The 55,596-nt window shown below is 56.2% G+C and carries 59 protein-coding genes, 1 other RNA gene and 1 pseudogene (2 of these 61 cut by a window edge); 27 read left to right on the top strand and 34 right to left on the bottom strand.

Going from position 1 to position 55,596, the window contains the following annotated elements; all coding sequences use genetic code 11:
* From nusA to mtr, 10 genes are all read left to right on the top strand, one after another.
* A protein-coding gene (gene nusA, locus CWM57_RS17010) for a transcription termination factor NusA (RefSeq protein ID WP_008806630.1) crosses the window boundary here: on the top strand, positions 1 to 728 show its final stretch. The gene continues 760 nt to the left of window position 1, outside the view; 728 of the gene's 1,488 nt are visible here — the last part of the coding sequence; its start codon lies beyond the left edge, outside the window; it ends in the stop codon at positions 726 to 728.
* A gap of 24 nt (positions 729 to 752) precedes the next feature.
* Positions 753 to 3,443, top strand: coding sequence for a translation initiation factor IF-2 (gene infB, locus CWM57_RS17015; RefSeq protein WP_061153204.1), 2,691 nt, complete (start codon positions 753 to 755; stop codon positions 3,441 to 3,443).
* 102 nt (positions 3,444 to 3,545) lie between these two features.
* Positions 3,546 to 3,947, top strand: a complete 402-nt coding sequence (gene rbfA, locus CWM57_RS17020; protein WP_002918248.1) for a 30S ribosome-binding factor RbfA — start codon at positions 3,546 to 3,548, stop codon at positions 3,945 to 3,947.
* Positions 3,947 to 4,891 carry a tRNA pseudouridine(55) synthase TruB gene (gene truB, locus CWM57_RS17025; protein ID WP_061153205.1) on the top strand — a complete coding sequence of 315 codons (945 nt, stop codon included), beginning with the start codon at positions 3,947 to 3,949 and terminating at the stop codon, positions 4,889 to 4,891. The genes rbfA and truB overlap by 1 nt, the downstream gene beginning before the upstream one ends.
* A 148-nt stretch (positions 4,892 to 5,039) precedes the next feature.
* Complete coding sequence (gene rpsO, locus CWM57_RS17030; protein WP_004106090.1) at positions 5,040 to 5,309, top strand: 30S ribosomal protein S15; 270 nt, start codon at positions 5,040 to 5,042, stop codon at positions 5,307 to 5,309.
* Between the two features lie 242 nt (positions 5,310 to 5,551).
* Positions 5,552 to 7,687 (top strand): polyribonucleotide nucleotidyltransferase, encoded by a 2,136-nt coding sequence (pnp, locus tag CWM57_RS17040; RefSeq protein ID WP_061153206.1) that lies wholly within the window; start codon positions 5,552 to 5,554, stop codon positions 7,685 to 7,687.
* A 109-nt stretch (positions 7,688 to 7,796) separates the two neighbouring features.
* Complete coding sequence (gene nlpI, locus CWM57_RS17045) at positions 7,797 to 8,681, top strand: lipoprotein NlpI (RefSeq protein ID WP_002918241.1); 885 nt, start codon at positions 7,797 to 7,799, stop codon at positions 8,679 to 8,681.
* A gap of 104 nt (positions 8,682 to 8,785) precedes the next feature.
* Complete coding sequence (gene yrbN, locus CWM57_RS17050) at positions 8,786 to 8,866, top strand: protein YrbN (protein WP_085954934.1); 81 nt, start codon at positions 8,786 to 8,788, stop codon at positions 8,864 to 8,866.
* Positions 8,859 to 10,811 carry a DEAD/DEAH family ATP-dependent RNA helicase gene (locus tag CWM57_RS17055; protein WP_074387497.1) on the top strand — a complete coding sequence of 651 codons (1,953 nt, stop codon included), beginning with the start codon at positions 8,859 to 8,861 and terminating at the stop codon, positions 10,809 to 10,811. The genes yrbN and CWM57_RS17055 overlap by 8 nt, the downstream gene beginning before the upstream one ends.
* Positions 10,812 to 10,954: 143 nt before the next feature.
* On the top strand, positions 10,955 to 12,199 hold the full coding sequence (gene mtr, locus CWM57_RS17060; protein ID WP_074387498.1) for a tryptophan permease: 1,245 nt from the start codon (positions 10,955 to 10,957) through the stop codon (positions 12,197 to 12,199).
* 44 nt (positions 12,200 to 12,243) lie between these two features.
* Here mtr and CWM57_RS17065 read toward each other — a convergent pair whose 3' ends face one another.
* The 3 genes from CWM57_RS17065 to ubiU all read right to left on the bottom strand — a co-directional run bounded on the left by CWM57_RS17065 (position 12,244) and on the right by ubiU (position 15,274).
* Positions 12,244 to 13,251, bottom strand: coding sequence for a luciferase-like monooxygenase (locus tag CWM57_RS17065; RefSeq protein ID WP_048268246.1), 1,008 nt, complete (start codon positions 13,249 to 13,251; stop codon positions 12,244 to 12,246).
* A 143-nt stretch (positions 13,252 to 13,394) separates the two neighbouring features.
* The gene (locus CWM57_RS17070) at positions 13,395 to 14,273 is read right to left on the bottom strand and encodes a U32 family peptidase (protein ID WP_074387499.1); all 879 of its coding nucleotides are present in this window, start codon (positions 14,271 to 14,273) and stop codon (positions 13,395 to 13,397) included.
* Between the two features lie 5 nt (positions 14,274 to 14,278).
* Positions 14,279 to 15,274 (bottom strand): ubiquinone anaerobic biosynthesis protein UbiU, encoded by a 996-nt coding sequence (ubiU, locus tag CWM57_RS17075; RefSeq protein WP_004206164.1) that lies wholly within the window; start codon positions 15,272 to 15,274, stop codon positions 14,279 to 14,281.
* Between the two features lie 221 nt (positions 15,275 to 15,495).
* Between ubiU and ubiT the strand changes: the two genes are divergently transcribed.
* Positions 15,496 to 16,026, top strand: coding sequence for a ubiquinone anaerobic biosynthesis accessory factor UbiT (ubiT, locus tag CWM57_RS17080; RefSeq protein WP_100676250.1), 531 nt, complete (start codon positions 15,496 to 15,498; stop codon positions 16,024 to 16,026).
* On the top strand, positions 16,020 to 16,523 hold the full coding sequence (locus CWM57_RS17085; RefSeq protein WP_061153211.1) for a GNAT family N-acetyltransferase: 504 nt from the start codon (positions 16,020 to 16,022) through the stop codon (positions 16,521 to 16,523). Before ubiT ends, CWM57_RS17085 begins: the two co-directional genes overlap by 7 nt.
* Here the strand turns inward: CWM57_RS17085 and CWM57_RS17090 are convergent.
* Positions 16,510 to 16,800 (bottom strand): GIY-YIG nuclease family protein, encoded by a 291-nt coding sequence (locus tag CWM57_RS17090; protein WP_165784222.1) that lies wholly within the window; start codon positions 16,798 to 16,800, stop codon positions 16,510 to 16,512. The two genes, CWM57_RS17085 and CWM57_RS17090, sit on opposite strands and share 14 nt — an antisense overlap.
* Positions 16,801 to 16,849: 49 nt before the next feature.
* On the opposite strand from CWM57_RS17090, the gene CWM57_RS17095 reads away from it, so the two are divergent.
* Entirely contained in the window at positions 16,850 to 17,293 is a 444-nt protein-coding gene (locus CWM57_RS17095) for a YhbP family protein (protein WP_008806619.1), read from the top strand.
* Here CWM57_RS17095 and CWM57_RS17100 read toward each other — a convergent pair.
* Positions 17,255 to 17,791 (bottom strand): type 1 glutamine amidotransferase domain-containing protein, encoded by a 537-nt coding sequence (locus tag CWM57_RS17100; protein ID WP_074387501.1) that lies wholly within the window; start codon positions 17,789 to 17,791, stop codon positions 17,255 to 17,257. The two genes, CWM57_RS17095 and CWM57_RS17100, sit on opposite strands and share 39 nt — an antisense overlap.
* Positions 17,792 to 17,919: 128 nt before the next feature.
* Between CWM57_RS17100 and CWM57_RS17105 the strand changes: the two genes are divergently transcribed.
* Together CWM57_RS17105 and CWM57_RS17110 are read left to right on the top strand one after the other, a co-directional pair.
* On the top strand, positions 17,920 to 18,567 hold the full coding sequence (locus CWM57_RS17105) for an NAD(P)H-binding protein (RefSeq protein WP_061153213.1): 648 nt from the start codon (positions 17,920 to 17,922) through the stop codon (positions 18,565 to 18,567).
* 75 nt (positions 18,568 to 18,642) lie between these two features.
* The gene (locus CWM57_RS17110) at positions 18,643 to 19,683 is read left to right on the top strand and encodes a permease (protein WP_061153214.1); all 1,041 of its coding nucleotides are present in this window, start codon (positions 18,643 to 18,645) and stop codon (positions 19,681 to 19,683) included.
* Between the two features lie 121 nt (positions 19,684 to 19,804).
* On the opposite strand, the gene dolP is transcribed toward CWM57_RS17110, so the two are convergent.
* Genes dolP through CWM57_RS17130 form a run of 4 tightly spaced genes read right to left on the bottom strand, consistent with a single transcriptional unit; the run spans position 19,805 to position 23,458 of the window.
* Positions 19,805 to 20,380: a division/outer membrane stress-associated lipid-binding lipoprotein gene (gene dolP, locus CWM57_RS17115; protein WP_002918214.1), complete on the bottom strand. Its 576-nt coding sequence runs from the start codon at positions 20,378 to 20,380 to the stop codon at positions 19,805 to 19,807.
* 9 nt (positions 20,381 to 20,389) lie between these two features.
* Positions 20,390 to 20,980: a DnaA initiator-associating protein DiaA gene (gene diaA, locus CWM57_RS17120; protein WP_002918211.1), complete on the bottom strand. Its 591-nt coding sequence runs from the start codon at positions 20,978 to 20,980 to the stop codon at positions 20,390 to 20,392.
* A gap of 25 nt (positions 20,981 to 21,005) precedes the next feature.
* Positions 21,006 to 21,392: a YraN family protein gene (locus CWM57_RS17125; protein WP_074387504.1), complete on the bottom strand. Its 387-nt coding sequence runs from the start codon at positions 21,390 to 21,392 to the stop codon at positions 21,006 to 21,008.
* Entirely contained in the window at positions 21,350 to 23,458 is a 2,109-nt protein-coding gene (locus CWM57_RS17130; RefSeq protein ID WP_100676251.1) for a penicillin-binding protein activator, read from the bottom strand. Before CWM57_RS17130 ends, CWM57_RS17125 begins: the two co-directional genes overlap by 43 nt.
* A 63-nt stretch (positions 23,459 to 23,521) precedes the next feature.
* On the opposite strand from CWM57_RS17130, the gene rsmI reads away from it, so the two are divergent.
* Positions 23,522 to 24,385 carry a 16S rRNA (cytidine(1402)-2'-O)-methyltransferase gene (rsmI, locus tag CWM57_RS17135; RefSeq protein ID WP_074387506.1) on the top strand — a complete coding sequence of 288 codons (864 nt, stop codon included), beginning with the start codon at positions 23,522 to 23,524 and terminating at the stop codon, positions 24,383 to 24,385.
* Positions 24,386 to 24,499: 114 nt separating this feature from the next.
* On the top strand, positions 24,500 to 25,390 hold the full coding sequence (locus CWM57_RS17140; RefSeq protein ID WP_165784223.1) for a Fic family protein: 891 nt from the start codon (positions 24,500 to 24,502) through the stop codon (positions 25,388 to 25,390).
* Positions 25,391 to 25,424: 34 nt separating this feature from the next.
* On the opposite strand, the gene CWM57_RS17145 is transcribed toward CWM57_RS17140, so the two are convergent.
* The 10 genes from CWM57_RS17145 to CWM57_RS17190 all read right to left on the bottom strand — a co-directional run bounded on the left by CWM57_RS17145 (position 25,425) and on the right by CWM57_RS17190 (position 35,072).
* Positions 25,425 to 26,198: a DeoR/GlpR family DNA-binding transcription regulator gene (locus CWM57_RS17145; RefSeq protein ID WP_004206153.1), complete on the bottom strand. Its 774-nt coding sequence runs from the start codon at positions 26,196 to 26,198 to the stop codon at positions 25,425 to 25,427.
* Between the two features lie 110 nt (positions 26,199 to 26,308).
* A complete protein-coding gene (gatD, locus tag CWM57_RS17150) occupies positions 26,309 to 27,352 on the bottom strand; it encodes a galactitol-1-phosphate 5-dehydrogenase (RefSeq protein WP_074387508.1) in 1,044 nt (347 codons plus the stop codon).
* 48 nt (positions 27,353 to 27,400) lie between these two features.
* Positions 27,401 to 28,783, bottom strand: a complete 1,383-nt coding sequence (locus CWM57_RS17155; RefSeq protein ID WP_008806609.1) for a galactitol-specific PTS transporter subunit IIC — start codon at positions 28,781 to 28,783, stop codon at positions 27,401 to 27,403.
* A 5-nt stretch (positions 28,784 to 28,788) separates the two neighbouring features.
* Entirely contained in the window at positions 28,789 to 29,073 is a 285-nt protein-coding gene (gatB, locus tag CWM57_RS17160; RefSeq protein WP_002918119.1) for a PTS galactitol transporter subunit IIB, read from the bottom strand.
* Positions 29,074 to 29,099: 26 nt separating this feature from the next.
* Positions 29,100 to 29,567 (bottom strand): PTS galactitol transporter subunit IIA, encoded by a 468-nt coding sequence (gatA, locus tag CWM57_RS17165; RefSeq protein ID WP_004206149.1) that lies wholly within the window; start codon positions 29,565 to 29,567, stop codon positions 29,100 to 29,102.
* 14 nt (positions 29,568 to 29,581) lie between these two features.
* Complete coding sequence (gene gatZ, locus CWM57_RS17170; RefSeq protein WP_100676252.1) at positions 29,582 to 30,853, bottom strand: tagatose-bisphosphate aldolase subunit GatZ; 1,272 nt, start codon at positions 30,851 to 30,853, stop codon at positions 29,582 to 29,584.
* 176 nt (positions 30,854 to 31,029) lie between these two features.
* The gene (locus tag CWM57_RS17175) at positions 31,030 to 31,845 is read right to left on the bottom strand and encodes an HPr family phosphocarrier protein (protein WP_100676253.1); all 816 of its coding nucleotides are present in this window, start codon (positions 31,843 to 31,845) and stop codon (positions 31,030 to 31,032) included.
* Between the two features lie 10 nt (positions 31,846 to 31,855).
* Positions 31,856 to 33,268, bottom strand: coding sequence for a PTS fructose transporter subunit IIC (locus CWM57_RS17180; RefSeq protein WP_100676254.1), 1,413 nt, complete (start codon positions 33,266 to 33,268; stop codon positions 31,856 to 31,858).
* A gap of 10 nt (positions 33,269 to 33,278) precedes the next feature.
* The gene (gene pfkB / locus CWM57_RS17185; RefSeq protein WP_049157120.1) at positions 33,279 to 34,193 is read right to left on the bottom strand and encodes a 1-phosphofructokinase; all 915 of its coding nucleotides are present in this window, start codon (positions 34,191 to 34,193) and stop codon (positions 33,279 to 33,281) included.
* Positions 34,194 to 34,217: 24 nt separating this feature from the next.
* On the bottom strand, positions 34,218 to 35,072 hold the full coding sequence (locus tag CWM57_RS17190) for a tagatose bisphosphate family class II aldolase (RefSeq protein WP_022066326.1): 855 nt from the start codon (positions 35,070 to 35,072) through the stop codon (positions 34,218 to 34,220).
* A gap of 350 nt (positions 35,073 to 35,422) precedes the next feature.
* On the opposite strand from CWM57_RS17190, the gene CWM57_RS17200 reads away from it, so the two are divergent.
* Entirely contained in the window at positions 35,423 to 36,226 is an 804-nt protein-coding gene (locus CWM57_RS17200; RefSeq protein WP_008806602.1) for a DeoR/GlpR family DNA-binding transcription regulator, read from the top strand.
* On the top strand, positions 36,226 to 37,176 hold the full coding sequence (locus CWM57_RS17205; RefSeq protein WP_100676255.1) for a sugar kinase: 951 nt from the start codon (positions 36,226 to 36,228) through the stop codon (positions 37,174 to 37,176). The genes CWM57_RS17200 and CWM57_RS17205 overlap by 1 nt, the downstream gene beginning before the upstream one ends.
* A 54-nt stretch (positions 37,177 to 37,230) precedes the next feature.
* On the opposite strand, the gene garD is transcribed toward CWM57_RS17205, so the two are convergent.
* On the bottom strand, positions 37,231 to 38,802 hold the full coding sequence (garD, locus tag CWM57_RS17210; RefSeq protein WP_100676256.1) for a galactarate dehydratase: 1,572 nt from the start codon (positions 38,800 to 38,802) through the stop codon (positions 37,231 to 37,233).
* A 523-nt stretch (positions 38,803 to 39,325) separates the two neighbouring features.
* Between garD and garL the strand changes: the two are divergent.
* From garL to rnpB, 4 genes and pseudogenes are all read left to right on the top strand, one after another.
* Positions 39,326 to 40,223, top strand: a pseudogene (gene garL, locus CWM57_RS17215) (2-dehydro-3-deoxyglucarate aldolase).
* Positions 40,123 to 41,013 (top strand): 2-hydroxy-3-oxopropionate reductase, encoded by an 891-nt coding sequence (garR, locus tag CWM57_RS17220; RefSeq protein WP_061153220.1) that lies wholly within the window; start codon positions 40,123 to 40,125, stop codon positions 41,011 to 41,013. Before garL ends, garR begins: the two are co-directional and overlap by 101 nt.
* A 64-nt stretch (positions 41,014 to 41,077) precedes the next feature.
* Positions 41,078 to 42,223, top strand: coding sequence for a glycerate 2-kinase (garK, locus tag CWM57_RS17225; RefSeq protein WP_074387517.1), 1,146 nt, complete (start codon positions 41,078 to 41,080; stop codon positions 42,221 to 42,223).
* A 32-nt stretch (positions 42,224 to 42,255) separates the two neighbouring features.
* Positions 42,256 to 42,638: RNase P RNA component class A (gene rnpB / locus CWM57_RS17230), an RNA gene on the top strand.
* A 113-nt stretch (positions 42,639 to 42,751) separates the two neighbouring features.
* On the opposite strand, the gene CWM57_RS17235 is transcribed toward rnpB, so the two are convergent.
* Entirely contained in the window at positions 42,752 to 43,216 is a 465-nt protein-coding gene (locus CWM57_RS17235; RefSeq protein ID WP_074387518.1) for an OB-fold putative lipoprotein, read from the bottom strand.
* Positions 43,217 to 43,529: 313 nt separating this feature from the next.
* Here CWM57_RS17235 and CWM57_RS17240 point away from each other — a divergent pair, with 313 nt between their 5' ends.
* Positions 43,530 to 43,940, top strand: coding sequence for a Spy/CpxP family protein refolding chaperone (locus CWM57_RS17240; protein WP_074387519.1), 411 nt, complete (start codon positions 43,530 to 43,532; stop codon positions 43,938 to 43,940).
* 73 nt (positions 43,941 to 44,013) lie between these two features.
* Here CWM57_RS17240 and CWM57_RS27800 read toward each other — a convergent pair whose 3' ends face one another.
* Positions 44,014 to 44,181: a hypothetical protein gene (locus CWM57_RS27800; RefSeq protein WP_008806592.1), complete on the bottom strand. Its 168-nt coding sequence runs from the start codon at positions 44,179 to 44,181 to the stop codon at positions 44,014 to 44,016.
* Between the two features lie 24 nt (positions 44,182 to 44,205).
* Positions 44,206 to 44,907, bottom strand: a complete 702-nt coding sequence (locus tag CWM57_RS17245; protein WP_100631962.1) for a pirin family protein — start codon at positions 44,905 to 44,907, stop codon at positions 44,206 to 44,208.
* A gap of 104 nt (positions 44,908 to 45,011) precedes the next feature.
* Between CWM57_RS17245 and CWM57_RS17250 the strand changes: the two genes are divergently transcribed.
* The gene (locus CWM57_RS17250) at positions 45,012 to 45,908 is read left to right on the top strand and encodes a LysR family transcriptional regulator (RefSeq protein ID WP_061153225.1); all 897 of its coding nucleotides are present in this window, start codon (positions 45,012 to 45,014) and stop codon (positions 45,906 to 45,908) included.
* A 41-nt stretch (positions 45,909 to 45,949) separates the two neighbouring features.
* On the opposite strand, the gene CWM57_RS17255 is transcribed toward CWM57_RS17250, so the two are convergent.
* From CWM57_RS17255 to CWM57_RS17305, 11 genes are all read right to left on the bottom strand, one after another.
* Complete coding sequence (locus CWM57_RS17255) at positions 45,950 to 46,318, bottom strand: DUF805 domain-containing protein (RefSeq protein ID WP_008806590.1); 369 nt, start codon at positions 46,316 to 46,318, stop codon at positions 45,950 to 45,952.
* A gap of 126 nt (positions 46,319 to 46,444) precedes the next feature.
* Complete coding sequence (locus tag CWM57_RS17260; RefSeq protein WP_074387521.1) at positions 46,445 to 47,431, bottom strand: glutathione S-transferase family protein; 987 nt, start codon at positions 47,429 to 47,431, stop codon at positions 46,445 to 46,447.
* 79 nt (positions 47,432 to 47,510) lie between these two features.
* Positions 47,511 to 47,903 (bottom strand): DoxX family protein, encoded by a 393-nt coding sequence (locus CWM57_RS17265; RefSeq protein WP_015703571.1) that lies wholly within the window; start codon positions 47,901 to 47,903, stop codon positions 47,511 to 47,513.
* A 360-nt stretch (positions 47,904 to 48,263) separates the two neighbouring features.
* Positions 48,264 to 48,560 carry a YqjK-like family protein gene (locus tag CWM57_RS17270; RefSeq protein WP_074387523.1) on the bottom strand — a complete coding sequence of 99 codons (297 nt, stop codon included), beginning with the start codon at positions 48,558 to 48,560 and terminating at the stop codon, positions 48,264 to 48,266.
* Positions 48,557 to 48,955 carry a phage holin family protein gene (locus tag CWM57_RS17275; RefSeq protein WP_061153228.1) on the bottom strand — a complete coding sequence of 133 codons (399 nt, stop codon included), beginning with the start codon at positions 48,953 to 48,955 and terminating at the stop codon, positions 48,557 to 48,559. Before CWM57_RS17275 ends, CWM57_RS17270 begins: the two co-directional genes overlap by 4 nt.
* Before the next feature lie 2 nt (positions 48,956 to 48,957).
* A complete protein-coding gene (locus CWM57_RS17280) occupies positions 48,958 to 49,263 on the bottom strand; it encodes a DUF883 family protein (protein ID WP_061153229.1) in 306 nt (101 codons plus the stop codon).
* A 45-nt stretch (positions 49,264 to 49,308) separates the two neighbouring features.
* On the bottom strand, positions 49,309 to 49,677 hold the full coding sequence (locus CWM57_RS17285) for a DUF1090 domain-containing protein (protein WP_008806585.1): 369 nt from the start codon (positions 49,675 to 49,677) through the stop codon (positions 49,309 to 49,311).
* A gap of 149 nt (positions 49,678 to 49,826) precedes the next feature.
* Complete coding sequence (gene mzrA, locus CWM57_RS17290) at positions 49,827 to 50,204, bottom strand: EnvZ/OmpR regulon moderator MzrA (RefSeq protein WP_162493301.1); 378 nt, start codon at positions 50,202 to 50,204, stop codon at positions 49,827 to 49,829.
* A gap of 8 nt (positions 50,205 to 50,212) precedes the next feature.
* Positions 50,213 to 50,875 (bottom strand): DedA family general envelope maintenance protein YqjA, encoded by a 663-nt coding sequence (gene yqjA / locus CWM57_RS17295; RefSeq protein ID WP_004206121.1) that lies wholly within the window; start codon positions 50,873 to 50,875, stop codon positions 50,213 to 50,215.
* A gap of 341 nt (positions 50,876 to 51,216) precedes the next feature.
* Positions 51,217 to 51,993 carry a transcriptional regulator ExuR gene (gene exuR, locus CWM57_RS17300; protein WP_012967188.1) on the bottom strand — a complete coding sequence of 259 codons (777 nt, stop codon included), beginning with the start codon at positions 51,991 to 51,993 and terminating at the stop codon, positions 51,217 to 51,219.
* A 127-nt stretch (positions 51,994 to 52,120) separates the two neighbouring features.
* Complete coding sequence (locus CWM57_RS17305) at positions 52,121 to 53,422, bottom strand: MFS transporter (protein ID WP_074387524.1); 1,302 nt, start codon at positions 53,420 to 53,422, stop codon at positions 52,121 to 52,123.
* A gap of 480 nt (positions 53,423 to 53,902) precedes the next feature.
* Here CWM57_RS17305 and uxaC point away from each other — a divergent pair, with 480 nt between their 5' ends.
* A complete protein-coding gene (uxaC, locus tag CWM57_RS17310; protein ID WP_012967190.1) occupies positions 53,903 to 55,315 on the top strand; it encodes a glucuronate isomerase in 1,413 nt (470 codons plus the stop codon).
* 18 nt (positions 55,316 to 55,333) lie between these two features.
* A protein-coding gene (locus tag CWM57_RS17315; RefSeq protein WP_064169987.1) for a UxaA family hydrolase crosses the window boundary here: on the top strand, positions 55,334 to 55,596 show its 5' portion. 1,225 nt of this gene lie beyond the right edge of the window; only the first 263 of its 1,488 coding nucleotides appear in the window; its start codon is at positions 55,334 to 55,336; the stop codon falls past the right edge of the window.

Below are 55,596 nucleotides of genomic sequence, written 5' to 3' on the forward strand. Positions count from 1 at the left end.
TGCGCGGTGCGCGTGTGCAGGCCGTCTCTACTGAGCTGGGCGGCGAACGCATCGATATCGTCCTGTGGGATGATAACCCGGCGCAGTTCGTGATTAACGCCATGGCGCCGGCAGACGTCGCGTCTATCGTGGTGGATGAAGATAAACACACCATGGATATCGCGGTGGAAGCGGGCAACCTGGCGCAGGCGATTGGCCGTAACGGTCAGAACGTTCGTCTGGCTTCTCAGCTCAGCGGCTGGGAACTCAACGTGATGACCGTTGACGATCTGCAGGCTAAGCACCAGGCGGAAGCGCATGCCGCTATCGATACCTTCACCAAGTATCTCGATATTGATGAAGATTTCGCGACAGTGCTGGTTGAAGAAGGCTTCTCCTCGCTGGAAGAACTGGCCTATGTGCCAATGAAAGAACTGCTGGAAATCGACGGTCTGGATGAAGCCACCGTTGAAGCACTTCGTGAGCGTGCGAAAAACGCACTGACTACGCTGGCGCTGGCTCAGGAAGAAAGCCTGGGAGACAACAAACCTGCCGATGATCTGTTGAATCTGGAAGGTCTGGATCGTGCTCTGGCATTCAAACTGGCCGCCCGTGGTGTTTGTACGCTGGAAGATCTCGCCGAGCAGGGCGTTGATGACCTGGCTGATATCGAAGGGATGACCGACGAGAAAGCTGGCGAGCTCATCATGGCTGCTCGCAACATTTGTTGGTTCGGCGACGAAGCGTAATAAACTGTAGCAGGAAGGAACAGCATGACAGATGTGACTATTAAAGCGCTGGCCTCAGAAATTCAGACCTCTGTGGATCGCCTGATACAGCAATTTGCTGATGCAGGTATTCGCAAATCGGCTGATGATTCTGTGACCGCGCAAGAGAAGCAAACCTTGTTAACGCACCTGAATCGTGAACACGGTTCGGCGCCTGACAAGCTGACGTTGCAGCGTAAAACGCGCAGCACGTTGAATATTCCAGGTACCGGTGGAAAGAGTAAATCGGTACAAATCGAAGTCCGCAAGAAACGCACCTTTGTGAAACGCGATCCGCAAGAGGCTGAACGCCTGGCCGCGGAAGAGCAGGCGCAGCGTGAAGCGGAAGAGCAGGCCCGTCGTGAAGCTGAAGAAGCAGCGAAACGCGAGGCGCAATTAAAAGCTGAACGTGAGGCCGCAGAACAAGCTAAACGTGAAGTCGCTGATAAAGCGAAACGTGAAGCCGCGGAAAAAGACAAAGTGAGCAATCAACATACCGACGAAATGACCAAGACCGCCCAGGCTGAAAAGACCCGCCGTGAGAACGAAGCAGCGGAGCTGAAGCGCAAATCGGAAGAAGAAGCACGCCGCAAACTTGAAGAAGAAGCGCGCCGTGTAGCGGAAGAAGCACGCCGTATGGCTGAAGAAAATGAAAAAAACTGGACTGAAACTCCAGAAACCCCTGAAGAAACGACCGACTACCACGTAACCACCTCTCAGCATGCGCGTCAGGCTGAAGATGATAACGACCGTGAAGTCGAAGGCGGCCGTGGTCGTAGTCGTAGCAGCAAAGTGGCTCGTCCGGCCAAAAAAGGCAACAAACACGCTGAATCTAAAGCTGACCGTGAAGAAGCCCGTGCGGCCGTTCGTGGTGGCAAAGGCGGCAAGCACCGTAAAGGTTCCGCTCTGCAGCAGGGCTTCCAGAAGCCGGCTCAGGCGGTTAACCGTGACGTTATCATCGGTGAAACCATCACCGTTGGCGAACTGGCTAACAAGATGGCGGTGAAAGGTTCTCAGGTCATCAAAGCGATGATGAAGCTGGGTGCCATGGCGACCATCAACCAGGTCATCGACCAGGAAACCGCACAGCTGGTTGCCGAAGAGATGGGCCATAAAGTTATCCTGCGTCGTGAAAACGAGCTGGAAGAAGCAGTAATGAGCGACCGTGACACCGGCGCTGCGGCTGAACCGCGCGCACCGGTAGTGACCATCATGGGTCACGTTGACCACGGTAAAACCTCGCTGCTGGACTACATTCGTTCTACTAAGGTTGCCTCCGGCGAAGCGGGTGGTATTACCCAGCACATCGGCGCCTACCACGTAGAAACCGACAACGGCATGATCACCTTCCTGGATACCCCGGGCCACGCCGCGTTTACCTCCATGCGTGCTCGTGGTGCGCAGGCAACGGATATCGTGGTTCTGGTGGTGGCAGCAGACGACGGCGTGATGCCGCAGACTGTGGAAGCTATCCAGCACGCCAAAGCGGCTCAGGTGCCGGTAGTGGTTGCGGTGAACAAGATCGATAAGCCGGAAGCGGATATGGATCGCGTGAAGAACGAACTCTCCCAGTACGGCGTAATGCCGGAAGAGTGGGGCGGCGAAGCGCAGTTCATCCCGGTATCCGCGAAAGTCGGTACTGGTATCGACGACCTGCTGAACGCTATCCTGCTGCAGGCTGAAGTTCTCGAACTGAAAGCCGTACGTAACGGTATGGCGAGCGGCGCGGTCATCGAATCCTTCCTCGATAAAGGTCGTGGTCCGGTGGCTACCGTTCTGGTTCGCGAAGGTACCCTGCATAAGGGCGATATCGTACTGTGTGGCTTTGAATATGGCCGCGTGCGTGCGATGCGTGACGAACTGGGGCGCGAAGTTCTGGAAGCGGGTCCGTCCATTCCGGTGGAAATCCTCGGCCTGTCCGGTGTTCCGGCTGCGGGTGATGAAGTGACCGTGGTTCGTGACGAGAAAAAAGCGCGTGAAGTTGCACTGTATCGTCAGGGCAAATTCCGTGAAGTTAAGCTGGCTCGTCAGCAGAAATCTAAACTGGAAAACATGTTCGCTAACATGACTGAAGGCGAAGTTCACGAAGTGAACATCGTGCTGAAAGCGGACGTGCAGGGTTCTGTCGAAGCGATTTCCGATTCCTTACTGAAACTGTCTACCGACGAAGTGAAAGTGAAGATCATCGGTTCCGGCGTAGGTGGTATCACCGAAACCGACGCGACCCTGGCAGCAGCTTCCAACGCGATTCTGGTTGGCTTCAACGTTCGTGCCGATGCCTCTGCACGTAAAGTTATCGAAGCGGAAAGCCTGGATCTGCGTTACTACTCCGTCATCTATAACCTGATCGACGAAGTGAAAGCAGCGATGAGCGGCATGCTGTCTCCGGAACTGAAACAGCAGATCATTGGTCTGGCTGAAGTACGTGATGTGTTCAAATCGCCGAAATTCGGCGCCATCGCAGGCTGTATGGTTACCGAAGGGACGATCAAACGTCACAACCCAATCCGCGTACTGCGCGACAACGTGGTTATCTATGAAGGCGAGCTGGAATCCCTGCGCCGCTTCAAAGATGACGTCAACGAAGTCCGTAACGGCATGGAATGTGGTATCGGTGTGAAGAACTACAACGACGTTCGCGTTGGCGATATGATCGAAGTGTTCGAAATCATCGAAATCCAGCGTAGCATCGATTAATCATCTGATGGCTAAGCAGCCGGGGAAGCGAAGCGCCACCCGGCAATCATTTTAAAAAGGGGCTTTTGGCCCCTTTTTTGTCTTTATTCTGGAGAACTTATTATGGCGAAAGAATTTGGTCGCCCGCAGCGTGTGGCCCAGGAGATGCAAAAAGAGATTGCCATCATCCTGCAGCGTGAAATCAAAGATCCGCGTCTGGGCATGATGACCACCGTTTCCGGTGTGGAAATGTCCCGCGACCTGGCCTATGCCAAGGTGTATGTCACCTTTCTGAACGACAAAGATGAAGCCGCGGTAAAAGCGGGCATCAAAGCGCTGCAGGAAGCCTCTGGCTTTATCCGCTCTCTGCTGGGTAAAGCGATGCGTCTGCGCATCGTGCCGGAACTGACTTTCTTCTATGACAACTCACTGGTGGAAGGGATGCGCATGTCCAATCTGGTCACCAGCGTGGTGAAACACGACGATGAGCGTCGTGTGAACCCGGACGACAGCAAGGAGGACTGATGAGTCGTCCTCGTCGTCGCGGCCGCGACGTGCACGGCGTATTGCTGCTGGATAAGCCTCAGGGCGCTTCCAGCAACGATGTGCTGCAGAAAGTAAAACGTATTTATAACGCCAACCGCGCCGGGCACACCGGCGCGCTGGATCCGCTGGCGACCGGTATGCTGCCAGTGTGCCTTGGCGAAGCGACCAAGTTTTCCCAGTATCTGCTGGACTCCGATAAGCGTTATCGCGTGATTGCCAAACTGGGCCAGCGCACGGATACCTCCGATGCCGACGGTCAGGTGGTGGAAGAGCGTCCGCTAACCTTTAGCGACGAACAGCTGGCGGCGGCGCTGGAGAGTTTCCGTGGCGAGACGCAGCAGGTGCCGTCGATGTACTCTGCGCTCAAATATCAGGGCAAGAAGCTGTACGAATATGCTCGCCAGGGTATTGACGTCCCGCGGGAGGCCCGGCCGATTACGGTCTATGAGCTGCTGTTTATTCGCCACGAAGGCGATGAACTGGAGCTGGAGATCCACTGCTCGAAAGGCACCTACATCCGAACGATTATCGATGATTTAGGTGAGAAACTCGGCTGCGGCGCGCACGTGATTTTCCTGCGTCGCCTGGCGGTGAGCAAATACCCGGTTGAGCGGATGGTGACCCTCGAGCAGCTGCAGGCACTGGTCGATCAGGCGGCGGCGCAGGATATCCCTGCCGCGCAACTGCTTGACCCGCTGCTGATGCCGATGGACAGCCCGGCTTCAGACTATCCGCTGGTGACGATTCCGGAGACTTCCGCGGTCTACTTTAAGAACGGCAACCCGGTACGTCAGTCTGGCGCGCCGCTTAGCGGGCTGGTGCGGGTGATGGAAAACGAGTCTGGCAAGTTTCTCGGCATGGGCGAAATTGACGATGAAGGCCGCGTGGCGCCGCGTCGTCTGGTGGTGGAATACCCGGCGTAAGCGCTTTTCTTGCGATAAAAGCCTGCTACGAGTAGAATATCGCCGCTTAACGTCCGCTAAAGTGTTTTAACATTTTCGGGCGTTGCATCAGGGGTCGCTGAATTAGAGATCGGCACCCTTTCTTTCTTTTAATTTTTGGAGTTATAAAATGTCTCTAAGCGTTGAAGCTAAAGCAAAAATCGTTTCTGAGTTTGGTCGTGGCGAAAACGACAGCGGTTCTACCGAAGTTCAGGTTGCACTGCTGACCGCACAGATCAACCACCTGCAGGGCCACTTTGCAGAGCACAAAAAAGATCACCACAGCCGTCGTGGTCTGCTGCGCATGGTTTCTCAGCGTCGTAAACTGCTCGACTACCTGAAACGTAAAGATGTTGCACGTTACTCTTCGCTGATCGAGCGTCTGGGTCTGCGTCGCTAATTCTGCGAGTTTCAGAAAAAGGGGCCTGACGGCCCCTTTTTTCGACCGGGCGGCAGCAATTCATTCAAAACTCATGTATTGTTGCTAGTAATGATCTTCATGCAGAGGTTCGCGCGGCTAATGAGAGGCTTCATCCGCAGGGGCGGGTAAAGGTTGTCATTAGTCGCGAGGATGCAGAGGATCGGGTCAATAGACGCTATGTCGTGGATATGGCGTCATTTATAGATAAAAAGGATAGAATTTTGCTTAATCCGATCGTTCGTAAATTCCAGTACGGCCAGCATACCGTGACCCTGGAAACCGGCATGATGGCGCGCCAGGCAACGGCCGCTGTGATGGTTAGCATGGATGACACTGCGGTATTCGTTACCGTTGTGGGTCAGAAAAAAGCGAAGCCAGGCCAGGACTTTTTCCCGCTGACTGTTAACTACCAGGAGCGTACCTACGCTGCCGGTAAAATCCCGGGTGGTTTCTTCCGTCGTGAAGGCCGTCCAAGCGAAGGTGAAACCCTGATCGCGCGTCTGATTGACCGCCCGGTTCGCCCGCTGTTCCCGGAAGGCTTCGTTAACGAAGTTCAGGTTATCGCCACTGTCGTTTCCGTTAACCCGCAGGTTAACCCGGATATCGTCGCGATGATCGGCGCTTCCGCTGCGCTGTCCCTGTCTGGTATTCCGTTCAATGGCCCAATCGGCGCCGCGCGCGTGGGTTACATCAACGACCAGTACGTACTGAACCCAACCCAGGAAGAACTGAAGTCCAGCAAACTGGACCTGGTGGTTGCCGGTACTGAAGCGGCCGTGCTGATGGTTGAATCCGAAGCTGAACTGCTGAGCGAAGACCAGATGCTGGGCGCAGTGGTCTTTGGTCACGAACAGCAGCAGATTGTTATCCAGACCATCAACGATCTGGTGAAAGAAGCCGGTAAACCGCGTTGGGACTGGCAGCCGGAAGTCGTTGATGCCGCGCTGAACGCGCGCGTGGCTGCACTGGCTGAATCCCGCCTGAGCGATGCTTACCGTATCACCGACAAACAAGAGCGTTACGCTCAGGTTGACGTGATCAAGTCTGAAACCATCGCCACGCTGGTTGCAGAAGATGAAACCCTGGACGCTAACGAACTGGGTGAAATCCTGCACGCTATCGAGAAGAACGTTGTTCGTAGCCGCGTACTGGCAGGCGAGCCGCGTATCGATGGCCGCGAAAAAGACATGATCCGTGGTCTGGACGTTCGTACCGGCGTACTGCCGCGTACTCACGGTTCCGCACTGTTTACCCGTGGCGAAACGCAGGCGCTGGTTACTGCTACCCTGGGTACCGCACGCGATGCGCAGAACATCGACGAACTGATGGGCGAGCGCACGGACTCTTTCCTGTTCCACTACAACTTCCCTCCGTACTCCGTAGGCGAAACTGGCATGGTGGGTTCTCCGAAGCGTCGTGAAATCGGTCACGGTCGTCTGGCTAAGCGCGGCGTACTGGCCGTGATGCCGACTATCGACGAATTCCCGTACACTGTTCGCGTGGTGTCTGAAATCACCGAATCCAACGGTTCTTCTTCCATGGCTTCCGTCTGTGGCGCCTCTCTGGCGCTGATGGACGCGGGTGTACCGGTGAAAGCCGCCGTTGCGGGTATCGCAATGGGCCTGGTGAAAGAAGGCGACAACTTCGTTGTTCTGTCTGACATCCTGGGTGACGAAGACCACCTTGGCGATATGGACTTCAAAGTAGCGGGTTCCCGCGACGGTATCTCTGCGCTGCAGATGGATATCAAAATTGAAGGTATCACCAAAGAAATCATGCAGGTTGCTCTGAACCAGGCTAAAGGTGCGCGTCTGCACATCCTGGGCGTGATGGAACAGGCGATTAACGCGCCGCGCGGCGACATCTCTGAATTCGCACCGCGTATCCACACCATCAAGATCAACCCGGACAAGATCAAAGACGTTATCGGTAAAGGCGGTTCTGTTATCCGTGCCCTGACCGAAGAAACCGGCACCACCATCGAAATCGAAGATGACGGTACCGTGAAGATCGCAGCGACCGACGGCGACAAAGCGCAGCACGCTATCCGTCGTATCGAAGAGATCACTGCTGAGATCGAAGTTGGCCGTATCTACAATGGTAAAGTGACCCGTATCGTTGACTTTGGCGCGTTCGTTGCCATCGGCGGCGGTAAAGAAGGTCTGGTTCACATCTCACAAATCGCTGACAAGCGTGTTGAGAAAGTGACTGACTATCTGCAGATGGGTCAGGAAGTACCGGTTAAGGTTCTGGAAGTTGACCGCCAGGGCCGTGTCCGTCTGAGCATCAAAGAAGCAACTGAACAGACTCCGTCTGCCGCAGCGCCGGAAGCTCCGGTCGCCGAGCAGGGCGAGTAAAGGTTGCCGTTAGCCCTCCGCTTTTGCGGAGGGCGTTTTACGGGCAGGACGCCTCGTTTGCAGCCGGGGAACAGGACGTTCATCCAATCGTTGTCTTCGGGAGTGGGAAATGAAGCCTTTTTTGCGCTGGTGTTTCGTGGCGACAGCTCTCACGCTGGCAGGATGCAGTAGCACCGCCTGGCGTAAGGACGCCGTCCTCGCAGTACCATTGCAACCGACTTTACAGCAAGAAGTGATTCTGGCACGCATGGAACAAATTCTTGCCAGTCGGGCTTTATCCGATGACGAACGCGCACAGCTTTTATATGAGCGCGGAGTGTTGTATGATAGTCTCGGTCTGAGGGCATTAGCGCGAAATGATTTTTCACAAGCGCTGGCAATCCGACCCGATATGCCTGAAGTATTCAATTACTTAGGCATTTACTTAACGCAGGCAGGCAATTTTGATGCTGCCTATGAAGCGTTTGATTCTGTACTTGAGCTTGATCCAACTTACAACTACGCGCACTTGAACCGAGGTATCGCCCTGTATTACGGCGGCCGGGCTAAGTTAGCGCAAGATGATCTGCTGGCGTTTTATCAAGACGATCCCAATGATCCTTTCCGTAGCCTGTGGCTTTACATCGCCGAGCGTAAACTCGACGAGAAGCGGGCGCTTGAAGCACTCAGAGAGCGCTTAAACAAGTCGGACAAAGAGCAATGGGGATGGAACATTGTCGAGTTCTACCTTGGCGACATTAGCGAAAAAGAGCTGATGACTCGTCTGAAGGCAGACGCAACGGATAACACCTCGCTCGCTGAGCATCTCAGTGAAACCAACTTCTATTTAGGTAAGTACTACCTAAGTCTGGGGGACAAGGACAGCGCTACGGCACTGTTCAAACTGGCGGTCGCCAACAACGTACATAACTACGTTGAGCACCGATACGCATTGTTGGAATTATCGCTCTTGGGCCAGGAGCAAGATGACCTGGCAGAATCGGACCAGCAATAGCTGACGAACACATCAGCCCATAGTTTTTTGCTTGCCATCACCTTTGCGGGTGAGGGCGTTGTTGTTCGTTAATACACCTACTTTGAGCCGGTTCACACTTTTCAATGAAAATTACCGAAAATTTTCACGATGAGTTATGTAGACTGGCCGCCATTAATTTTGAGGCACACGTACTACATGGCTGAATTCGAAACCACTTTTGCAGATCTGGGCCTGAAGGCTCCCATCCTTGAAGCGCTTAACGATCTGGGTTACGAAAAACCATCTCCGATCCAGGCTGAGTGCATTCCGCATCTGCTGGACGGCCGCGACGTTCTGGGTATGGCCCAGACCGGTAGCGGTAAAACCGCAGCGTTCTCTTTACCGCTGCTGAACAACATTGATCCTGAGCTGAGAGCACCACAGATTCTGGTGCTGGCGCCGACCCGCGAACTAGCGGTACAGGTTGCCGAAGCAATGACGGAATTCTCTAAACATATGCGCGGCGTAAACGTGGTTGCCCTGTACGGCGGCCAGCGTTATGACGTGCAGCTGCGCGCCCTGCGTCAGGGTCCGCAGATCGTTGTCGGTACCCCGGGTCGTCTGCTGGACCACCTGAAGCGCGGCACGCTGGATCTCTCTAAACTGAGCGGTCTGGTACTGGACGAAGCCGATGAAATGCTGCGCATGGGCTTTATCGAAGACGTAGAAACGATTATGGCGCAGATCCCGGAAGGCCATCAGACCGCGCTGTTCTCTGCCACCATGCCGGAAGCGATTCGTCGCATTACCCGCCGCTTTATGAAAGAGCCGCAGGAAGTGCGCATTCAGTCCAGCGTCACCACGCGCCCGGATATCAGCCAGAGCTACTGGACGGCCTACGGCATGCGTAAAAACGAAGCGCTGGTGCGCTTCCTGGAAGCGGAAGATTTTGATGCGGCGATTATCTTCGTGCGTACCAAAAACGCGACCCTGGAAGTGGCTGAAGCGCTGGAGCGTAGCGGCTATAACAGCGCCGCGCTGAACGGCGATATGAACCAGGCGCTGCGTGAGCAGACGCTGGAGCGTCTGAAAGACGGTCGTCTGGACATTCTGATCGCGACCGACGTTGCGGCCCGTGGTCTGGACGTTGAGCGTATCAGCCTGGTTGTTAACTATGACATCCCGATGGATTCCGAGTCTTACGTTCACCGTATCGGCCGTACCGGTCGTGCGGGTCGTGCTGGCCGCGCCCTTCTGTTCGTTGAGAACCGCGAGCGTCGCCTGCTGCGTAACATCGAACGTACGATGAAGCTGACTATTCCTGAAGTAGAACTGCCGAACGCAGAACTGCTGGGTAAACGTCGCCTGGAAAAATTCGCGGCTAAAGTTCAGCAGCAGCTGGAAAGCAGCGATCTGGACCAGTACCGTGCGCTGCTGTCGCAAATCCAGCCGACGGCGGAAGGCGAAGAGCTGGACGTGGAAACGCTGGCTGCTGCGCTGCTGAAAATGGCCCAGGGCGAACGTTCTCTGATCGTTCCGCCGGACGCGCCGATGCGTCCTAAGCGCGAGTTCCGCGATCGTGACGATCGTTTCGAACGTCGCGGCGACCGCAATGACCGTGGTCCGCGTGGCGATCGTGAAGATCGTCCGAAGCGTGAGCGTCGTGAAGTTGGTGATATGGAGCTGTACCGCATTGAAGTGGGCCGTGATGACGGCGTTGAAGTTCGTCATATCGTTGGCGCGATCGCTAACGAAGGCGACATCAGCAGCCGTTACATTGGTAACATCAAGCTGTTCGGTTCTCACTCCACCATCGAACTGCCGAAAGGTATGCCGGGCGAAGTACTGCAGCACTTTACTCGCACCCGCATCCTGAACAAACCGATGAACATGCAGCTGCTGGGTGATGCTCAGCCGCGTCCAGACCGTGGCGGTGAACGCCGTGGCGGTGGTGAGCGTCGTGAAGGCGGTCGTAGTTTCGGCGGTGAGCGTCGTGAAGGCGGCCGTAGCTTCGGTGGCGAGCGTCGTGAAGGCGGTCGTGGTGATGGTCGTCGTTTCAGCGGCGAGCGTCGTGACGGTGGTAACCGCGCACCGCGCCGCGATGATGCTGGTGCTGCTCCGCGTCGTGATGACTCCGCCGGTCGTCGTCGTTTCGGTGGCGATGCGTAATTAGCACAACACGCTAGCGTAAAGTAAATAATACAGCCCCGATCGTCATGATTGGGGCTTTTTTTATTCCTTTTGTACTCGTGTACTGGTACAGTGCGTCGCACCCATCGTGGGAAAGTTTTTTTGACTGGAGAATTCGGCAAATGGCGACACTAACCACTACGACCACCCGACCGTCTTTATTTGGCGGCGTGGTGATTATCGGCGGCACAATTATCGGTGCGGGCATGTTCTCGCTGCCGGTGGTGATGTCCGGCGCGTGGTTCTTCTGGTCGCTGGCGGCGCTGGTTTTCACCTGGTTCTGCATGTTGCACTCCGGTCTGATGATCCTTGAAGCCAACCTCAACTACCGGATTGGCTCCAGCTTCGACACCATCACCAAAGACCTGCTCGGCAAAGGCTGGAACCTGGTGAACGGCGTGTCGATCGCCTTTGTGCTGTATATCCTGACCTACGCCTATATTTCGGCGAGCGGTTCGATCCTGCACCACACCTTCAGTGAAATGTCGCTGAACGTACCGGCGCGCGCGGCAGGCTTCGGCTTTGCGCTGCTGGTGGCGTTTATTGTCTGGATGAGCACCAAAGCGGTGAGCCGCATGACGGCTATCGTGCTCGGCGCCAAGGTCATCACCTTCTTCCTGACCTTCGGCAGCCTGCTGGGACACGTCGAACCGACGACGCTGTTTAACGTCGCGGAGAAGAATGCCTCCTATGCGCCCTACCTGCTGATGACGCTGCCGTTCTGCCTGGCCTCGTTTGGCTATCACGGTAACGTGCCGAGCCTGATGAAATATTATGGTAAGGATCCGCGCACCATTACCCGCTGCCTGGTTTACGGTACGCTGCTGGCGCTGGTTCTGTACGTGGTCTGGCTGCTGGTGACGATGGGCAATATTCCCCGTCCGCAGTTTATCGATATCGCGCAGAAGGGCGGTAACATTGATGTGCTGGTGCAGGCCCTGAGTGGTGTGCTGAATAACCGCGGTCTGGATCTGCTGCTGGTGGTGTTCTCCAACTTTGCCGTCGCCAGTTCGTTCCTCGGCGTCACGTTGGGTCTGTTTGACTATCTGGCGGATCTGTTTGGCTTCGACGATAGCGCGATGGGGCGCTTTAAAACCGCGCTGCTGACCTTTATCCCGCCGATGATTGGCGGGCTGGTGAAGCCTGACGGCTTCCTGTATGCCATCGGCTATGCTGGCCTGGCGGCGACGGTATGGGCGGCCATTGTGCCGGCGCTGCTGGCCCGCGCTTCGCGTAAACGCTTCGGCAGCCCACAGTTCCGCGTATGGGGCGGAAAAGCGATGATTGTGCTGATCCTGCTCTTTGGTCTCGGCAACGCGGTGGTGCACTTCCTGTCGAGCTTTAACTTGCTGCCGGTTTATCAGTAAGGTTAATGCCCGGTGGCATGACATCCACCGGGCTGACGTTAGTGTTACCCCAACAGCTCCTCTTTCACCTGCATCGCTAAATCAAACGAATGCAGGCGCGCCTGATGGTCGAAGATCTGGCCATTGACCATGATTTCGTCCGCCTCGGTTTCGCGCAGAATCGACTCTAAACCATGACGAACCTTAGCCTTATCGCCGACCAGCGACATGCTTAACGCCTGCTGCACGCCATACTGCTCAGACGCTGACCACAGCTGATGCATATTTTCCACCGGCGGCGGCAGTTGTCCGGTTTCTCCGCGACGCAGCTTCACAAACGCCTGCTGCATGGAAGTGAAGAGAAACTCCGCATCGCGGTTGCTGTCGGCGGCGATGATATTGATACACACCATCGCGTACGGTTTTTCCAGCCGCGCCGAAGGTTTGAAATTGCTGCGATACAGATGCAGCGCCTGGAACAGCATGTCCGGCGCGAAGTGTGAGGCGAAAGCAAACGGCAGGCCGAGCTGCGCCGCCAGCTGGGCGCTGTACAGGCTTGAGCCCAGCAGCCACACCGGAATTCGTTCGCCATAGCCGGGAACCGGACGCACGTGCGGGTTCGGATCGCGGGCGTCAAACCAGTCCACCAGTTCCGCCACGTCTCGGGGGAAGTTATCGACATCGCCGCTCATATGGCGGCGCAGGGCGCGCATGGTCGGCTGATCGCTACCTGGCGCGCGGCCAAGCCCGAGATCGATACGCCCGGGATAAAGGGTATTCAGGGTGCCGAACTGTTCGGCGATCACCAGCGGTGAGTGGTTGGGCAGCATCACCCCGCCGGAACCGAGATGCAGAGTGGTGGTATTGGCGGCGAGATAGCCTATCAGCACCGAGGTCGCCGCGCTGGCAATGCCGACCATATTATGGTGCTCCGCCAGCCAGTAGCGGTGATAGCCGCGCGATTCGGCCAGCCTGGCGAGATCCAGAGAGTGGGTAAAGGCTTCTTTGGCAGAAGATCCTTGCGGGATCGGCGCCAGGTCGAGCACCGAGAACGGAACAGATTTGTCAGTCATAAAGGCTCACTTTGCTACAGCATCGTCATCAGATTGAAGGTCTTCTTCCAGCCTGGCGCATCCTTGACGCGCCAGCCAGAAAAGCTGCATCTTTAATAATGCATTAAAATCTGAGCACTGTTGTTAACAAAGTGAGCGGTTTATCAGGCCTCAAGCACCAGCCCGGGCAGCCGTTTCCAGTAGCCGTTACAATCACTATTGCTGGTAAGATCCAGTGGTGCAGCGCCGTTTTCGTTAGCGCGGAAGGCCTCGAGCATGGCGAAGGTCTCGTTGCCCATCGGCGACAGGCGCACCATATCCACCAGGCCGTGCATGGACGTCAGCTCATTGCCCAGGTTATAGACGTAGCCGCTCATGGTCTGGATACCGTTGAGCACGAACACCTGCTGGTTCTCCTGCGACAGCATGCTGCGCCCGGTCGGGTACTTGATGCAGCAGGTTTCGCATTCGTCCTTTGGCCGGTCTTCCGAGCGAGCGGTAAAGCAGCGCGCGGAATAGGCCAGCGGCAGATGGCCGTAGCTCAGCACTTCCACTTCAAACTGGTTGCGAATACCCAGCTCTTCGCACTGGGTCAGTAAATTAGCCAGCCAGTCGCGGGAAAGCTCCACCGGCATGCACCAGCGCGTCATGCCCTGTTTGAGCAGCAGGCGCAGAGTGACGGCGTTGTAGCAGTTCAGCGCATGACCGGCGACGAACGGCAGCTTGCGTTCGGCACAGAGGTTCACCACGCCAAGGTCGCTGGCCTCAATCAGGAACTCGCCGTTATCGACATAGCGCTTCAGTTCGCCCAGTTCGGAGGAGGCCTGCACCAGCGCGAGGGTAGACAGCACCACCTGTTTGCCGCTGCCGGCCAGCGCTTTTGCCATCTCGATCCAGTCGCCAACTTTGGTGGCGCGGCGTTTGCTGCACACGGCTTCGCCGAGATAAATGGTGTCGGCGCAACTGTTTGCCGCCTGCTGGTAAAAATCTTCCAGCGTTTCTTTTGGCCAGTAGTACAGCACCGGCCCTAATGAATATTTCATGTTTCTCACTGCCATTTACGGTGATAGGCGCCAAGGGTGGTTTGTGTCCCTTCAGACATCGAACCAAGGGTTTCCATCCAGGCGGATTGCGGCACAAAATTCTGCGGATCGGCTTTGCAGCGGTCGATCGCCTGGCGCCAGACTTTCGCCACCTGGGTGACGTACGCCGGGCTGCGCTGACGGCCTTCGATTTTCACCGAGGCGATATTGGCGGCCATCAATTCCGGCAACAGCTCCAGGGTGTTGAGGCTGGTGGGTTCCTCCAGCGCATGGTAGCGCTCGCCATCGACCAGGTAGCGGCCTTTGCACAGCGTCGGATAACCGGCGTTTTCGCCATCCTGATAGCGGTCGATCAGCACCTCATTAAGGCGCGATTCCAGCCCCTGCGGCGTTTGTTGCCAACGCACGAAGCGGGCAGGCGAACAGGCGCCGACGGTATTCGGCGATTCGCCGGTCAGGTAAGAAGAGAGATAGCAGCGGCCTTCCGCCATGATGCACAGGCTGCCGAAGGCGAAGACTTCCAGCGGCACCGGCGTGGCGCGGGCCAATTGTTTTACCTGGTGAATAGATAACACTCGTGGCAGTACGACACGCGCCACGTCAAAGTTGCGATGATAGAAGCGAATGGCCTCTTCATTGGTGGCGGAAGCCTGCACCGAAACGTGGCGCTCAATGTGTGGATAACGCTCCGCGGCGTACTCCAGCATGGCAATATCGGCCAGGATGAGCGCATCGGCGCCCAGTTGTGCGGCCATGTCCACTGCGCGCTGCCAGCGGGCGTAGCCGTCGGGATGGGCGAAGGTGTTGATCGCAATATGCAGCTTACGACGGTGCTGATGCACAAAGCTGACGGCTTCCTGCAGTTTTTTTTCGGTGAAATTAAGGCCGGCAAAGTGGCGGGCGTTGGTGTCATCTTTCAGCCCGATATAGACGGCATCGGCGCCGTTTTCGATGGCCGCCTTAAGCGCCGGAAGGTTACCGGCTGGGCAGAGCAGCTCCATAATTTTTCCTGAAAAATGCGGCCCGTCAGGGACGCTGAATGGTTAACGAGCAGGGATTTTAGTTAACCTTCTGGTGACAATTTTTGATTTGAGGCAGTTAAAAGTGTATTGGTGGCGCCAATAACTGGCGGCCGTCATCGCGTTTTTGTTGATTTACGCCGCTATGTTGTTTATGTGATATGGCACAATAGCGGAACAATTGCATTCATGGAGTAAAGCTTGTGTTGGATAAACTGCGTTCCCGGCTGGTCCACTTTGGCCCGTCTTTACTGAGCGTGCCGGTTAAGCTGGCGCCTTTTGCCCTCAAGCGCCAGGTGCTGGAGCAGGTGCTAAGCTGGCAGTTCCATCAGGCGCTGGCAGAGGGAGAACTGGAGTTTCTCGAGGGGCGCTGGTTAAGTATTCATGTGCGTGACATCGGTCTGCTGTGGTATACCTCGGTAGTCGATGGTCGCCTGGTGGTCAGCCAACAGGCCGACGCCGACGCCGACGTCAGCTTCAGCGCCGATGCCAGCGATCTGTTAATGATTGCCGCGCGCAAGCAGGATCCGGATACGCTATTCTTCCAGCGTCGTCTGGTGATTGAAGGCGATACGGAGCTGGGGTTGTACGTAAAAAATTTGATGGACGCCATTGAGCTCGAGCAGATGCCAAAAGCGCTGCGCGTGATGTTGCTGCAACTGGCGGATTTTGTCGAAGCTGGACTGAAGAGCCCGCAGAAACCTGAACAGACATCGGTAGGTGAGGCATGCTGATTCGAGTGGAGATTGGGATTGATGCACCGGGAATCGACGCGCTGCTGCGTCGTACCTTCGGCCGCGATGCCGAAGCGCAGCTGGTGCACGATCTGCGTGAAGATGGACTGATCACGCTGGGGGTAGTGGCAACGGATGATGAAGGCCAGGTGATCGGCTACGTTGCCTTCAGCCCGGTTGCGGTGGAAGGTGAAGAGCTGCAGTGGGTCGGTCTGGCGCCGCTGGCGGTGGATGAACACTATCGCGGACAGGGCATCGGCCGGCAACTGGTCTATGAAGGGCTGGATTCGCTCAATGAGTTTGGCTATGCCGCGGTGGTGACGCTGGGCGACCCGAATTTATACCGTCGCTTCGGTTTTGAGCCGGCCGCGCGCTTCGATCTCCGCTGCCGCTGGCCGGACAGCGCGGAGGCGTTCCAGGTTCACCGTCTGGCGGATGACGCTCTCGAAGGCGTCCATGGCCAGGTAGAATACAGCGACCATTTTAATCGTCTTTGAGCCTCGCCAGCAGGGTTTCGAAGGCATCCTCTCCGGCAACGAGGCGCTCTTTTTCGCGCTTCGTTAGCTGCTTAACGCGGTATTCCAGTCGCAACGCAAGTGAGTGTTCACCAACCTCGTGGCTAAAGGCCAGCAGCAGGTCGCCTTTACCGCGCAACGCCTTCGCGCCTTTTCCCGCCTGATGCTGGCGAAAGCGGCGCGGCACATCGGTGGTGATGCCGGTATAAAGGCGATTATCCGCGGTTCGAATGAGATACAGAAACCAGCACACGGTCACAAAGTCGCTATGGTAAGGTGTGTGCACCATAGCATAATGGAGAAGAAAGATGGAAACCCTTGCTGCCATTGGTCGCTGGCTGAGTAAACAGCACGTCGTCACCTGGTGCGTCTCCCGCGACGACGAGCTGTGGTGTGCGAATGCCTTTTACGTCTATGACCCGGATACCGTGGCCTTTTATCTGCTCAGCGATGAGCACACCCGCCACGGTCAGATGACCGGTGAACGGGCGAAAGTGGCCGGTACGGTCAATGGCCAGCCAAAAACCGTGGCCCTGATCCGCGGCGTGCAGTTCAAAGGCGAGATCCGTCGTCTGAGCGGTGACGAAGAGGCGCGGATGCGCCAGCGCTACGTCAAGCGCTTTCCGGTGGCCCGCATGTTGTCGGCGCCGGTATGGGAGATTCGTCCGGACGAAATCAAGTTTACCGATAACACGCTGGGCTTCGGGAAAAAGTTACACTGGCGGCGTGATGCCGGCGCCGAGCAGGCGTAGCGCTTCGCGATTGAAGGCCGGCAGATCGTCCGGCGTTCTGCTGGTGACCAGCTGTTCGTTATCGACCACCACCTCCTGGTCGTAAAACTCGCCCCCGGCGTTTTTCACATCCACCACGATAGGCTTCACTGCCGTGAGCTTACGCCCGCGGACCACATCGGCGCTGATCAGCAGCTGTGGGCCGTGGCAGATGGCGAAGACCGGCTTCCCGCCGTTGACGAAATCGCGGGTAAAGGTGACGAAGCGTTCATCCCCGCGCAGCTGATCAGGGGAATAGCCCCCGGGCAGCAGCAAGGCATCAAATTCGCCCGGTGTGACGTCATCGATGGCTCTGTCGATGGCGATCTCCGCTTCTCCCTGTTTCCCCTTCACCGTCTTGCCAGCCTGCTTTTCGATCGTGACGACCTGATGCCCGGCGAGCTTGAACGCATCGGCGGGAGAGGTAAATTCAGAATCTTCAAAGTCGTCGGTAATGAGCACGGCTATCTTTTTACTCATGCTTCCTCCGCTATCTGGATGGTCAATGAGGTAATTCCATGATGATGGTGGATACTTACCTTGTAAGGTATTAAGCCTGGAACATGAGCCCGAAAGTGCAAGGCGGAGAATTCTGTAAAGGAGAATCAATGAGTCAGGTATTATTAACCGGTGCGACCGGGTTAGTTGGCGGTCACTTACTCCGGCTGCTGCAGAATGAGCCGAGCATCAGCGCCATCGCCGCCCCGACGCGTCGCCCGCTGGCGCCGGCGGAAGGGGTGTTCAATCCCCACGATCCCCAGTTGACCGATGCTCTGGCGCAGGTGGTCGACCCGGTCGATATCGTCTTCTGTTGCCTGGGGACGACGCGTCGGGAAGCGGGAAGCAAAGAGGCCTTTGTCCATGCTGATTACACGCTGGTTATCGATACGGCACTGGCCGGAAAACGGCTTGGCGCGCAGCATATGCTGGTGGTCAGCGCGATGGGCGCCAATGCCCACTCGCCGTTTTTCTACAATCGGGTGAAGGGGGAAATGGAGGCGGCGTTGATCGAACAGGCCTGGCCGCGGCTGACCATTGCCCGGCCGTCGATGCTGTCAGGCGAGCGGGAAAAGAAGCGGGCCAATGAGACTTTCCTCGAACCGCTGTTCCGGCTGCTGCCGGGAAACTGGAAGGCGATTCCGGCGCGTGACGTGGCGATTGCCCTGCTGGCGGAGGCGCTGTCGCCCACCCAGGAAGGCGTGCAAATTCTGACGTCATCCCAACTGCGGGAGCGCGCCGCGCAGCAGGCTGAATAGCGTTTTGCAAACGCAAACATCCGGCGTACTATTCACGGCTTCAATTCATATCCACATTTCTTGCTGGGGAATGCTATGACTGGTCAGTCTTCATCTCAGGCGGCGTCACCGTTTCAATGGTGGAAACCCGCGCTTTTCTTTCTCGTCGTGATTGTCGGCCTGTGGTTTGTCAAATGGCAGCCCTATTACGGGAAAGCCTTCACCGCCGCGGAAACCCACAGTATCGGTAAATCCATTCTGGCCCAGGCCGACGCTAACCCGTTGAAAGCCGCGTGGGACTACGCGATAGTTTACTTCCTTGCCGTCTGGAAAGCGGCAGTGCTCGGCGTGCTGCTCGGGTCGCTGATTCAGGTGCTGATCCCGCGCGACTGGCTGCTGCGCACCCTGGGACAATCGCGTTTTCAGGGCACGCTTCTGGGGGCGATTTTCTCGTTGCCCGGCATGATGTGCACCTGCTGCGCCGCGCCGGTCGCGGCCGGCATGCGCAAACAGCAGGTGTCGATGGGCGGGGCGCTGGCGTTCTGGATGGGTAACCCGCTGCTCAACCCGGCGACGCTGGTGTTTATGGGCTTTGTCCTGGGCTGGCAGTTTGCGCTGGTTCGCCTGGTCGCTGGCCTGGCGACGGTGCTGATTGTCGCGACCCTGGTGCAGAAATGGGTGAAAGAGGCGGCGACGCAGCCGGTAGCAGTGCCTGCTGCACCGTCTGAAGCGGCCAGAGACAGCTTCTTTAGCCGCTGGCTGCGGGCGCTGTGGACGCTGTTCTGGAATACGATCCCGGTTTATATCCTTGCGGTACTGGTGCTGGGAGCGGCGCGCGTCTGGCTGTTCCCGCACGCCGATGGCGCGGTGGATAACACGTTATTCTGGGTCATCGCGATGGCGATAGCCGGCTGCCTGTTTGTGATCCCTACCGCGGCGGAAATTCCGATTGTGCAGACGATGATGCTGGCTGGCATGGGGACGGCGCCAGCGCTGGCGCTGCTCATCACTCTGCCGGCGGTGAGCGTGCCGTCGCTGATTATGCTGCGCAAAGCCTTCCCGGCCAAAGCGCTGTGGCTGACGGGCGGACTGGTGGCGCTGTGCGGGGCGATTGTCGGTGCGCTGGCGCTGGTGTAGTTTGCCGTAAACGTACGGATAGCCGGATTGGGTTCCGGGCGGCGGCTACGCCTTACCCGGCACCCAACGCATAGGGGACGGTAGCCCGGCTAAGCGCAGCGCCAGCCGGGAGACTGCAGCTTTATTTGATGTAGGTGAAGGCGGTGGTCACGCGGGACACACCGCTCACCCGGCTGGCAATATCCGCGGCCGCCCGGCCTTCACGATCGGTCACCAGCCCCATCAGGAAGACTTCACTGTTTTCCGTGGTCACCTTCACGTTCGAGGATTTGACCTGATCGGTGCTCAGCAGCTGCGAACGCACCTTGGTGGTAATCCAGGTATCAGACGAGGCGGTCCCTAAACCAATCGGCTGGCCCTGGCGCACTTCATTAAACACTTCCGTGGTCCCTTCTACGCCCATGGCGATTTGCTTGGCGCGGGCAGAGAGATCCGGCGTTGGCGACTGGCCGGTCAGCAGGACTTTGCCCTGATAAGCCGTGACGTTGATGCGGGCCTGTTTTTTAATCTGTTCATCTTTCGACAAGGCGCTATTGACGCGCAGTTCCAGGGTGCTGTCATCGACCTGGGTTCCCACCGTACGCGGGTCCGTTGCGGCTTTGGTGCCGACAGCTGCCGTTCCGACTACCGCGGCGGCAACACAGCCCTGCAGCAGTAGCGCAGAAAGCAGGATGGCGAGGGGCGAGAGAGCCTTCATGTGTTCTCCTTAATCGTCCTGGTGTGGAAAAAGGGTGTTATCTATCAAATCGCACAGACAGTTGACGGTCAGCATATGCATCTCCTGAATACGCGCGCTGCGATGCGAGGGGATGCGGATTTCGACATCCTGCTGACCTAAGAGGCCAGCCAGCTCACCGCCGTCATAGCCGGTTAACGCGACGATAGTCATGTCGCGGGTCACGGCGGCTTCCACCGCCTTGACGATATCCCGGCTGTTACCGCGCGTAGAGATCGCCAGCAGCACATCGCCGGCGTGTCCCAGGGCGCGCACCTGCTTGGCGTAGATTTCGTCATGCAGGCGATCGTTGGCGATCGCGGTTAAGACCACATTATCGGTATTTAGTGCAATGGCGGGTAAACCAGGGCGTTCCGTTTCAAAACGATTAATCATGCTGGCAGCAAAATGCTGTGCGTTGGCGGCGGAGGTGCCATTACCACAACAGAGGATTTTGTTGCCGTTGAGCAGGGACTGCACGAGCGTCATCGCCGCCCGGGAAATCGCGTCCGGGAGTGCTTCTGCTGCGGCAATTTGGGTTTGAATGCTTTCGGTAAAGCAGGCTTTGATTCTGTCGAGCACGGGATCCCTTACTTCTGGTATTACGCTATTCGCCAAAGGCGTTTTTTAGCCATTGGATGTCGTTTCCGGTGAAGGCTACCACATCGAAACGGCAATCCACAGTCTCAAAGCTCCCATTCTGTCGGCAGAGCCACAAACGGGCGGCTTTAAGCAGTCGTTGTTGTTTTTGCGGGGTGACGCTGGCTGCCGCGTCACCGTACTGGGCGCTCCGGCGGTAGCGCACCTCGACAAAAACGGTGACGGTGCCGTCGCGCATGATGAGGTCAATTTCGCCGCCACGCTCGCGGGCATTGGCGGCGATAAAACGCAGGCCCTGGCCTTCCAGCCAGCGGCGAGCCTGGTTTTCCCAGGCATCGCCAGTCTGTTTGCTTAGCTGGCCGGAACGATTTTTCCCTGCTGGTATTTGAGCCATGACAGTTTCCTGTTAATCACACAATCCTGGGTGGCCGTCAGATCGCCGGTATTCCCGTTCAGCTCGAAGCCCGGCGTTTGGCGCATTTGCGTGAAGTGGTTCGCCAGTGACCAGGCGTCAGCGCCCATGGCATACAGGCGCGCCAGCGAGTAGTCATTACGTACAGCGGACAGCGCCTGCTGCATCAGCGCCGGGTTGCTGCCGGCCAGCATCGGGATTTCACTATACTGCAGGCCTTCCATCTCCAGACGGAAATCCGGCCCTGCGGTGCCCTGAGCGCTGCGTGAGCTGGCGTACAGGGTGACATTGTTTTGACTACCGTTGCGCATAGCGATCATGGGTTTGATATAGGCAATCTGTTCCGGGGTGGCGAGGATATAGGCGGCGTCTACGCTGCCGCCGCTGCTCACCGGCATCTCATCCGCACCGCCGAGGGAACTGTTCTGGGCCGAAGGCAGGGTGGAGACCGGCGTGCCGCTCAGCGCAATGCCCCCTCCGCCGTTGACGCCGGCGCGCAGCTCAGCCGTGGAGCCAAAGCGCTGCTGCAGGACGCTGGCGCCGCCCAGCTTCAGCCATTCGTCGGCAAAAGCGCTAACCACGCGATCGCCCAGCGCACCGCGCGGAACCAGCAGCAGCGGCGTCTGTTTGCCCTGTTGGTGGATATGTCGGGCGGCGTCACGCGCTTCGTCTTCCGGAGAAAGGGCGAAATAGCAGATGTTAGCGCGGCTTTCGACTTTTTCCGGCTGGTTGAGGGCCAGCACGTTGAGCGGCGTGTTGCTCTTAATCACATCATCCACGTTCTCTTTCAGCAGCGGTCCGACGACTAAAGTGGCGCCGTCCTGCTGAGCCTGGGCAAGCAACTGACTGATGGGCTGGCTGGTGGTGTCGTAAATTTTTAGTTCCGCAGAGGGGTTGGCGGCGGTGGCGACCACGGGTTGAGGCTGCGCGGTCGGGGCGGTGACCGGCTGGGTGGCCGGGGAAGCGGTGGTCTGCGGCGTAGCGGCCGCTGCCGGCGCCTGGGCTGCAGGTTCCGCGGCAGGCGCCGCCTGGTCTTGTGCCGGCGCCTGCACCGGTTCAGCGCGGCTTCCGGTGGCGGTAAGATCGCTGATTTCTGCCTGCGACGGACTCACCACATCATCATTCCCGGAGACATTCGCCGCCTGGGCAACCTGCGCGGGAACGGCGCTACCCGTCACCGACGGCGCACCATTTTTGGCGGCTTCAAAGCCCTGCTGGATAGTGCGGCCGAAGATCGACGCCTGGCCGTTCAGCGGCAGAAAAAGCGCAATCTTGTTGGTGGACGCGGGCTTATAGTTTTGCATGTTCACCAGCGCCGTCGGCAGCATTTTGGCGCCCGGGTTTTGCGGGTAGCGCGTCTGCCAGTCTTTAACGCCCGCCTTCAGCAGCGTCGGATCGTTGCGATTGTCAAACCACATCCGCTGCAGATCCAGCCAGCCCTGGAGGGTATTTTCATCGGCATTGATCACCAGCGCATTGGCCTGATCCTGGGTCATCGTGGTTAACGCTTGCCAGGTCGCGTCAATGTTTTGCTGGCGTTGTTTGGCATCGCTCAGCAGCGGCTGCTGGGCAATTAACGCACGCAGTAACGTAACTGATGGCTTACCCTGGCTGGCATCAATTTGTGCCTGCCAGTAGCGCGCCTGCTGGGGTTGATCCAGGCTTGCCGGGTCGAGTTTTGCCAGCAGAGTACGAGCGCTCTGGTCGTCGTTTTGCGCCAGCTTCACTTCCACCGCCAGCAGCGACTGTTCGCGGGCCTGGGTGCTGTTCAGGTTCGACGGCAACTGGTTGTACAGGTCGATGGCCTGTTGTTTCTTCCCTTCCTGCAGCAGTGCACGAATGGCGAGTAATTGCCAGTTGGTCTTGCTATCATTCGTGCTTTGCTGCATCTGCTGTAGGTAGAAACTGGAGTTGGCCTGCGATGTACCCTGCATAAACGCCGTGCTTTGATCCTGCGTGTGGGTGCCGCAGCCAGCAAAAAGAAGCGTCGCCAGCAATACAGGCAGACAGCGCGCGGGCTTAGAACGAAGAAATGTTGACGGTACCATAAGTGTCCAGTGATATTTTTTTGGCTCAATGCTCAATATTAAATCGGCAATACGGACGAGACAATGAAACAACACGAATCAGCGGATAATTCTCAGGGGCAGCTCTATATTGTGCCCACTCCGATAGGGAATCTGTCTGATATCACGCAGCGCGCACTGGAAGTGTTGCAAGCTGTTGATTTAATTGCTGCGGAAGATACCCGCCACACCGGTTTGCTGCTGCAACATTTTGCGATTAACGCCCGCTTATTTGCGCTTCACGACCATAACGAGCAGCAAAAGGCGGAAACACTTCTTGCTAAACTGAAGGCAGGCCAAAACATTGCGCTGGTCTCCGATGCCGGCACGCCGCTGATTAATGACCCTGGCTACCATCTGGTGCGCACCTGCCGCGAAGCGAATATTCGCGTCGTACCGCTGCCGGGCCCCTGCGCGGCCATCGCCGCCCTGAGCGCTGCCGGTCTGCCTTCCGACCGTTTCTGCTATGAAGGCTTCCTGCCGGCGAAATCGAAAGGCCGCCGCGATACCCTGAAGGCGCTGGAAGAAGAGCCGCGCACTATTATCTTCTATGAGTCGACGCACCGCCTGGTGGAGAGTCTGGAAGATATCTGCGCAGTACTGGGGGAATCCCGCTACGTGGTGCTGGCCCGCGAGCTGACCAAAACCTGGGAATCGATCCACGGCGCGCCGATCGGCGAGCTGGTGGCGTGGGTGAAGGAAGACGAAAACCGTCGTAAAGGTGAGATGGTACTGATCGTCGAAGGTTTCAAGGCCCAGGAAGAGGCACTGCCGGCGGCCGCGCTGCGTACCCTGGCGCTGCTGCAGGCAGAGCTGCCGCTGAAGAAAGCCGCCGCGCTGGCCGCGGAGATCCACGGCGTAAAGAAAAATGCGTTGTATAAGTACGCCCTGGAGCAGCAGGGGGAGTAAGCGATGAGCCGTTACCAACCGCCGTTTAGCATCACACCCACGGTTCTCAACCTTGTCGTTGAGATTGGGGAATTGCTTGGGCATTGGTCGGCGAAACGTGGACAAACATCGCCGTTGCTGCGTAAAGAAAACCGCATTCGTACTATTCAGGCGTCACTCGCGATTGAACATAATAGCCTGAGCATGGAACAGGTAACGGCGCTGCTGGAAGGCAAACGGGTTCTCGCGCCGGCTAAGGATATTCAGGAAGTGAGAAATGCCATTCGTGCTTATGAATTAATGCCCGGATGGCATGCGGCAAATATTAGCGATCTTCTGACGGCGCATAAAACGCTGATGACAGGGCTGGTTGATCGTCCCGGCGCTTTACGTGGCGGAAACGTCGGCATTTATCGCGGTACGCAGGTGGTACACATGGCTCCGCCTGCTGCCCAGGTCCCAAGATTGATCGCTGATTTACTCAGCTGGCTGGAACACACCGAGCTTCATCCTTTGATTGCCAGTTCAGTTTTCCACTATGAGTTTGAGTTCATTCACCCTTTCGCTGATGGCAATGGTCGGATGGGGCGTTTGTGGCAGACGTTGATTCTAAGCCAGTGGCGTCAGGAATTGGCCTGGCTGCCCGTTGAAACGCTGATCCACCATCAGCAAGAACGCTATTACGACATTTTAGGTGTTTGTGACAAAACCAGTGATTGCACGCTATTCGTGACCTGGATGTTGCAAAATATCCTGGCGACGCTGAAAGAAGGTCTGGAGACTTCATGCGTCGTGTCGGAAGAAATGTCGGAAGAAATGTCGGAAGAAATCGACGTTAAAGTAGCCCCACCGGAAAACGCAATTTTGCGTTTGCTAACCGGAAACCCGGAATTGACAGCGAGAGCGCTGGCGGAGATCTTGGGGATATCAGCACGTACGGTTGAGCGCCATCTGCAAGGGCTACAGGCGAAAGGGAGATTGATTCGCATAGGCGCTAAAAAAGGTGGAAGCTGGCTGGTTAAGTAGAACCAGCCGCCATGATGTTCCACTCAGCGTGCAATCACACTATCTTCAGTTCCACCTTTTTGCTGCTTAACGCTGCACGGTCATTTTCGCTAATGCCGTCATCGGTGATTACGCAGTCTATCTTTTCCATCGGCAGTACCTGGTTAAAGCCCCGGCGATTAAATTTACTGGCGTCGAGCACGGCGATAACCTGATGTGCGGCGGCGGCCATCACGCTGCTGATGGAGTAGCCTTCATTAAAGGTGGTGATGCCGTTGGTGGCGTCGATACCGTCGGCGCCGACAAACATCAAATCGGCGCAAATTCCCTGCAGCGAACGTTCGGCAATTGTGCCGTGCATCGAATGCGTTTTGTGCCGCACGGTACCGCCGCATACCACCAGGGTGATGTCTTTATTTTCCGCCAGGGTAAACGCGGCGGGCAGGCTGTTGGTGATGACGGTGATATTGGTCATCCGCACCAGCGCCTCGGCAATCAGCAGGGTTGTGCTGCCGCTATCGAGGATCACCGTCATACCTTCACGGATCATTGCCGCGGCGGCCTGGGCGATGCGCTTTTTGGGATCGCTGGCAAGCTGATAACGATCTTCCAGTACCACTTCCTGATTTTCGGCGTCGGTCAGGTCGCTGCCCGCACGGGCGGCGCCGCCGTGAAAACGGGTTAACAGCCCTTTCTCTTCCAGTAAGCGGAGATCGGCGCGAATCGTTACCTCAGAGATGCCAAAGAGATTCGAAAGGTCTAGAACCAATACGCTGCCCTGCGTATTCACCATATCGACGATTTTGTTCCTTCGTTCAAATGAGTTCATCTTGATTTGCCTGATAATTAACTCATCTCAGTGTAATCGAAGGATAACGAAAGTTGAACGATAATTTTCGAAAGGTGGCATGAGCCAGCCCTCAGGGCTGGCTCATGCAGTCAGGAGAGTTTGAGCAGGATTTTACCCTGCATCGGTGCGCCGTTTAGCGCCTGGACTTCACGCGCAAAGCTCTCCACGTCACCGCGGTGGGCTATTAGCGGTGCCAGCTGCAGGCGTTTTTCTGTCAGCAGGCGGGTGGCCGTTTGCCACTCTTCTCCCGGCCATGGACCAGAGTAATTCATCCAGCTACCGACAATATTCAACTCTTTACGCAGGATCTGCCCGAAGGTGGCGGCCGGGAGGGTTAAATCGTGATGGAGCGTGCCGACCAGCGCCAGCTGCGCCCGCGGCCCGGCGGCTTCAATCGCTAATGCGACGGTCTGCGGCGTACCGGCGGTCTCGAGGACTAACTGGTCGAACTGAATGGCTTCCAGCGCCTGCTGAATCGCCTGGCCGCTCATCTCGCGGCTGTTGAACACACGGGTTGCGCCAAGGGTTTTGGCCAGTTCCAGTTTCTGCGGATTGATATCGATCGCCGTGACGCTGTTGGCGCCCAGTTCGCGGGCGCACTGTAATGCCAGCAGGCCAATGGTGCCCGCACCGATAATAATCACGTTTTTACCTTCGCAACCCTGCGCCAGGTGGAAGGCGTGGAGGCCAACGGTTATCGGCTCAATAAACGCGCCGTCATCAATCGGCATCTGATCCGGCAGGCGGAACAGGTTGGCGCGCTTCACCACCACATATTCGGCGTTGCCACCTTCGCTGCGTGAGCCGACGAACTGATACTGTTTACATAAAGAGAAATACTCGCGCTGGCACTGCGGGCACTGAAAGCAGGGCAGCAGTGGCACGCAGGCGACGGCATCGCCGGGCTGCAGATCGGTTACCGCCGCGCCGTAGGATTCCACATAGCCGCTGAATTCGTGCCCCAGCGTAATAGGGTAGTAATGCGCACCTTTGGCGAAAATGCGCGGGATGTCGGAGCCGCATAATCCGGAACTGACCACTTTGACCAGGACATCGTTTTCCGTTTGCAGCGTAGGGATAGGGCGTTCTTCAACGCAGACGTTCCCCTCAGCATGGATTACCACTGATTTCATAACATTCTCCAGCTATAAGATTCAGGGGAGCGACCGCTCCCCTTTAGATCAAGACATGCCTGTACTTTGTTGTGGGGCAGCGCTTTTTTCTGCTTTTTCCACCGCGATGAAGCGACGGGCACGACGCCAGGTCAGCAGAACGCCAGTCAGATAGATAATGCCGATGACCGCGAAGCCCACCACATTCTGCCAGGTAAAAAGCTGGATCAGCAGCCAGGTAATCGGTGAACCGCCCTGGTCCATTGAGGCCACCATACCGCCGGCTTTCAGGGCCCCGGCGTTTGCCGCCAGCTGGGTGTGCAGGCCTATGGTCTGGGTGGCGATCCATAGGGTGATACCCATAATGATGACCCCGGAAATCAATGTGCGGAATAGGTTCCCTTGATGTACCGCGACTGCCATCGCCACGAAGAAGCCGATGGTGGCCAGGTCGCCAAATGGCAGGACCTGGTTGCCAGGAACCACGACGGCGATAAGAATGGTCAGCGGGATGAAGATCAGGCTGGCGGAGACCACCGAGGTATGACCGAGTAGCAGCGCCGGGTCGAGACCAATCAGGAACTCCTGGCCGCCGAATTTGGCCTGCAGACGTTTACGCGCCTGTTTGGCTATCGGCGTGAGGCCATCCATAATCGGTTTGATCACCCGTGGCATCAGCAGCATCACCGCTGCGGTTTTCACCGCCAGCTGGAGAATGCTCTTCAGGTCGTAACCCGCCAGCGCGCCAATCACAAGGCCCATGACGAAGCCAACGGTAACCGGTTCACCGAAGGGACCGAAGCGTTTCTGGATATCATCGGCGCTAAAGTGAATACGGTTAAGACCGGGGATCTTGTCGATGATGGTATCGACAAGCACGGCAACCGGCCCTAAATACGCCGAACTGCCGTGCGGGATCGCAATACCCTCGAGGCCAAAGAAATCGCGGGTATCTTTGGCAAACCAGTCGCCCAGCTTATACACAAAGGCGGCATGCACTACCACGCCGAGAATACCTATCCAGTACGATCCGGTAGCGATATGCAGCATCGCGCCGGTAAAGGTCATATGCCAGATGTTCCAGATATCGACATTCACTACGCGGGTCATACGGGTAACCAGCATCACGATATTAACCACGATGGCCACCGGGATCGCCACCAGGGCGATTTGCGACGCCCAGGTCATCGGTGATGAACCCGGCCAACCGATATCGATCACGTGAAGATTAATCTGGAAATGCTCCGCCATCGCCTTTGCCGCCGGGCCGATGGAGTCGAGCATCAGGCCAATGACCAGCCCGATACCGACGAAACCGATCCCGATATGCAGACCAGATTTGAAACAATCCCCGAGCTTCATCCCCAGTAACTTGGAGAAAATAATGATCACGATCGGCAGCATCACCGTCGGACCGAGATCGAGGATATAACGCATGATTTCGCTAAACATGGCGTTTACTCCGCGAGGATGCCGAGGATTTTCTGTTGTAAGGCTTCAATGCCGACGCCCGAAACGAACGGCATGCCGTGCACCACCGGAATGTCGCCAAAGGTTCGCTCCACGCGCGCGGTGGTGCAGATAAGATCCGCCCCGTCCATGTAGGTTTCGATTTCATTGACCCGGCACTGCACCAAATCCAGTTCAATATTGTGGTCTGCACACAGCTCTTTAATCTCTTCAGCCGCCATCGTGGAGGTGGCGACGGCACCGCCACAGGCGACGATAACTTTACGTTTCATAGGGTACCCCTTTTATTATCAGTATCTTATGAAGCCACGGCGTTAAGCTCGGGCTCAAGGATAAATTGCTGGAACCGCACCGGCAGCTGATCGTCGGAAGCGGCGAGCAGTGCCTCCAGTGTGTGCGGATTTTGTAGCTCACTAAATAACCGGCGCAGTAGCTTCAGCTGTGCCGCCGGGTTTTCAACAATCAGCGCGATGATGAGCGAAACGTCGATTTCGCCGTCGTCGTCAGCGCGCTGAAAAGGGACCGGCATGTCCGGACGTATCAGGTAAATGGCCGGCGATTTCGCGTGGACCGCTTCGCAGTGCGGGATAGCGACAGCGTGTTGTTCCAGGGCGATGCCGGTGGGAAAAGTCGCTTCGCGTTCGAGCAGGGCGGCGGGATAGCTGTCGTGTACGACGCCTCGCGCCAGCATTTCTGCGCCAATGTGTTCCAGTGCCTGCTGGCTGGAACTGAAATGAATGCCGGTACGAACAAACAGTTGACTCATATATCCTCTTAACTTCAGGCGGTTTCAGAAGAACAGCCGTAGCGATAGGCACGCAGGACATCCTGGATTTTGTCGAGGATCAGCGCGTGCGGCTCGGCGTTCAGTGCATTCAGCGACAGTCGTTCAAACTGCACCGGCATATACTGGCTGATAAGCCCCAGCGGCAGCTTAGTGTCGGTCAGATTAGCGATAAGTTTCTCAACGCTCTGGCGAATACGCGGATGCGGCCAGTAATAACGGATACGGTCGGAAAGGCTGAAGTGGATATCGACCATCGCCTGGCTCCAGGTGGGGCGATAGTATTTTTTCCAGTAGCCGGGTTCGTTAAGCATCACTTCGTCGATCACCTCCATCACGCGACTGCGAGACTCCGGGGCGATCAGCTCATTTTCCATTTGGGCGAGGGCAAAGATGGCTTCACGCAGGGCAAAGGTGAGCGCCGGGCCAACTTTCAGAATGGCGAAGTGGTCGCGGACCAGCGCACGATAAGCCTGGCGGGTTTGGTAGTCGGTGGAGTGCGCTTCGTAGACCATCGGGGTGCTTTCGATCCAGGCGGAAAGCGCTTTCGCTTCCTGCGGCTGGTAATGAATGATTTGCGTATGGTCGAACTCCACCCCAGGCTGCACGACGATAGCGATAACTCGCTCCAGCGCAGCCTCGAGTCCCAGCTTACGGAAAGCAGCCTCATGGGTTTCGAGTGTCGCCGCGGCATCCTGCGCTCGGGTGACATGTACGCTGCCGATGGTGCAGGCCTCGCCGCCGGGCACCGGGACTTCGGTCCCGATGACGTAGGTCAGGTGGCGCTTTTGCTCAGCGCTGGCAGTCTCTTCAGCAGCCTGACACAGGCGCGCGGCGCGCTCAGCAACCACACCAGGATCCAACGGCACCGGATCGTCAGCACAGGACATTGACGCATCGAGATGGATTTTGCTAAAGCCGGCCGCGACGTAGGCCTTGATGAGGTCGACAGATTTTTCCATCGCCACGGCGGCCGGTTCGTCTTGCCAACAGTTCGGGCCCAGATGATCGCCGCCAAGAATAATACGTTCAGCCGGGAAACCGACGGTACGGGCGATGTTGTAGACGAAGTCGCGGAAATCGGCCGGCTGCATGCCGGTGTAGCCGCCAAACTGATTCACCTGGTTGGATGTCGCTTCGATCAGCACCTTGTTGTTAGTCGACAGATCGAAACGTAACGCCGCTTCGATAACCAGCGGATGCGCTGAACACACTGAACAGATGCCGATGTGTTCGCCGGACTTGTGGCGAGAGATAATGTCTTTCATTTACAACCTCCGTTTTCTTTCGAATATATTCGTTATGTTTTGTTTTGGTCGAAAATGGCTTTGTTTTGAATTGTGATCTGCATCGATAAATAGTGATGTAACGCAGTGAAAGGTATCGTCTTTCAAGACAAAAACGCCCTGGCCAGAAAGACAGGGCGTTTTTAATTTGTTGAAAATTAACTAAATAGTCGGGAAAGCCAGCTACGTTTCGTTTTGACGGCTTCCTGAGTGGCCTGCTGCGGCTGGGCGGCAATTTCGCCGAGACCGGCGTTAAAAGCGTCGCCAATGGCTTTTAACGCCTGCTGCGCATCGTTGCCGCTGGCCATAAAGTGCAGACGATGACCCTGTTTGGCACCCAGCGATACGACGCGCATCAGATTTTTGGCATCAACAATCGCGGAGCGCGTATCCAGGTTTTCGACCTGGATTTGCGATCGCCACTGCTTGACGGCTTTCACCAGCACCGCGCTGGGGCGGGCATGAAGACCGTGCGGATTGCGCAGAGTAAAGGTGGCCTCTTCGTCAAAATGCGGCGCGGGTTGTGGTTCTTCGCCTGCCGGCAGAGGGATATCGCCAGCGAGAATTTCCAGCACCGCCTGAGGGGTATCGGCGCGCGTCAGCGCCTCAGGCACCCGATCGTCGCCCAGGGCATGGGTGAGCTGGCGCAAAATATCGAGATGCTCATTGTCCTGAGCCGCAATACCGACAATCAGATAGGCGGTTTGCTCCTCACCCCAGTCAATCCCCTGCGGACAAGCCAGCACCTTAACGCCCGTTTTGAGCACTGCGTCGCGACTGTGCGGCGTACCGTGGGGAATGGCGATGCCGTTGCCCAGATAGGTGCTGATTTGCTCCTCGCGCTCGCGCATGCCTTGCAGATAGGCTGCTTGCGTATGTCCGGCCTGAGTCAGGGCTGCAACGACACGCTGTAGCGCCTCGTCTTTCGTTTTGACCTGACGATCGAAACAAATATCGGCAGAAGTCAGTTGCATAGCGTGCTCCTTATTTCATGGCGCCAGCAAGAGCTGTCGCTTTGTCAGTGCGTTTTTGCCACAGCCGCCAGCATCCCAGCATAAGTGCCCCGCAGGCGGAACCGGCGAGAATGCACAGCACCCACATCAACGGTTTGCTGACCAGCGGCAGAATTAAGAAGCCGCCGTGCGGTGCCGGAACCTGAATATGCAGGCTGTAGCTGAGTACCGCAGAAATTGAGGAGGCGATCATCATCATCGGGATCACCCGCAGTGGATCCTTGGCGGCGAAGGGAATTGCACCTTCGGTAATGTGCGTGCAGCCGAGGATATAGTTGACCATCCCGGCGGCGCGCTCTTCCTCGCTAAAGCCTTTCGGAAAGAACGTGGTCGCCAGGGCGATGACCAGCGGCGGCGTGATGCAGGCGGCAGACACACCGGCCATAAAGAAATAGTTACCTTGCCCCAGCAGCAGCGTACCGGTGACATAGGCCGCTTTGTTGACTGGCCCGCCGAAGTCGAAGGAACACATTGCGCCGACCACGATCCCCAGCAGGATGGGGTTGGCTTCCTGCAGAGAGCTGAGCCAGTTCATCATGCCATTGTTGATCGCTGCCACCGGCTGGCCGAGCAGGACCATCATCACGCCAATCACCAGGACGCCGATCAGCGGCATAATGAAGATCGACTTCAGCCCTTCGTACTGGCGCGGCAGACCATCCAGCAGATGACGGATCAGCAGCATAAAATACCCGGCGGCAAAACCGGCGATGATCCCACCGAGGAACCCGGCGCCGGTGGCGTTCGCCAGCAGGCCGCCGACAAAACCGGCAACCATACCCGGGCGGCCAGATATCGACCAGGCAATGTAGGCGGTAAACACCGGTACCATGATCGAGAACGCCTGCTGACCGACTTTCATCAGGGTGGCGGCAATCACGTTATACTGCGGTGAATTCGGATCGGCGGAGTAGATGCCCCACAGGAAAGAAACGGCGATTAAGATCCCGCCGGCGACAACGAACGGCAGCATGTTGGAAACGCCGCTCATCAGATGTTTGTAAATCTGTCGGCCGAACGATTCTCGCTCATATTTCTCAGCGGGATCCGTCGTCGCGGAGAGTCCCTGGCGACGCTGCGCCTGACCGTTAACAACTTTATTAATTAATTCCGCCGGATGGTGAATGGCTTCTTTAACCGGCACCTCAATAACCGGTAATCCATTAAAACGTTCGGTATTAACATCTTTATCGGCAGCGATAATCACGCCATAAATATCCGTCAGGTCTTCCGGCGTAATGGCATTTTCTACGCCGGAAGCGCCATTGGTTTCGACTTTTATTTCAACGTTTAATTTTCTCGCTGCGGTTTTTAAGGCCTCTTCAGCCATAAATGTATGAGCAATACCTGTAGGGCAGCCGGTAACGGCAATAATTTTTTTCATAATCGGACCTTTATAATTGGACGATCTGAAGTTGTTGTAATAATTCTTGCGTACGGTTTAATTTGCCAAGCCCGGCGGAGGCGGCAACATCGGCGCCGGTGGCGCTGGCCAGCGCCAGCGCCTGAGGAATATCGCCTGCGTTAAGCCATCGGCTGAGGAACGCGCCCAGCGCGGCATCGCCGGCGCAGGCCGAGCTGACCAGTTCGATTTTCGGTGCCGAGCAGAACCACAGTTGCTCGCCGTTCGAAAAATAGAGCCCTTGTGCGCCAAGGGTCAGCAGAACATTGCGAGCCCCAAGCTGGTGGAGCGTTTGCATTGCTTCGCGTACCCGCTGGGGGCTGCTGACATCCAGACCAAAGATCTCTTTCAGCTCGTCGTCATTGGGTTTAATCAATAGCGGATGCCACTCCAACAGCTGGCGCAGCACCGGGTGGCTGATATCTAAGATGACTTCACACCCTTTTTGCTGACACAGCACCAGAATCTCGCTATAGAACCGGCTCTCTATTCCCGGTGGCAGACTGCCGCTGATAACTAAATAATCACCAGGCGTGACGCACTGTAAATGATGAAGAATTTGTTCTTTCCCTTCATCGTTAATCCGCGCGCCGGGATTTACCAGTTTATATTCATCTCTGCCGTCGTTAATAAAGATATTAATACGGGTGGGTTCAGCGACCCATGCCGGCGTGACGTTAATATGTTGTTTGCGTAGTTCCTCAACGATATAGCGGCCGGTAAAACCGCCGAATATGCCCATAACATGGGTTGGCTGCTGGTAATGATGTAATACCAGCGAGACGTTAACCCCTTTACCATTCGGGCAATATTCCGTCTGCCGGGTGCGGTTGACTGCCGCCGGCTGGAGCGGATCGCAAAAGATATTCATATCAATCGCGGTGTTCAGTGTCAGGGTGTGGATCACGACAAGGCTCCTTCGATCCGCTGATTACAGTTGTCCTTCGCAGCCACAGACGTGAATGACTTTGCGAACGACCTCTTTCATTGCCGCTTTCGCCGGTTTCATATAGTGACGAGGATCGTTGGCGCCCGGATTTTCCAGGAAGTAGGCTTTCAGTGCATCCGAGAAGGCGATTTTAAGTTCGGTGGCGACGTTGACTTTGCATACGCCCAGAGAAATGGCGTGGCGAATATCACTATCCGGCAGGCCGGAAGCGCCGTGCAGAACCAGTGGAACATCAACGCAGTCGCGAATAGCCGCCAGGCGCTCAAAATCAAGCTTCGGTTCGGCGGTGTAAAGACCGTGAGCGGTACCGATGGCGACGGCCAGCGAATCAATACCGGTACGAGCGACAAATTCACGGGCCTGTTCGGGGTTGGTATAGAGCGCATCTTTAGCATCGACCACCAGATCGTCTTCGACTCCGCCCAGACGGCCCAGCTCGGCTTCTACGCTGGCATCATAGCGGTGGCTCAACTCCACCACGCTTTTTACCAGTGCCACATTTTCCTCGAACGGTGAGTGAGAGCCATCGATCATGACCGAGCGGATCCCTGCCTGGACTTTGCGCGTGATATCAGCCAGATCCTCGTGATGATCGAGGTGCAGGGCGAGCGGGAGATCCCACTTTTTCGCCAGATCGCGGGCGATCGCCACCACGTTGCCGGTGCCGGCATAGCTGTAGGTACCGGGCGTGCCGGCAAGGATCAAGGGAGAGCGTAATTCAGCCGCCGTTTCAACGACGACCTGCATGGTTTCGAGGTTATGGATATTGAAAGCCGGCACGGCATAACCCTGTCGTTGAGCTTTTAACAGCATGTTTTTACTGGAAATGATGTACATTTTAGCCCTCTATTTTCAAGTTGTAAGTTATTGGTATGAAATAACCTTCAATTTGAAAGTAATGTAACGATCGTCTCGACTTTTAGGTGTGATCCACCGCACACAATGATGAATTGATTTTTAAAATGAAAGTTAATAATATTTTTAATGTTTCTTTTTTAAAGTTTTCGTCGGGGAGGTGTGTTTTTGTAACTATATGATTATTATTGATTATTTTATTTATGGTGGAGTGGGTATACAGCCTCGGTTTGACATTGCAACAGGGAAATTTAAAAATGAAAGTTATTCCAGGAGAAAATAATAAGGCATAAACCGTGGCAAAACCGTCAACCAGCCTGCTGAAAAGGCGCTTGGACATCGCAGAGATCGTTCGTAAGAACGGCGAGATCAAAGTCGACGATCTGGCCGAAATGCTGGCTGTTTCCGGAGTGACAATCCGTAACGATCTCAACTACCTCGAGCAGCAGGGCTACTTAAAACGCTCCTTCGGCGGGGCGATTTATACCGCCCAGGCTGGCGCGCCGGTTGCGGTGATGCGGGAAGCACCAGCCGTCAGGGATAAAGCGCTGGAGACGGAAATGGCTCGCCAGGTGGCGGCGCAGATAGAAGATGGCGAAACGCTATTTTTAGGCCAAGGTTCCATTTTGCGTAAAGTGATCCCCTTTCTGGCCAACAGAGAAGAACTTTGCCTGCTGTTAAACGATCTGGGCCATGTCGCGCTGGCGCAGGAGTTTTTAAATGGGGAAACCGTTCTGCTTGGTGGGGTGCTGTCCGGGCAGGGGCGGATTGTGGAGGGCGATCTGGCGCTGAAAGCGTTAGGTCATTACCGGCCATCACATGCGCTGATTGCGGTGGATCATATTGCCGAAGACGGTACGCTGAGCGTGCGTAACGAGGCCACAGCACATCTACTGAATGAGGCTGTGGCGCAGAGCGAAAGAGTTATCGCGATTGTTGCGTCCAGACCGGTCTACGGTGAGAAACGTTATGCTGTCGGTGAATTGCAACAGATCAGCAGCGTGGTGACCCCGCAGGTCGTCGCGGCAGAGTACCATGCCTGCTTCCTCGCTGCGGGTTTGACCAACAGCTATACCAACAATGAATGCCTGACATGGCTCAACACGGCTTTGCATAAGACAAACCAGGAGCGGTGATGAACGTAACCATTTGCACCATCGGCGAACTGCTGGTGGAGTTTCTCGCCAAGGAAGAGAATCAGGGTTTTTCCCGCCCCGGTGAATTTTGGGGGCCCTATCCCAGCGGGGCGCCGGCAATCTTTGCCGATCAGGTGGCAAAGCTGGGTTTTGGCTCCGTGTTGTTTAGCTGCGTGGGCAACGACGCATTTGGCGAGATGAATATTGCGCGTCTGGAGAAAGATGGCGTTAACGTCAACGGTATCGCCATGCTGCAGAAAGCGACCACCGGTAGCGCCTTCGTCAGCTATCGTAGTCAGGCGCAGCGCGATTTTATTTTTAACATGCCCAATAGCGCCTGCGGTTTACTGACCGCCGACCACATTGATGAGGCGCTGCTCAACCGGTGTCAGCATTTTCACATTATGGGATCGTCGTTGTTCTCGTTCCGTATTATCGATGCGATGCGTAAAGCGATTGAAAATATAAAAGGCCGCAACGGGACGGTGTCGTTCGACCCCAATATTCGCAAAGAGATGCTTAACATCCCGGAGATGTCGCAGGCGTTTGAATATATCCTCGACTACACCGATATCTTCCTGCCGAGCGACGGCGAGCTGGATTACTTTGGCCTCAATCCGGAGCGCAATGAGCAGGTCCTGGTTGATAAGCTATTGAAACGCGGCGTGAAGCATGTGGTGATTAAACGTGGGCCGCGTGGCGCCAGCTACTTTAGCGCCAACGAGACACACCATGTCGCCGGCTTCAACGTGCCGGTGGTGGATCCGACTGGTGCCGGGGATTGCTTTGGCGCCACCTTTGTCAGCCTGTTCCTCAATGGCGCCACGCCGCAGGAGGCGCTGAGATGGGCAAACGCCAGCGGCTCGTTGGCGATTAGCCAACGCGGCCCCATGGAAGGCACCTCGACGCAGGCGCAGATCCGCGCTTTCCTTGCTGCACAGCATCCGTAACCAACAAGCCCGGATAAATCCGGGCTAAAAGTAGTTAAATTCTCACGCTCTCGATCAGGTCACCGGCGCCGGGTTAAACACCGCCAGCTGGTTGTGCAGGCCCCATTGATCGGAGAAGGTTTTCTTGCGTCCGCTGGCGACGTCGAGAATAAATTCGAACAGCTTCCGCCCGACATCCTCAATCGTCTCTTCGCCAGTGGCGATGGTCCCGGCGTTAATGTCCATTAAGTCATACCAGCGGTTGGCCAGCTCGGTACGGGTCGCCATTTTTATTACGGGTACCGCCATCAGGCCATACGGCGTGCCGCGACCGGTGGTGAACACCTGCACGGTGATGCCAGAGGCGACCTGCTGGGTGCCGCAGACAAAATCGCTGGCCGGAGTCGCGGCGTAAATCAGGCCGCGCTTGGTTGGTCGCTGTCCTGGAGAAAGCACTTCAACAATGGCGCTTTTCCCTGATTTGGCAATCGATCCCAGCGCTTTTTCCACCACGTTGGCCAGGCCGCCTTTTTTGTTGCCGGGGGAGGGGTTGGCGCTGCGGTCGGTTTTGCCCATGTCGAGATAGTTATCGTACCAGGCCATCTCTTCCAGCAGGCGTTTGCCGACCTCTTCGTTAATCGCCCGCGGGGTTAACAGATGGATGGCGTCGCGGACTTCGGTCACTTCCGAGAACATCACCGTCGCACCGCAGCGCACCAGCAGGTCGGATGCATAACCCACCGCCGGGTTGGCGGTCACGCCGGAGAAGGCGTCGCTGCCGCCGCACTGCATCCCGACCACCAGCTCAGAGGCCGGGCAGGTTTCCCGCTGGCGCTGGTTCAGTTTCGCCAGGTGGCGCTCGGCGACCTGCAGAATGTCATCGACCATCGATTTAAAACCAACATGCTTTTCATCCTGCAGGCTGACGATGCTGGCGCTGTCCACCGGGATACTTTGGACGTCTTCCGTGCCCTGCAGCAGGCGTTCCGGTTGCAGCTTTTCACAGCCGAGGCCAATAACCATCACCTCGCCGCCGAAGTTCGGGTTGAGAGCGATATTGTGGATGGTGCGAATCGGCACTACCGCCGCTGGGGCGTTGATCGCCACGCCGCAGCCGTAGAGATGATTCAGGCCCACCACGCCATCGACGTTGGGATAGTTCGGCAGCAGGTCGCGCTCAATGATTTTCACCACATAATCGACCACGCCGGCGACACAGTGCACGCTGGTAGTGATGCCCAGCAGGTTCTTGGTGCCCACGCTGCCATCGGCATTGCGGTAGCCTTCAAAGGTATAGCCTTCCAGCGGCGGTAGCGGCTCAGGCACTTTGGTCGCCAGCGGCAGGGTGTTCAACGGCGGGGCGGTAGGCAGTTCCACCAGCGATTCGTCAATCCAGCTTCCCTGTGGGATGTCGCGCACGGCGAAGCCAATCACTTCCCCGTAGCGGATGATTTCACCGCGGGCAGGGATATCCACCAGGGCTACTTTATGACCCTGTGGGATGTGTTCGACGAGCGTCAGGCCGTCCGGGAAACGTGTTCCGGCGGTCAATCCCCGATCGTTAACAATAATCGCCACGTTATCTGTCGGGTCAACTTTAATATAAAACGCGGTTGGCGATTGTTGTCGAATTGCAATGTCAGCCATTGTCCAGTCATCTCCAAACAGGTGCTAAAAAAAGAATGAAATGGTCATTCTGGTGCTGTAGAAAAGAATAATGAAATAAAGAATGTCAGGAGTAATGGCTTTAAAATGTGATCTGTGTCACCCCTCTCTGCGACGACGCTCACGCACTGACAGGCAATCATGAGAACTGTGGATTAGCGCCCATGACTTGTGGCATTTGCCTAACTAAAGCGTCAGATAAGATGTTTATATTGTGATTATGCATGGTGTCTGGCGATGGCAGGCTGATTATACTGTGTCATGTTTTTGAGGTAGCCGATAGGCAATCAGAGAGCGTTGATATCGTCTATTTAACAAATAAAGAGCCCGATTAAAAAAATAATAAAAGGTGTTCTGTGTTTGATGAATATCTTCATGATCCTGGATGGGATGAGAAAAAAGGAATATCAACTCGCTATTTTATTCTGCTGATTATATTTATGGTTCGCGAGATTAAACGCCTGGAATTGCAGAAGTAAGCAACGATTAACGCAAGGTAAACATCATGGATAACGCAATTTTCCCGAACAAATTTAAGGCCGCGCTGGCGGCTCATCAGGTGCAGATTGGCTGCTGGTGCGCGCTGGCTAACCCGATCAGCACCGAGGTGCTGGGTCTGGCCGGTTTCGACTGGCTGGTGCTGGATGCGGAACACGCGCCGAACGACGTGACCACGCTTATCCCACAGCTGATGGCGCTGAAGGGCAGCCCCAGCGCCCAGGTGGTGCGCGTGCCGACCAATGAGCCGATCATTATCAAGCGCATGCTGGACATCGGCTTCTACAACTTCCTGGTGCCGTTCGTCGAGACGGCTGAGCAGGCGGCACAGGCGGTGGCGTCGACCCGCTATCCGCCGGAAGGGATCCGCGGGGTTTCCGTTTCCCATCGCGGCAATATGTTCGGCACCGTGGCGGACTACTTCGCCCAGTCCAATAAGAACATTTCCATTCTGGTGCAGATTGAGAGTCAGACCGGGGTGGGCAACGTCGAGGCGATTGCCGCGACCGACGGCGTCGACGGCCTGTTCGTCGGCCCGAGCGACCTGGCCGCGGCCTTAGGTCATCTGGGCAATGCCGCCCATCCTGAGGTACAGCGCGCCATTCAGCATATCTTCGCCAGCGCGAAGAAGCACGGTAAGCCAAGCGGTATTCTGGCGCCAGTGGAAGCCGATGCGCGCCGCTATCTGGAATGGGGCGCGACTTTCGTCGCCGTCGGCAGCGATCTGGGCGTCTTCCGCTCAGCAACCCAGAAACTTGCTGATGCGTTTAAAAAATAATCACCAGGATGAAGAGAGAGAACATTATGACAATCAAAGTGGGTTTTATCGGTCTTGGCATTATGGGCAAACCGATGAGCAAAAATTTGCTGAAAGCCGGTTATTCGCTGGTGGTGTCGGACCGTAACCCGGAAGCGATTGCCGATGTGATTGCCGCGGGTGCTGAGACCGCGACGACGGCGAAGGCGATTGCCGAGCAATGTGACGTGATCATTACCATGCTGCCAAACTCTCCGCATGTTAAAGAGGTGGCACTGGGTGAAAACGGCATTATCGAAGGCGCAAAGCCGGGCACTGTGGTGATTGATATGAGCTCTATCGCGCCGCTGGCGAGCCGGGAAATCAGCGAAGCGCTGAAGGCCAAAGGTATTGATATGCTGGATGCGCCGGTGAGCGGTGGCGAACCGAAAGCCATCGACGGCACCCTGTCGGTGATGGTCGGCGGCGATAAGGCGATCTTTGATAAATACTACGATCTGATGAAAGCGATGGCGGGCTCCGTGGTGCATACCGGCGACATCGGCGCGGGCAACGTCACTAAACTGGCAAACCAGGTGATTGTCGCCCTGAACATCGCAGCGATGTCTGAAGCGCTGACTCTCGCGACCAAAGCTGGCGTCAATCCGGATCTGGTATATCAGGCGATCCGTGGCGGCCTGGCGGGCAGTACCGTGCTGGATGCCAAAGCGCCGATGGTGATGGATCGTAACTTTAAGCCGGGCTTCCGTATCGACCTGCATATTAAAGATCTGGCCAATGCGTTGGATACCTCACACGGCGTGGGCGCCCAGCTGCCGCTGACGGCGGCGGTAATGGAGATGATGCAGGCGCTGCGTGCGGACGGTCTGGGCACTGCGGACCATAGCGCGCTGGCGTGCTATTACGAAAAACTGGCGAAAGTGGAAGTCACTCGCTAACAAGAAGGGCGCACCACGCGCCCTGTTATTCTTGCCTTGCGCGGCACTGTCAGGCTACAAACTTATGAAAATCGTCATTGCCCCAGACTCTTACAAAGAAAGCCTGTCTGCCGCCGAGGTAGCGCAGGCGATAGAAAAAGGATTCCGTGAAATTTTCCCCGACGCGCAGTATGTTTCCATGCCCGTCGCCGACGGCGGCGAGGGAACGGTGGAGGCGATGATTGCCGCGACGCAGGGAACGGAACATTCCGCATGGGTGACGGGCCCGCTGGGCGAGAAAGTAGAGGCCTGCTGGGGCATGTCCGGCGATGGCGTCACCGCGTTTATTGAGATGGCGGCAGCCAGCGGTCTGGGACTCGTTCCGCCCGAAAAACGCAACCCTCTCATCACCACTTCACGCGGTACCGGTGAGCTGATATTACAGGCGCTGGCGCATGGCGCGAAGCGGATCATTATCGGCATCGGCGGCAGCGCGACCAACGACGGTGGGGCGGGCATGATGCAGGCGTTAGGCGCCCGCCTTTGCGACGCCGAGGGGCAGGAGATCGGCCATGGCGGCGGCAGTTTGAGCCGTCTGAGCCGGATCGATCTTTCCGCCATCGATCCACGCTTACGCGACGGGATGATCCGTGTGGCCTGCGACGTCACTAACCCGCTGGTGGGCGAGCGCGGCGCGTCGCGGATCTTTGGCCCGCAGAAAGGGGCGACCGAGACGATGATCGTTGAGCTGGATCGTAATCTGGGGCATTACGCCGATGTCATTAAGGCCTTGCTGCAAGTGGACGTTAAGGCGATCCCCGGCGCGGGGGCGGCAGGCGGCATGGGTGCCGCGCTGATGGCCTTGCTTAATGCGGAATTGCGTAGCGGCATTGATATCGTCACCGAGGCGTTGAATCTGGAGGAGCAAATCCTCGACTGCTCATTGGTGGTCACCGGAGAAGGGCGGATCGATAGCCAGTCCATTCACGGTAAGGTGCCGGTGGGGGTAGCCCGGGTGGCGAAAAAATATCGCAAGCCGGTGATCGGTATAGCCGGCAGCCTGACCCACGACGTCGGCGTGGTTCACCATCACGGCATCGATGCTGTTTTCAGCGTGTTAACCACAGTTTCGACGCTGGAAGAGGCATTTCGCGGGGCGTTTGATAACATTTACCGCGCGTCGCGCAATATCGCCGCCACCCTGCAGGTTGGGATGACGACAGAGGGATGACAACGGGCGGTAAACCCTCTATACTGCGCGCCGAAGCTGACCAGACAGTCGCCGCTTCGTCGTCGTCCTCCTTCGGGGGGAGACGGGCGGAGGGGAGGAAAGTCCGGGCTCCATAGGGCAAGGTGCCAGGTAACGCCTGGGGGGTGTCACAGCCCACGACCAGTGCAACAGAGAGCAAACCGCCGATGGCCCGCGCAAGCGGGATCAGGTAAGGGTGAAAGGGTGCGGTAAGAGCGCACCGCGCGGCTGGTAACAGTCCGCGGCACGGTAAACTCCACCCGGAGCAAGGCCAAATAGGGGTTCATAAGGTACGGCCCGTACTGAACCCGGGTAGGCTGCTTGAGCCAGTGAGCGATTGCTGGCCTAGATGAATGACTGTCCACGACAGAACCCGGCTTATCGGTCAGTTTCACCTCTTTATGCAAAAACCCCGCTCCGGCGGGGTTTTTGCTATCTGAATCCGTGAAGCGGATGAATGACTGTCCCCGATGCTATACCAAAAGAACGCGGCTTATCGGTCAGTTACCGTTATTTAACCACCTTAGGATTCTGTAGCGTCGGGATCGTGGAATCTTGCACCTGATGAACCTGGCCGATGATTGTGGCGACGCTGCCATTGCTTAAGGCCTCAACATCTGCGCTGTTATGTGAGCCAAAATTAAAGGTCAGACGTTTATCCGTTTTATTCTGCTCGTCTCTCATGGTCACGGTAAAATAGTAGCTGCCGGCGATACCGCTCATCCGACGAATGTCGACAATCACGCCGCGCACCTTGACCCATTTGCCTAGATAATCGCTGCTGGCTTTTGCCGGGTTGAGGGTAAACGGTTGCAGGAACTGCGCAACTGAATACGTCTGCATCGACGCGACGGCGTCATCTCCCGGTTGAAATAATTTATCGCCTGCGGAATAAAAGGCTTTCGAGGCCAGGCCACAGCCGCTTAACAGCGAGACGACAAAAACCAGCGGTAATACGTGAGTGCGTAATAACATAACTATCTCCTTATATATTTTAAAACATGATATCCCTGCTTTTTATGTATGGCATCTTTCTCACTAATTAAATGAAGTAACCGTCACTTCTGTCAATCAATTTCCCTTCATGAGCGTTAAAGTTATTTTATATAAACATGTATTCTTCGTGTGAATTTATTGAAGGAAAATATTTTGATTTCTTATGTATTGAGCGGTTTGTGATCAGTTGCACGCTATGAATAATCTTTAGGTATTATTTTTTACATTTATTCACTACCAACTGTAAAATAATAAACCGCTATTTCAGGCACTTTCACTTCAGGATAAAACAATGAAATTAATGACCCGTATTGCGTTTGCAGCCCTTCTGACTACCGGTTTCTCTCTGACGGCACAGGCCGCGGACGTTAAGGCGGCGCCGGCGCCAGCGCAGGATCCCATTGTCCAGCACTTAAAACTCTCCAGCGATCAGGTCGCGAAAATTAAAAGCCTGCATCAGCAACTGGAAAATAATGTTCAGCAGATTTCACAGCAAGATATTAAAGATGGCGCATTGATTAACGTGATTGATTCCGGAAAATGGGATGAGAAAGCGGTCAAGGATCAGCTGGCAGCCTTCAGTAAGATCGATCAGCAGGTGCGTTATTACCGCGTGAAGTACTATTTCGATGTGAATCAGGTGCTGACGCCAGAGCAGCGTACCCAGGTGAAAAAAGATCTTGCCGACGCGCTGAGTGAATAATGCCATCGGCCCCTTTCGGGGCCGATATTATCTTCAGGCCATAAACGAAAATCGAATCATTGATGTTGCCTTTTCAGGCGAGACTTTCTTCATCCCGCAGACGAATTTCCGCTTCGACAACAATGGCTTCCAGTTCGCTCAGCATCTCATCATAACCAAAGCTGACGACCCCAGCGGTTTCCGGCTGCGTCGGGGCTGATGGCGTCGGGGACGCCTTTTTTCTGTTTTTCTTTTTACTCACTGACAGACTCCATCACTTCCGTTGTTACACCGGTAAATCTATCAGCAAAGCGCGCAGCGGCGTATCGGCGACGAGGGTAATGTTAGCTTCGTCACGAATAAATGCCCCATCACCACAGGTGAGAGCCTGTTTTTGTTGCTCCTGCGCAACGGCATGAACGGTGCCGTGGATCGACTGCAGGTAAGCGCGTGGGCCATGGAGCTGCACGCTAATCTGCTCCCCTTCCTCCAGTGCGATATGGTAGACCCAGGCCTGCTGGCGAAGCTGGAGACTGCCATTCCCTCCCTCCGGCGAGGCCAGCAGCTGCAGCGGTGCGCTCGCCACTTCTATTTTCTGCTGCAGCGGGTTTTCCCGCTGCGGGCAAGCGTCGAGCCACAGTTGCATCCGCGTTAACGACTGCTCTTTGCTCAGATTATGCTCGCTATAGCTCACGCCAGGCTGGGTGGCGATAAGCAGCGCTTCACCGGCTTTGGCCTGCATATGGTTGCCGTCGCTGTCGCGATACTCTGCTTCGCCTTCCAGAATCAGGTTCAGGATATCGACTTTTGGGTACGTCCTGGCCTGGAACGAGGCGCCGGGTGCCAGCACTTCCTGATTGAGCACGCGTAAGGACGCGAAGCCCAGTAATTTCGGGTCGAAGTAGTGGCCAAAGGAGAAGGTGTAGCGGGCCTGCAGCCAGCCGAAGTCTGCTTGTCCGCATTGTTTGGCTGTTCGGGTAGTAATCATGTTCTTGACCTCTCTTTACACTAAATCAATGGTAAAGGTATGGACGCTGTATTGTTAGCCAGATATTCTGCCCGGTATGTTCAAATTTCCTGAATGAGAAAGCGATGGCCAAAGAGAGAGCATTAACGCTGGAAGCGTTGCGCGTGATGGATGCGATCGACCGCCGTGGGAGCTTTGCTGCCGCGGCTGATGAGCTGGGACGCGTGCCTTCCGCCCTGAGCTATACCATGCAAAAACTGGAAGAGGAGCTGGACGTGGTGCTGTTTGACCGCTCAGGTCATCGCACGAAGTTCACCAACGTGGGACGGATGCTGCTTGAGCGTGGGCGCGTGCTGCTCGAAGCGGCGGATAAACTCACCACCGATGCGGAAGCGCTGTCGCGTGGCTGGGAAACTCATCTGACAATCGTCACCGAAGCGCTGGTTCCGACCGCGGATCTGTTTCCGCTGATTGAAAAACTGGCGACCAAATCCAACACGCAGTTGTCGATTATCACCGAAGTGCTGGCCGGCGCCTGGGAGCGACTGGAGCAGGGGCGGGCGGATATTGTTGTCGCGCCGGATATGCATTTTCGTTCCTCCTCGGAGATAAACTCGCGCAAACTCTATTCGGTGCTCAGCGTGTACGTCGCGGCGCCGGATCACCCGATCCACCAGGAGCCGGAACCGCTCTCGGAAGTGACCCGCGTGAAATACCGCGGCGTCGCAGTAGCGGATACCGCACGCGAGCGTCCCGTCCTTACCGTTCAGTTGCTGGATAAACAGCCGCGCTTAACGGTGAGCACCATTGAAGATAAGCGTCAGGCGCTGCTGGCCGGATTAGGCGTGGCAACCATGCCCTATCCGCTGGTGGAGAAAGATATTGCCGAAGGGCGTCTGCGGGTCGTCAGCCCGGAATACACCAATGAAATTGACATAATCATGGCCTGGCGACGGGACAGCATGGGCGAGGCGAAGTCCTGGTGTCTGCGCGAAATCCCTAAGCTGTTTGCGGGACGCTAGTCGAGAAGACGCTCCTCCCGCTAGCGGGAGGAGCGGGAAGATTAATAGGAGAAGGGTTTCGGATCGGGTCCGAAGCGATTGTTGCCTTCGGTGCCGCGTTGGCAGTTAAAGATCAAGATCACCAGCCAGCCGATGACCGGGATCAACAGCAGCAGCAGCCACCAGGCTGAACGGTCGGTGTCGTGAAGACGTCGAAACTGCACCGCCCACCACGGTAAAAAGACCAGTACGCCATAGATGGTCGTCAGAATGCCTTCGCCGCCCGCCCGCTGCCAGCCCAGCATTTTATCGATGATGCTCAATACGCCGGTCAGGATGAGGTTGACCAGAATAAACATCCAGTACTCTTTGCGCCGCGCACGGCCGCCAAATCCTATATAGTTTTTTAATGCCTTGAGATACCAGTCCATTTCTACGCCTCAATTAACCGTCAATCACTTGTTTTTTAAGCGATCGTAATAAGAATAGACGTGAATGAATGGTGGGTAAATATCTGTTTTCTGAATTATTGGGCGCCATCACTGGCGCCCGACAGATCAACGGAAGCGCTGATCGCGACCGTGGGGTTCGTTGAGATCCTGCTGCGGTCCAATGGAGATAATGCCGGTTGGATTAATGGTTTTATGGCTGCGATAATAGTGGTGGCGGATATGCGGAATACTCACCGTCTCTGCGATGCCGGGTATCTGGTAGATGTCGCGCAGAAAACCGTACAGGTTGAGATAATCGCTGATGCGTCGTTTATCGCATTTAAAATGCGTTACATACACCGGGTCGAACCGTACCAGCGTCGTCCACAGGCGAATATCGGCTTCCGTCAGCTGATTTCCCGTCAGGTAACGATGCTGACCGAGGATCTGCTCGAGCCGCTCCAGTGAGGTAAAGACCGCATCGACCGCTTCGTCGTAAGCCTGCTGGCTGGTGGCAAAGCCGGCCTTATACACGCCGTTGTTGACGTTGTCGTAGATCCAGCCGTTCAGCTCATCGATTTTTTCCCGTAGCGCCGGCGGATAATAATCCCCGGCTCTGGCACCCAAACCATCGAAGGCGGTATTAAACATGCGGATGATTTCTGCCGACTCATTGCTGACGATGGTCTGCTGTTTTTTGTCCCACAGCACCGGGACGGTGACGCGACCGGTATAGTGCGGGTCAGCCTGCAGATAGAGCTGATAAAGGAACTGATGATGATAGAGCTGGTCGCCGGTAGCATCAGGGAAATCATCGGCGAAGGTCCAGCCGTTTTCCAGCATCAGCGGATTGACCACGGAGACGGATATAAAGGGTTCCAGTCCTTTCAGCTTGCGCAGAATCAAAGTGCGGTGCGCCCACGGGCAGGCCAGAGAAACATACAGATGATAACGGTCTTTTTCTGCGGCAAAGCCGCCTTCACCCGCAGGTCCCGGCGTGCCATCGGCCGTGAGCCAGTTACGGAAGGCCGAAACGGAACGCTTGAATCGTCCTCCGGTGGATTTGGTGTCATACCAGGTATCTTGCCAGACGCCGTCGACTAATTGTCCCATTACTTCCTCCTGCAGATAGCAAAAGCGAGGAGATATCCCCTCGCTTTTTTAGATTTTTACTCAGTTCAGTATAGTGCGCTTACCACTTTTTATTCAGCACGCGGTCGATGCTGAATGCGCCCGGACCGGTCACGGCCAGCAGCAGGTAACCGCCAGCGATGGTCAGGTTTTTCATGAACATCAGCGAGTTCACACCTTCCGCAAAGTTGCTGTGGAACAGGAACGCGGTCAGCAGCGTAAAGCCTGCGGTGAACAGCGCGGTGGTACGGGTCAGGAAACCGAACAGAATCGCCAGACCGCCGCCGAACTCAAGAAGGATGGTCAGCGGCAGCAGTGCTCCCGGCACGCCCATGGCTTCCATATACTGCTGGGTTCCGGCGTAACCGGTGATTTTGCCCCATCCTGCAGTGATAAACAGAATCGGCATCAGAATACGCGCTACCAGTACACCAACATCTTCTAATTTTTTCATTTCTTACTCCAGAAAACCCAAAGGGCGGCAGTTTTGTTTTTTAGCGCAATCCCGCGTGGTTACGCAGTATTGCTGTCGATGGAGAGGATAGTAACGAGGCGGAGAAAGAATTGTTAGCAAGGAAAACTGTAGTTCTTCTTCAAAGTTTCTGAGCAATAAGTGCGGTGAGGTGAAATTTTTCGGGCCGCGAGGGGTTACCACCTGTCCCGGTATCGGGTGGGGTGAGCGGAATGGACTGAGATAAGAGGGCGGGCTAACCGTGATTGGCGGCGAGGGCACAGGTTGCCGCGAACGGCGTATTGTATCGGGTGGGGAAATGGCAGAGCGGGGCGCCGGGATAAGCGCCCGCGCTCCGGGCTGCTAGCGTATTGACGACTGGCGCAGGATCCCGCGGACCATCCGCCAGGTGCTCCACAGTCCGAGACCGCGTTTGGTCCAGCGCATTAAAAAGTGCGGGTGGCGTATGGACCAGACGGCCATCAGACCGCTGCCAACCATCAGCCACGAACGTAAACTCAGCAGCGTATTCCAGCCGCGATCGAGGGGCGCTGTCGCCTCCAGCCAGTGGCGACGACAGGCACTAAGCTCCAGTCGTTGCTGCTGGATCTGGCGCAGTAGCAGCGCCTTTTGCCGTTCACGCTCCTGTCGGCCATTCACGGTTTATCGTCCTCCAGAAGGGCACGGTCGTTCTCCAGCTCTTTACGCGTCAGGCGCAGCAGCGTGGAGCGGCGCGCCTTACGTAGGGTAAGGATACCCACGATCGCGGCGGCGAGGAGCAGAACGACGGTGGTGGCGATCATGACGTGCAGGCGATACTGGGCGTCAACGGCCCAGATAACCAGCACCAGCAGACTCATGAGGCCAAACGCGGCAAACAGCAGCGTCAGTCCGGTCATGATCAGCAACTGGAAGAGGTTGGCTTTCTCCTCCTCCAGCTCCACGACGACCAGGCGCAGCCGTGTTTCCACCATTTCGACCAGCAGCGTGACAATGCGCTGGCCAATGGAGAACACGCGCTGACCCGGCCCCTGCGAGTGTTGAGTGTTCGCCATAATCAGCGACGCGACAGCAGGACACCCAGTACCAGCCCGACGGCGGCACCAATCCCGACTCCTGTCCACGGGTTTTCGCGAACATAATCATCCGCCCGCGCGGCGGTCTCACGCGTTTGACGCAAAATCGCATCGCTGGTTTCACCCAGGCGGGCACGACTCTCTTTTAGCGCGCTCTCTGCTTTACTACGCAGTTTACCAATCTCTTCTTTCGACTTGTCCGCCGAGGAATTCAGAACTTCCTCCAGGGTATCCGCCAGCGTTTTCAGTTCTGCACGAAGGTCTTCAGTCACATTCTCTTTAGCCATGTCGTTCTCCTGTAGCGTGGTCCGTGTTGCGAAAGTTAACTGTTATTAGTAGTCCCGAGACTCCAGCGTTTTTAACTCCTGTTGCGCTTCATTGAGTTTATGCTGGCGTTTATTGATTTTGTCCGCATCGCCTTTCTTCCGGGCTTCCTGCAGATCGCGCTGACGTTCGGCGATCTCTTCCCGTTGTTTGGCAATTTTTTGCTGATGATCGGCTTTGAGTTTACTGTCGCTGCAGTTCTCCCGTACCTGACGTAGCGCGGTATTTAGCCCATCAATGCGACTTTGATTATGATGCTTTTCGGCATAGCTGATCTCTCGTTGAATATCCTGCTCTTTTTCCTGGCAGGGAGAGGCTGCTATGGCGCTGGCGCTAAGTGAAGTCAGGGCCAGAAGCAGAGCGATGCGGTGTTTCATGGATAGTACCTTCCATTGTCTGAGGGTATACCCGGAGGATATACCCGTTCCCGATGGTGAACGGGAATGTGTTGATTCCCGCAGGTTTAAGCATAGTAACAAATGCAGGAAACCACCAGACTGCGTAAAAAACGCAGTACGGCGGTAGTTTACCCGAGCCGGTGAGGCGCGTCGCGCAGACGGGATAACCAGGCGGTGGCCGAGTTATCGTCCTCCAGCAGGGCAATAATATAACCATGTGGCAGAGCGCGACCGAGAACCTCTTTCGCCGCCGCACCCTGGGCGGTGGAGTCGAACTTAATCAGCAGACCATCTTTTTGCGGCGTAATGCTCTTGAAGCGGATACCGTTGGCGTCGAGGTGATGCCAGACGGAGAAGCCGTCCGGCATGCTGACGCCCTGGCCAACCGGACGGATCGCCAGTGTGGCCTCCTGCTGCTGCACCGCCAGCCAGAGCCAGAACAGCGCGCAGAGCACAAGAGAGCCACCCAGCAGCCAGCTCAGCTGGCGCAGGGAGGGGCGTTTTATGACCATCTTCAGCCCCGGCTTCTGTATTTTTTCTTCCACAGCACCACCAGCGAGCCGATCAGTCCGAAGACCAGCAGCGCAACCGGAAGGAGCATCAGGCAGGACATCAGCTGATCTTCATACTTGAGGAATACCGGGGTTTTGCCCAGCAGATAGCCCAGCGAGGTCAGGATGAGTACCCATAGCAGTCCGCTCATCCAGTTAAAGAACTGAAAGCGAGCGTTATTGAGGCCTGAAAGGCCGGCAATCGTCGGCAACAGCGTACGCACGAAGGCGATAAAGCGGCCGATCAACAGCGCGGAGAGTCCATGCTTATGAAACAGGTGATGCGCGCGCTGATGGTAGTGAGAGGGCAGATGCGACAGCCAGTTTTGCACGATCCGCGTATTGCCCAGCCAGCGCCCCTGAATATAGCTCAGCCAGCAGCCGAGGCTGGCGGCGGCGGTGAGCAGCAGCAAGGTTTCCGGAAAGCCCATCGCCCCTTTGGCGATCAGCACGCCCACGAGCACAAGCAGACTATCCCCCGGTAAAAACGCGGCAGGCAGCAACCCGTTCTCAAGGAACAAAATCATAAACAAGACAAAATACAGCATGCCAATCATGGAGGGATTCGCGAGCGTTTCGTAATCCTGAGCCCACAAGGCATTCAATAACTGGGTTAAAAGTTCCATTCACGATTCCTGGTACATCGGTTAACGGCACGTCTGAGCGCGTGGCATGTTGGGCGACAAGATTTTTATGAGATTTTGGTCGCTGCTTAGGCGCTCTGAACGCTTCCCTGTATAAGACTGAAGTAAGTAAACACCTACCACCAGAACGGCAAAATGCATCTAATTGTAACAAATCAGCTGACTTTACGTCAGAGAAATTGCAAGGTGTTGCTCGTTGATTTTGCTGATTGCGGCGATGGGAGGCGAGAGGATTTACACAGGCTGACACTATATATGTTTTGCTTACTCCAGCCGGCCTGGCGGGCAGGCGCGCAGGGACCGCGCGCCCTCAGGAAAAGTGATTATTTTGCGCTGTTGGCCGCCGTATCGAGATGAACCACCGGATTGTCGGCAAATAAGTAGCGATCGGCATTAAATTCAAAGTCATCGCTGGTTTCGTTAAACAGCATTTGCTTGGTATTTTCCAGATGCTGCCACATCGCCAGCTTGGCGGCGTTCGGATCTTTACGCAGCAGGGCTTTCAGGATCTGATCGTGATCGTCACACCAGTTATCGACCGTGCGCAGGTCGATATGCTCATGCAGTTTTTTCCAGTATGGGTTATGCACGCGCTGGGTCCACATTTTTTCAACGATTGCCGCCAGCGCGCTGTTCTGCGTGGCCAGCGCCACCTGGACGTGAAACTGGAGATCCCACTCGGAGTCGCGGAAACATTTCTCGTTGCGCGCTTTCTCCTGAATCTCCATCAGCTTCATGATGTCCTGTTTGGTCACCTGAGTCGCCGCGAATTCGGCAATATTGCTTTCAATCAGCTGCCGCGCCTGCAGCAGTTCAAAGGGACCATAGTTGGCAAACTCAAGGCTTTCATCGGCCACCTGCTGGTACTTGGGATGGTTGGAGATGACGTGAATACCCGACCCTTTGCGGACTTCGACATACCCTTCCACTTCCAGCATGATAATGGCTTCACGAACCACGGTGCGGCTGACGTTTTTTTCATCGGCGATAAAGCGCTCGGCGGGCAGCTTATCCCCTACAAGGTAGACACCTTGTTCGATGCGCGTCTTCAGCTCAGCGGCAAGCTGCTGATACAGACGGCGTGGTTCAATGATTTCCATATTCGCTCCCGCAAGATGGCGACAATATTCGATTTGTTATACCACTTTTACACGCTTTCCACCACTGGCAGGCATGAAAAAGCCGCCTGAGAAGGCGGCTCAATACGCGGTGAAATCACCACAAGATCTAACTCTGCGTGGCCGGTTTGCGGCTGCTAAGCGGTGTTGAGTCATCGTCAGCCGGTTTATTTTTCAGCACCGTCCAGATAACCAGCGCGCCCAGCAGGTCAAAGACGGCCAGTACCGCAAACAGCGGGCTAAAGCCGATGGTATCGGCCAGCGCGCCGACGACCAGGGCGAACATGGTGCTGGCCAGCCAGGCGGCCATCCCGGTCAGGCCGTTGGCGGTGGCGACTTCGTTACGGCCAAAGACGTCGGAAGAGAGGGTGATCAGCGCCCCGGACAGCGCCTGGTGAGCAAACCCGCCGACGCACAGCAGCGCGATGGCGATATATGGGCTGGTGAACAGGCCGATCATGCCTGGGCCAATCATCAGCAGGGCACCCATGGTGACCACCATTTTACGCGACACGATCAGGTTGACGCCAAACCAGCGCTGGAACAGCGGCGGCAGGTAACCGCCAACGATGCAGCCGAGGTCGGCGAACAGCATCGGCATCCAGGCGAACATCGCGATCTCTTTCAGGTTAAAGCCGTAAACTTTGAACATGAACAGCGGGATCCAGGCGTTAAAGGTCCCCCAGGCCGGCTCGGCGAGGAAGCGCGGCAGGGCGATACCCCAGAACTGACGGTTGCGCAGGATCTGCCAAGGCGACATTTTCTTCGCGTTATTGGTCTGATGCTGAGATTCCTGGCCGCCAATGATGTAGTCGCGTTCTTCGTCAGATAATTTTTTCTGGTCGCGCGGGTGTTTGTAGAAGATAAGCCAGGCGATGGCCCAGGCGAAGCTCAATACCCCGGAGATAATGAACGCCATCTGCCAGCTGTGCATGACAATCGCCCACACCACCAGCGGCGGCGCGATCATGGCGCCAATAGAGGAACCGACGTTGAAGTAGCCCACCGCAATAGAGCGCTCTTTTGCCGGGAACCATTCGGAACTGGCTTTCAGCCCGGCGGGGATCATCGCGGCTTCCGCTGCGCCGACCGCGCCGCGAGCCAGCGCCAGGCCGCCCCAGCTGCCTGCCAGTGCGGTTGAGCCGCAGAATATCGCCCAGGCGATAGCGAAGAAGGCATAGCCGATTTTAGTCCCGAGAATATCGAGGACATAACCCGCGACAGGCTGCATGACGGTGTAGGCAGCGGAATAGGCTGCAATGATATAGGAGTATTGTTGAGTCGAGATGTGTAACTCTTCCATCAACGTCGGTGCGGCCGCCGCCACGGTGTTACGAGTCAGGTAGCCCAGCACGGTGCCCAGCGTCACCAGCGCAATCATGTACCAACGTAACCCTTTAATTTTACGCATGTAAACCTCATCGTCTGTTATCTTTCCGCACCAGGTGCGGCCTTTACCGAGCGCGATAAGCGATCGGGAAAGCGAAACGGGGGGTTCAGGAGGGCGATCCCCTCTGGCCCGAACCTTACCATCAGTTGTTATGTTGAAAGTCGGTATCCATTCCGTATAAGCCGATGCCATAAACACCGGTAATGCATTCCGTCGGTTTATATGTTGCGACGGCAGAAAGATAACTTGTCATACAACTTTAAAAGTTGAGTGCTGTCACAAAAGTGGGAAAGTTAGTGTGGTCTTTAGCCCTTACCGGGAAAGCCAGAAATGGCGCGCTCTGCCGGGGTGATTTCCGATGAGGCGGTCGTTTTTTTATCGACGTTTATTGATCTAACTCACGAAAAACAGCTCGGTCTGTAGAAATTGGTGTGATAACTTTGTCAGCATTGTAGTCAATCATCTGAAAGGCTCCCGCTACGGAGCGAAGAGGACACGCGAATGACACCGTTTATGACTGAAGATTTTCTCCTCGATACCGAGTTTGCGCGCCGTCTGTACCACGATTACGCCAAAGATCAGCCCATTTTCGACTACCATTGCCACCTTCCGCCGCAGCAGGTTGCCGAAAACTATCGCTTCAAAAATCTGTATGACATCTGGCTGAAAGGCGATCACTACAAATGGCGCGCTATGCGCACTAACGGCGTACCGGAGCGCCTGTGTACCGGTGATGCGTCCGATCGCGAGAAATTTGACGCCTGGGCAGCCACCGTACCCCATACTATCGGCAACCCGTTATACCACTGGACCCATTTAGAACTGCGTCGTCCATTTGGTATTACAGGTAAGCTGCTGTCGCCTTCCACCGCCGATGAGATCTGGGACCAGTGCAATGATTTACTGGCTCAGGACGCCTTCTCCGCCCGCGGGATCATGAAGCAGATGAATGTGAAAATGGTCGGTACCACCGACGATCCGATCGATTCGCTGGAGCACCATGCGGTTGTCGCCAAAGATACCTCCTTTGATATCAAAGTGCTGCCGAGCTGGCGCCCGGATAAAGCGTTCAACATCGAGCAGGCGACCTTTAACGACTACATGGCTAAGCTGGGTGAGGTGTCCGATACCGATATTCGCCGTTTCGCGGACCTGCAAAGCGCTCTGACCAAACGTCTGGACCACTTTGCCGCACACGGCTGCAAGGTCTCCGACCACGCGCTGGACGTGGTGCTGTTTGCGGAAGCGACCGACGCCGAGCTGGACGCCATTCTGGCGCGCCGTCTGGCTGGCGAGACCCTCAGCGAACACGAAGTGGCGCAGTTCAAAACCGCGGTGCTGGTGTTCCTCGGCGCAGAATATGCCCGTCGCGGTTGGGTGCAGCAGTACCATATCGGTGCACTGCGTAACAACAACCTGCGTCAGTTCAAACTGTTAGGCCCAGACGTTGGCTTCGACTCGATCAACGATCGCCCGATGGCGGAAGAGCTGTCTAAGCTGCTGAGCAAGCAGAACGAAGAGAACCTGCTGCCGAAAACCATTCTCTACTGCCTGAACCCGCGCGATAACGAAGTGCTGGGCACCATGATCGGTAACTTCCAGGGGGAAGGCATGCCGGGCAAGATGCAGTTCGGCTCCGGCTGGTGGTTCAACGATCAGAAAGACGGCATGGAGCGGCAGATGACCCAACTGGCGCAGCTCGGCCTGCTGAGCCGCTTTGTCGGGATGCTGACCGACAGCCGCAGCTTCCTCTCCTACACGCGCCACGAATACTTCCGCCGCATTCTGTGCCAGATGATCGGCCGTTGGGTGGCAGCCGGCGAAGCGCCTGCGGATATCGCGCTGCTGGGCGAGATGGTGAAAAACATTTGCTTTAACAATGCGCGTGACTATTTCGCCATTGAACTGAACTAAGGCCAGAGGTCGGTTGATATGCAATACATTAAAATCCATTCGCAGGATAACGTCGCGGTCGCGCTGGCGGATATCGCTGCCGGTAGCGTGGTGACGATTGATAAGGACTCGGTCACCCTCGGCCAGGATATCGTTCGCGGCCACAAGTTTGCACTGCGCGCTATCGCGAAAGGGGAAAACGTCGTTAAGTACGGGTTGCCGATTGGCCATGCGCTGGCGGATATCGCGCCGGGCGAGCATGTTCATGCGCATAATACGCGCACCAATCTCAGCGACCTTGA

Origin of the sequence: Klebsiella sp. G-Nf4, from assembly GCF_002810615.1 — a bacterium.
Classification (GTDB): domain Bacteria; phylum Pseudomonadota; class Gammaproteobacteria; order Enterobacterales; family Enterobacteriaceae; genus Klebsiella; species Klebsiella variicola.

Excerpts from the sequence above, each read along its gene's own strand:
- infB (WP_061153204.1), top strand. The coding sequence starts at position 753 with ATGACAGATGTGACTATTAAAGCGCTGGCCTCAGAAATTCAGACCTCT.
- rbfA (WP_002918248.1), top strand. The coding sequence starts at position 3,546 with ATGGCGAAAGAATTTGGTCGCCCGCAGCGTGTGGCCCAGGAGATGCAA.
- truB (WP_061153205.1), top strand. The coding sequence starts at position 3,947 with ATGAGTCGTCCTCGTCGTCGCGGCCGCGACGTGCACGGCGTATTGCTG.
- rpsO (WP_004106090.1), top strand. The coding sequence starts at position 5,040 with ATGTCTCTAAGCGTTGAAGCTAAAGCAAAAATCGTTTCTGAGTTTGGT.
- nlpI (WP_002918241.1), top strand. The coding sequence starts at position 7,797 with ATGAAGCCTTTTTTGCGCTGGTGTTTCGTGGCGACAGCTCTCACGCTG.
- yrbN (WP_085954934.1), top strand. The coding sequence starts at position 8,786 with ATGAAAATTACCGAAAATTTTCACGATGAGTTATGTAGACTGGCCGCC.
- CWM57_RS17055 (WP_074387497.1), top strand. The coding sequence starts at position 8,859 with ATGGCTGAATTCGAAACCACTTTTGCAGATCTGGGCCTGAAGGCTCCC.
- mtr (WP_074387498.1), top strand. The coding sequence starts at position 10,955 with ATGGCGACACTAACCACTACGACCACCCGACCGTCTTTATTTGGCGGC.
- CWM57_RS17065 (WP_048268246.1), bottom strand. The coding sequence starts at position 13,251 with ATGACTGACAAATCTGTTCCGTTCTCGGTGCTCGACCTGGCGCCGATC.
- CWM57_RS17070 (WP_074387499.1), bottom strand. The coding sequence starts at position 14,273 with ATGAAATATTCATTAGGGCCGGTGCTGTACTACTGGCCAAAAGAAACG.
- ubiU (WP_004206164.1), bottom strand. The coding sequence starts at position 15,274 with ATGGAGCTGCTCTGCCCAGCCGGTAACCTTCCGGCGCTTAAGGCGGCC.
- CWM57_RS17085 (WP_061153211.1), top strand. The coding sequence starts at position 16,020 with ATGCTGATTCGAGTGGAGATTGGGATTGATGCACCGGGAATCGACGCG.
- CWM57_RS17095 (WP_008806619.1), top strand. The coding sequence starts at position 16,850 with ATGGAAACCCTTGCTGCCATTGGTCGCTGGCTGAGTAAACAGCACGTC.
- CWM57_RS17100 (WP_074387501.1), bottom strand. The coding sequence starts at position 17,791 with ATGAGTAAAAAGATAGCCGTGCTCATTACCGACGACTTTGAAGATTCT.
- CWM57_RS17105 (WP_061153213.1), top strand. The coding sequence starts at position 17,920 with ATGAGTCAGGTATTATTAACCGGTGCGACCGGGTTAGTTGGCGGTCAC.
- CWM57_RS17110 (WP_061153214.1), top strand. The coding sequence starts at position 18,643 with ATGACTGGTCAGTCTTCATCTCAGGCGGCGTCACCGTTTCAATGGTGG.
- dolP (WP_002918214.1), bottom strand. The coding sequence starts at position 20,380 with ATGAAGGCTCTCTCGCCCCTCGCCATCCTGCTTTCTGCGCTACTGCTG.
- CWM57_RS17125 (WP_074387504.1), bottom strand. The coding sequence starts at position 21,392 with ATGGCTCAAATACCAGCAGGGAAAAATCGTTCCGGCCAGCTAAGCAAA.
- CWM57_RS17130 (WP_100676251.1), bottom strand. The coding sequence starts at position 23,458 with ATGGTACCGTCAACATTTCTTCGTTCTAAGCCCGCGCGCTGTCTGCCT.
- rsmI (WP_074387506.1), top strand. The coding sequence starts at position 23,522 with ATGAAACAACACGAATCAGCGGATAATTCTCAGGGGCAGCTCTATATT.
- CWM57_RS17145 (WP_004206153.1), bottom strand. The coding sequence starts at position 26,198 with ATGAACTCATTTGAACGAAGGAACAAAATCGTCGATATGGTGAATACG.
- gatD (WP_074387508.1), bottom strand. The coding sequence starts at position 27,352 with ATGAAATCAGTGGTAATCCATGCTGAGGGGAACGTCTGCGTTGAAGAA.
- CWM57_RS17155 (WP_008806609.1), bottom strand. The coding sequence starts at position 28,783 with ATGTTTAGCGAAATCATGCGTTATATCCTCGATCTCGGTCCGACGGTG.
- gatB (WP_002918119.1), bottom strand. The coding sequence starts at position 29,073 with ATGAAACGTAAAGTTATCGTCGCCTGTGGCGGTGCCGTCGCCACCTCC.
- gatA (WP_004206149.1), bottom strand. The coding sequence starts at position 29,567 with ATGAGTCAACTGTTTGTTCGTACCGGCATTCATTTCAGTTCCAGCCAG.
- gatZ (WP_100676252.1), bottom strand. The coding sequence starts at position 30,853 with ATGAAAGACATTATCTCTCGCCACAAGTCCGGCGAACACATCGGCATC.
- CWM57_RS17175 (WP_100676253.1), bottom strand. The coding sequence starts at position 31,845 with ATGCAACTGACTTCTGCCGATATTTGTTTCGATCGTCAGGTCAAAACG.
- CWM57_RS17180 (WP_100676254.1), bottom strand. The coding sequence starts at position 33,268 with ATGAAAAAAATTATTGCCGTTACCGGCTGCCCTACAGGTATTGCTCAT.
- CWM57_RS17190 (WP_022066326.1), bottom strand. The coding sequence starts at position 35,072 with ATGTACATCATTTCCAGTAAAAACATGCTGTTAAAAGCTCAACGACAG.
- CWM57_RS17205 (WP_100676255.1), top strand. The coding sequence starts at position 36,226 with ATGAACGTAACCATTTGCACCATCGGCGAACTGCTGGTGGAGTTTCTC.
- garD (WP_100676256.1), bottom strand. The coding sequence starts at position 38,802 with ATGGCTGACATTGCAATTCGACAACAATCGCCAACCGCGTTTTATATT.
- garR (WP_061153220.1), top strand. The coding sequence starts at position 40,123 with ATGACAATCAAAGTGGGTTTTATCGGTCTTGGCATTATGGGCAAACCG.
- garK (WP_074387517.1), top strand. The coding sequence starts at position 41,078 with ATGAAAATCGTCATTGCCCCAGACTCTTACAAAGAAAGCCTGTCTGCC.
- CWM57_RS17235 (WP_074387518.1), bottom strand. The coding sequence starts at position 43,216 with ATGTTATTACGCACTCACGTATTACCGCTGGTTTTTGTCGTCTCGCTG.
- CWM57_RS17240 (WP_074387519.1), top strand. The coding sequence starts at position 43,530 with ATGAAATTAATGACCCGTATTGCGTTTGCAGCCCTTCTGACTACCGGT.
- CWM57_RS17245 (WP_100631962.1), bottom strand. The coding sequence starts at position 44,907 with ATGATTACTACCCGAACAGCCAAACAATGCGGACAAGCAGACTTCGGC.
- CWM57_RS17250 (WP_061153225.1), top strand. The coding sequence starts at position 45,012 with ATGGCCAAAGAGAGAGCATTAACGCTGGAAGCGTTGCGCGTGATGGAT.
- CWM57_RS17255 (WP_008806590.1), bottom strand. The coding sequence starts at position 46,318 with ATGGACTGGTATCTCAAGGCATTAAAAAACTATATAGGATTTGGCGGC.
- CWM57_RS17260 (WP_074387521.1), bottom strand. The coding sequence starts at position 47,431 with ATGGGACAATTAGTCGACGGCGTCTGGCAAGATACCTGGTATGACACC.
- CWM57_RS17265 (WP_015703571.1), bottom strand. The coding sequence starts at position 47,903 with ATGAAAAAATTAGAAGATGTTGGTGTACTGGTAGCGCGTATTCTGATG.
- CWM57_RS17275 (WP_061153228.1), bottom strand. The coding sequence starts at position 48,955 with ATGGCGAACACTCAACACTCGCAGGGGCCGGGTCAGCGCGTGTTCTCC.
- CWM57_RS17280 (WP_061153229.1), bottom strand. The coding sequence starts at position 49,263 with ATGGCTAAAGAGAATGTGACTGAAGACCTTCGTGCAGAACTGAAAACG.
- CWM57_RS17285 (WP_008806585.1), bottom strand. The coding sequence starts at position 49,677 with ATGAAACACCGCATCGCTCTGCTTCTGGCCCTGACTTCACTTAGCGCC.
- yqjA (WP_004206121.1), bottom strand. The coding sequence starts at position 50,875 with ATGGAACTTTTAACCCAGTTATTGAATGCCTTGTGGGCTCAGGATTAC.
- exuR (WP_012967188.1), bottom strand. The coding sequence starts at position 51,993 with ATGGAAATCATTGAACCACGCCGTCTGTATCAGCAGCTTGCCGCTGAG.
- CWM57_RS17305 (WP_074387524.1), bottom strand. The coding sequence starts at position 53,422 with ATGCGTAAAATTAAAGGGTTACGTTGGTACATGATTGCGCTGGTGACG.
- uxaC (WP_012967190.1), top strand. The coding sequence starts at position 53,903 with ATGACACCGTTTATGACTGAAGATTTTCTCCTCGATACCGAGTTTGCG.